The 55,997-nt window shown below is 72.2% G+C and carries 58 protein-coding genes (2 of these 58 running past the window's edge); 44 read left to right on the top strand and 14 right to left on the bottom strand.

Annotated features, from left to right (window positions below):
- Nucleotides 1-738, bottom strand: partial view of an acyltransferase family protein gene (locus ASD19_RS12515; RefSeq protein WP_055993417.1) — the 5' portion only. The gene continues 402 nt to the left of window position 1, outside the view; only the first 738 of its 1,140 coding nucleotides appear in the window; it begins with the start codon at nt 736-738; its stop codon lies off the left edge, out of view.
- Nucleotides 739-887: 149 nt separating this feature from the next.
- Between ASD19_RS12515 and ASD19_RS12520 the strand changes: the two genes are divergently transcribed.
- Nucleotides 888-2,093 (top strand): LLM class flavin-dependent oxidoreductase, encoded by a 1,206-nt coding sequence (locus ASD19_RS12520; protein WP_200941117.1) that lies wholly within the window; start codon nt 888-890, stop codon nt 2,091-2,093.
- Between the two features lie 29 nt (nt 2,094-2,122).
- Complete coding sequence (locus tag ASD19_RS12525; protein ID WP_055993257.1) at nt 2,123-2,770, top strand: FMN reductase; 648 nt, start codon at nt 2,123-2,125, stop codon at nt 2,768-2,770.
- Between the two features lie 44 nt (nt 2,771-2,814).
- On the opposite strand, the gene ASD19_RS12530 is transcribed toward ASD19_RS12525, so the two are convergent.
- Nucleotides 2,815-3,402 carry a DedA family protein gene (locus tag ASD19_RS12530; RefSeq protein WP_055993259.1) on the bottom strand — a complete coding sequence of 196 codons (588 nt, stop codon included), beginning with the start codon at nt 3,400-3,402 and terminating at the stop codon, nt 2,815-2,817.
- Between the two features lie 181 nt (nt 3,403-3,583).
- On the opposite strand from ASD19_RS12530, the gene ASD19_RS12535 reads away from it, so the two are divergent.
- Entirely contained in the window at nt 3,584-5,548 is a 1,965-nt protein-coding gene (locus tag ASD19_RS12535) for a GDSL-type esterase/lipase family protein (RefSeq protein WP_055993261.1), read from the top strand.
- Between the two features lie 15 nt (nt 5,549-5,563).
- Here ASD19_RS12535 and ASD19_RS12540 read toward each other — a convergent pair whose 3' ends face one another.
- Nucleotides 5,564-5,767: a hypothetical protein gene (locus ASD19_RS12540; RefSeq protein ID WP_055993419.1), complete on the bottom strand. Its 204-nt coding sequence runs from the start codon at nt 5,765-5,767 to the stop codon at nt 5,564-5,566.
- A gap of 315 nt (nt 5,768-6,082) precedes the next feature.
- Here ASD19_RS12540 and ASD19_RS12545 point away from each other — a divergent pair, with 315 nt between their 5' ends.
- From ASD19_RS12545 to ASD19_RS12555, 3 genes are all read left to right on the top strand, one after another.
- Nucleotides 6,083-8,356 (top strand): polyribonucleotide nucleotidyltransferase, encoded by a 2,274-nt coding sequence (locus ASD19_RS12545; protein WP_055993263.1) that lies wholly within the window; start codon nt 6,083-6,085, stop codon nt 8,354-8,356.
- Between the two features lie 215 nt (nt 8,357-8,571).
- Nucleotides 8,572-9,636 (top strand): aldo/keto reductase, encoded by a 1,065-nt coding sequence (locus ASD19_RS12550; RefSeq protein WP_082543179.1) that lies wholly within the window; start codon nt 8,572-8,574, stop codon nt 9,634-9,636.
- 168 nt (nt 9,637-9,804) lie between these two features.
- The gene (locus tag ASD19_RS12555; protein WP_055993265.1) at nt 9,805-10,407 is read left to right on the top strand and encodes a histidine phosphatase family protein; all 603 of its coding nucleotides are present in this window, start codon (nt 9,805-9,807) and stop codon (nt 10,405-10,407) included.
- Between the two features lie 152 nt (nt 10,408-10,559).
- Here ASD19_RS12555 and ASD19_RS12560 read toward each other — a convergent pair whose 3' ends face one another.
- Together ASD19_RS12560 and ASD19_RS12565 are read right to left on the bottom strand one after the other, a co-directional pair.
- A complete protein-coding gene (locus ASD19_RS12560; protein WP_055993267.1) occupies nt 10,560-11,201 on the bottom strand; it encodes a class I SAM-dependent methyltransferase in 642 nt (213 codons plus the stop codon).
- A gap of 102 nt (nt 11,202-11,303) precedes the next feature.
- Entirely contained in the window at nt 11,304-11,768 is a 465-nt protein-coding gene (locus tag ASD19_RS12565; RefSeq protein WP_055993269.1) for a GNAT family N-acetyltransferase, read from the bottom strand.
- 70 nt (nt 11,769-11,838) lie between these two features.
- Here ASD19_RS12565 and dapB point away from each other — a divergent pair, with 70 nt between their 5' ends.
- Together dapB and ASD19_RS12575 are read left to right on the top strand one after the other, a co-directional pair.
- Entirely contained in the window at nt 11,839-12,645 is an 807-nt protein-coding gene (gene dapB, locus ASD19_RS12570) for a 4-hydroxy-tetrahydrodipicolinate reductase (protein ID WP_055993271.1), read from the top strand.
- Nucleotides 12,642-13,085, top strand: a complete 444-nt coding sequence (locus tag ASD19_RS12575) for a hypothetical protein (protein WP_156377198.1) — start codon at nt 12,642-12,644, stop codon at nt 13,083-13,085. The genes dapB and ASD19_RS12575 overlap by 4 nt, the downstream gene beginning before the upstream one ends.
- Before the next feature lie 4 nt (nt 13,086-13,089).
- Here ASD19_RS12575 and ASD19_RS12580 read toward each other — a convergent pair whose 3' ends face one another.
- The 5 genes from ASD19_RS12580 to ASD19_RS12600 form a co-directional block, all read right to left on the bottom strand.
- Complete coding sequence (locus ASD19_RS12580; protein WP_055993273.1) at nt 13,090-13,974, bottom strand: TIGR01777 family oxidoreductase; 885 nt, start codon at nt 13,972-13,974, stop codon at nt 13,090-13,092.
- Between the two features lie 63 nt (nt 13,975-14,037).
- Nucleotides 14,038-14,460: an OsmC family protein gene (locus tag ASD19_RS12585; protein WP_055993275.1), complete on the bottom strand. Its 423-nt coding sequence runs from the start codon at nt 14,458-14,460 to the stop codon at nt 14,038-14,040.
- Between the two features lie 68 nt (nt 14,461-14,528).
- Nucleotides 14,529-15,089, bottom strand: coding sequence for a DUF4395 domain-containing protein (locus ASD19_RS12590; protein ID WP_055993277.1), 561 nt, complete (start codon nt 15,087-15,089; stop codon nt 14,529-14,531).
- A complete protein-coding gene (locus ASD19_RS12595) occupies nt 15,082-15,531 on the bottom strand; it encodes a TlpA family protein disulfide reductase (RefSeq protein ID WP_055993279.1) in 450 nt (149 codons plus the stop codon). The genes ASD19_RS12590 and ASD19_RS12595 overlap by 8 nt, the downstream gene beginning before the upstream one ends.
- Before the next feature lie 109 nt (nt 15,532-15,640).
- Nucleotides 15,641-17,914 carry an esterase-like activity of phytase family protein gene (locus tag ASD19_RS12600; protein WP_055993425.1) on the bottom strand — a complete coding sequence of 758 codons (2,274 nt, stop codon included), beginning with the start codon at nt 17,912-17,914 and terminating at the stop codon, nt 15,641-15,643.
- A 137-nt stretch (nt 17,915-18,051) separates the two neighbouring features.
- On the opposite strand from ASD19_RS12600, the gene ASD19_RS12605 reads away from it, so the two are divergent.
- The 18 genes from ASD19_RS12605 (at nt 18,052) to mobA (ending at nt 35,475) form a co-directional block, all read left to right on the top strand.
- Nucleotides 18,052-18,861 (top strand): thymidylate synthase, encoded by an 810-nt coding sequence (locus ASD19_RS12605; protein WP_055993281.1) that lies wholly within the window; start codon nt 18,052-18,054, stop codon nt 18,859-18,861.
- Nucleotides 18,861-19,364 (top strand): dihydrofolate reductase, encoded by a 504-nt coding sequence (locus ASD19_RS12610; RefSeq protein ID WP_055993283.1) that lies wholly within the window; start codon nt 18,861-18,863, stop codon nt 19,362-19,364. Before ASD19_RS12605 ends, ASD19_RS12610 begins: the two co-directional genes overlap by 1 nt.
- Before the next feature lie 381 nt (nt 19,365-19,745).
- A complete protein-coding gene (locus ASD19_RS12615) occupies nt 19,746-20,477 on the top strand; it encodes a DUF559 domain-containing protein (protein ID WP_235563051.1) in 732 nt (243 codons plus the stop codon).
- Nucleotides 20,478-20,616: 139 nt separating this feature from the next.
- Nucleotides 20,617-21,594, top strand: coding sequence for a 4-hydroxy-tetrahydrodipicolinate synthase (gene dapA / locus ASD19_RS12620; RefSeq protein ID WP_055993285.1), 978 nt, complete (start codon nt 20,617-20,619; stop codon nt 21,592-21,594).
- A 118-nt stretch (nt 21,595-21,712) separates the two neighbouring features.
- Nucleotides 21,713-23,389: a ribonuclease J gene (locus ASD19_RS12625; RefSeq protein ID WP_055993287.1), complete on the top strand. Its 1,677-nt coding sequence runs from the start codon at nt 21,713-21,715 to the stop codon at nt 23,387-23,389.
- A gap of 10 nt (nt 23,390-23,399) precedes the next feature.
- A complete protein-coding gene (locus ASD19_RS12630; RefSeq protein WP_055993289.1) occupies nt 23,400-24,230 on the top strand; it encodes an MBL fold metallo-hydrolase in 831 nt (276 codons plus the stop codon).
- Nucleotides 24,231-24,308: 78 nt separating this feature from the next.
- Nucleotides 24,309-27,071, top strand: coding sequence for an FtsK/SpoIIIE family DNA translocase (locus tag ASD19_RS12635; RefSeq protein WP_055993291.1), 2,763 nt, complete (start codon nt 24,309-24,311; stop codon nt 27,069-27,071).
- A 4-nt stretch (nt 27,072-27,075) separates the two neighbouring features.
- The gene (gene pgsA, locus ASD19_RS12640; RefSeq protein WP_055993293.1) at nt 27,076-27,651 is read left to right on the top strand and encodes a CDP-diacylglycerol--glycerol-3-phosphate 3-phosphatidyltransferase; all 576 of its coding nucleotides are present in this window, start codon (nt 27,076-27,078) and stop codon (nt 27,649-27,651) included.
- Nucleotides 27,648-28,127: a CinA family protein gene (locus ASD19_RS12645; protein WP_055993295.1), complete on the top strand. Its 480-nt coding sequence runs from the start codon at nt 27,648-27,650 to the stop codon at nt 28,125-28,127. Before pgsA ends, ASD19_RS12645 begins: the two co-directional genes overlap by 4 nt.
- Before the next feature lie 131 nt (nt 28,128-28,258).
- Nucleotides 28,259-28,567, top strand: coding sequence for a helix-turn-helix domain-containing protein (locus ASD19_RS12650; RefSeq protein ID WP_055993297.1), 309 nt, complete (start codon nt 28,259-28,261; stop codon nt 28,565-28,567).
- A gap of 7 nt (nt 28,568-28,574) precedes the next feature.
- Nucleotides 28,575-28,793: a DUF3046 domain-containing protein gene (locus ASD19_RS12655; RefSeq protein ID WP_055993300.1), complete on the top strand. Its 219-nt coding sequence runs from the start codon at nt 28,575-28,577 to the stop codon at nt 28,791-28,793.
- Nucleotides 28,794-29,044: 251 nt separating this feature from the next.
- Nucleotides 29,045-30,100 carry a recombinase RecA gene (gene recA / locus ASD19_RS12660; protein WP_055993302.1) on the top strand — a complete coding sequence of 352 codons (1,056 nt, stop codon included), beginning with the start codon at nt 29,045-29,047 and terminating at the stop codon, nt 30,098-30,100.
- Between the two features lie 57 nt (nt 30,101-30,157).
- Nucleotides 30,158-30,922, top strand: coding sequence for a regulatory protein RecX (locus ASD19_RS12665; RefSeq protein ID WP_055993304.1), 765 nt, complete (start codon nt 30,158-30,160; stop codon nt 30,920-30,922).
- Nucleotides 30,923-30,987: 65 nt separating this feature from the next.
- A complete protein-coding gene (gene miaB / locus ASD19_RS12670; RefSeq protein WP_055993306.1) occupies nt 30,988-32,535 on the top strand; it encodes a tRNA (N6-isopentenyl adenosine(37)-C2)-methylthiotransferase MiaB in 1,548 nt (515 codons plus the stop codon).
- Nucleotides 32,532-33,458, top strand: coding sequence for a tRNA (adenosine(37)-N6)-dimethylallyltransferase MiaA (gene miaA, locus ASD19_RS12675; RefSeq protein WP_055993308.1), 927 nt, complete (start codon nt 32,532-32,534; stop codon nt 33,456-33,458). Before miaB ends, miaA begins: the two co-directional genes overlap by 4 nt.
- Nucleotides 33,459-33,526: 68 nt before the next feature.
- Entirely contained in the window at nt 33,527-33,805 is a 279-nt protein-coding gene (locus ASD19_RS14855) for a GNAT family N-acetyltransferase (protein WP_055993310.1), read from the top strand.
- 189 nt (nt 33,806-33,994) lie between these two features.
- Complete coding sequence (dapF, locus tag ASD19_RS12685; protein ID WP_055993312.1) at nt 33,995-34,873, top strand: diaminopimelate epimerase; 879 nt, start codon at nt 33,995-33,997, stop codon at nt 34,871-34,873.
- 11 nt (nt 34,874-34,884) lie between these two features.
- The gene (gene mobA, locus ASD19_RS12690) at nt 34,885-35,475 is read left to right on the top strand and encodes a molybdenum cofactor guanylyltransferase (RefSeq protein WP_055993314.1); all 591 of its coding nucleotides are present in this window, start codon (nt 34,885-34,887) and stop codon (nt 35,473-35,475) included.
- Here mobA and ASD19_RS12695 read toward each other — a convergent pair.
- Complete coding sequence (locus ASD19_RS12695) at nt 35,457-36,101, bottom strand: class I SAM-dependent methyltransferase (RefSeq protein ID WP_055993315.1); 645 nt, start codon at nt 36,099-36,101, stop codon at nt 35,457-35,459. The genes mobA and ASD19_RS12695 overlap by 19 nt on opposite strands.
- Before the next feature lie 156 nt (nt 36,102-36,257).
- On the opposite strand from ASD19_RS12695, the gene hflX reads away from it, so the two are divergent.
- Together hflX and ASD19_RS12705 are read left to right on the top strand one after the other, a co-directional pair.
- Nucleotides 36,258-37,793 carry a GTPase HflX gene (gene hflX, locus ASD19_RS12700; RefSeq protein WP_055993317.1) on the top strand — a complete coding sequence of 512 codons (1,536 nt, stop codon included), beginning with the start codon at nt 36,258-36,260 and terminating at the stop codon, nt 37,791-37,793.
- 2 nt (nt 37,794-37,795) lie between these two features.
- On the top strand, nt 37,796-38,392 hold the full coding sequence (locus ASD19_RS12705; RefSeq protein WP_055993319.1) for a GNAT family N-acetyltransferase: 597 nt from the start codon (nt 37,796-37,798) through the stop codon (nt 38,390-38,392).
- A 7-nt stretch (nt 38,393-38,399) separates the two neighbouring features.
- On the opposite strand, the gene ASD19_RS12710 is transcribed toward ASD19_RS12705, so the two are convergent.
- Both ASD19_RS12710 and lexA read right to left on the bottom strand, forming a co-directional pair.
- Nucleotides 38,400-40,355, bottom strand: coding sequence for a S9 family peptidase (locus tag ASD19_RS12710; RefSeq protein WP_055993321.1), 1,956 nt, complete (start codon nt 40,353-40,355; stop codon nt 38,400-38,402).
- A 30-nt stretch (nt 40,356-40,385) separates the two neighbouring features.
- Nucleotides 40,386-41,105, bottom strand: a complete 720-nt coding sequence (lexA, locus tag ASD19_RS12715) for a transcriptional repressor LexA (RefSeq protein ID WP_055993323.1) — start codon at nt 41,103-41,105, stop codon at nt 40,386-40,388.
- Nucleotides 41,106-41,369: 264 nt separating this feature from the next.
- Here lexA and ASD19_RS12720 point away from each other — a divergent pair, with 264 nt between their 5' ends.
- The 6 genes from ASD19_RS12720 (at nt 41,370) to ASD19_RS12745 (ending at nt 45,815) form a co-directional block, all read left to right on the top strand.
- Nucleotides 41,370-41,780 carry a LysM peptidoglycan-binding domain-containing protein gene (locus tag ASD19_RS12720; RefSeq protein WP_082543182.1) on the top strand — a complete coding sequence of 137 codons (411 nt, stop codon included), beginning with the start codon at nt 41,370-41,372 and terminating at the stop codon, nt 41,778-41,780.
- A 34-nt stretch (nt 41,781-41,814) separates the two neighbouring features.
- The gene (locus tag ASD19_RS12725; protein WP_374198154.1) at nt 41,815-42,906 is read left to right on the top strand and encodes a histidinol-phosphate transaminase; all 1,092 of its coding nucleotides are present in this window, start codon (nt 41,815-41,817) and stop codon (nt 42,904-42,906) included.
- Between the two features lie 64 nt (nt 42,907-42,970).
- Entirely contained in the window at nt 42,971-43,576 is a 606-nt protein-coding gene (gene hisB, locus ASD19_RS12730) for an imidazoleglycerol-phosphate dehydratase HisB (protein ID WP_055993327.1), read from the top strand.
- Nucleotides 43,573-44,259 (top strand): imidazole glycerol phosphate synthase subunit HisH, encoded by a 687-nt coding sequence (gene hisH, locus ASD19_RS12735; protein WP_055993329.1) that lies wholly within the window; start codon nt 43,573-43,575, stop codon nt 44,257-44,259. The genes hisB and hisH overlap by 4 nt, the downstream gene beginning before the upstream one ends.
- A gap of 58 nt (nt 44,260-44,317) precedes the next feature.
- On the top strand, nt 44,318-45,064 hold the full coding sequence (gene priA / locus ASD19_RS12740) for a bifunctional 1-(5-phosphoribosyl)-5-((5-phosphoribosylamino)methylideneamino)imidazole-4-carboxamide isomerase/phosphoribosylanthranilate isomerase PriA (protein ID WP_055993331.1): 747 nt from the start codon (nt 44,318-44,320) through the stop codon (nt 45,062-45,064).
- A complete protein-coding gene (locus tag ASD19_RS12745) occupies nt 45,048-45,815 on the top strand; it encodes an SseB family protein (protein WP_055993334.1) in 768 nt (255 codons plus the stop codon). The genes priA and ASD19_RS12745 overlap by 17 nt, the downstream gene beginning before the upstream one ends.
- Before the next feature lie 21 nt (nt 45,816-45,836).
- On the opposite strand, the gene ASD19_RS12750 is transcribed toward ASD19_RS12745, so the two are convergent.
- Entirely contained in the window at nt 45,837-46,247 is a 411-nt protein-coding gene (locus ASD19_RS12750) for a DUF1844 domain-containing protein (RefSeq protein WP_055993336.1), read from the bottom strand.
- Between the two features lie 305 nt (nt 46,248-46,552).
- Between ASD19_RS12750 and infC the strand changes: the two genes are divergently transcribed.
- From infC to pheT, 10 genes are all read left to right on the top strand, one after another.
- Entirely contained in the window at nt 46,553-47,119 is a 567-nt protein-coding gene (gene infC / locus ASD19_RS12755; RefSeq protein ID WP_230667697.1) for a translation initiation factor IF-3, read from the top strand.
- Nucleotides 47,120-47,193: 74 nt separating this feature from the next.
- A complete protein-coding gene (gene rpmI, locus ASD19_RS12760) occupies nt 47,194-47,388 on the top strand; it encodes a 50S ribosomal protein L35 (protein WP_055993338.1) in 195 nt (64 codons plus the stop codon).
- A gap of 29 nt (nt 47,389-47,417) precedes the next feature.
- The gene (gene rplT, locus ASD19_RS12765) at nt 47,418-47,804 is read left to right on the top strand and encodes a 50S ribosomal protein L20 (RefSeq protein ID WP_055993340.1); all 387 of its coding nucleotides are present in this window, start codon (nt 47,418-47,420) and stop codon (nt 47,802-47,804) included.
- A 433-nt stretch (nt 47,805-48,237) separates the two neighbouring features.
- A complete protein-coding gene (locus ASD19_RS12770) occupies nt 48,238-49,038 on the top strand; it encodes a TrmH family RNA methyltransferase (protein ID WP_055993343.1) in 801 nt (266 codons plus the stop codon).
- Between the two features lie 139 nt (nt 49,039-49,177).
- Nucleotides 49,178-49,918, top strand: coding sequence for an amino acid ABC transporter ATP-binding protein (locus ASD19_RS12775; protein ID WP_055993345.1), 741 nt, complete (start codon nt 49,178-49,180; stop codon nt 49,916-49,918).
- A gap of 58 nt (nt 49,919-49,976) precedes the next feature.
- Nucleotides 49,977-50,867: a glutamate ABC transporter substrate-binding protein gene (locus ASD19_RS12780; protein ID WP_055993347.1), complete on the top strand. Its 891-nt coding sequence runs from the start codon at nt 49,977-49,979 to the stop codon at nt 50,865-50,867.
- Between the two features lie 79 nt (nt 50,868-50,946).
- Nucleotides 50,947-51,603: an amino acid ABC transporter permease gene (locus tag ASD19_RS12785; RefSeq protein WP_055993349.1), complete on the top strand. Its 657-nt coding sequence runs from the start codon at nt 50,947-50,949 to the stop codon at nt 51,601-51,603.
- Entirely contained in the window at nt 51,600-52,526 is a 927-nt protein-coding gene (locus tag ASD19_RS12790) for an amino acid ABC transporter permease (protein ID WP_055993351.1), read from the top strand. The genes ASD19_RS12785 and ASD19_RS12790 overlap by 4 nt, the downstream gene beginning before the upstream one ends.
- A 66-nt stretch (nt 52,527-52,592) precedes the next feature.
- Nucleotides 52,593-53,633: a phenylalanine--tRNA ligase subunit alpha gene (gene pheS / locus ASD19_RS12795; protein WP_055993353.1), complete on the top strand. Its 1,041-nt coding sequence runs from the start codon at nt 52,593-52,595 to the stop codon at nt 53,631-53,633.
- A protein-coding gene (gene pheT / locus ASD19_RS12800; protein ID WP_055993430.1) for a phenylalanine--tRNA ligase subunit beta crosses the window boundary here: on the top strand, nt 53,633-55,997 show its 5' portion. The gene runs 128 nt beyond the window's last position; 2,365 of the gene's 2,493 nt are visible here — the first part of the coding sequence; it begins with the start codon at nt 53,633-53,635; the stop codon falls past the right edge of the window. Before pheS ends, pheT begins: the two co-directional genes overlap by 1 nt.

The following is a 55,997-nucleotide window of genomic DNA, read 5'->3' on the forward strand; positions in this document are numbered from 1 at the left end:
GTCGCCGAGGAAGTGCGCGTAGTCCTGGTCGTAGAAGAGCCAGTTGCGCATGTCCATGGCCTCCCAGCCGGGAAGCCCCGCCCAGGCGGTCCACCCGGCGAGCGCGAACACCGCGAGCGCGGTCAGCCGCGCCCACCACGCCTTTCGCTCGAGCAGGCGCAGCCGGTCGACCACATCGTGCTCGCGCAGCCACCATCCCAGCGCGAAGAACGGAAGGAAGCCGAGCGTGCGCGACAGGGAGAACGTGCTGTCGACGTTCGGGAGGTAGCCGACGCCGATCGAGATCAGGACGGTCCACAGCAGCGGCCACCGCAGGAGCGCCAGGTAGGGGAGCACGAGGCGGAAGATGCCGAGCGCCAGCAGGAACCACAGCGTCCACGACGGCTGCGTCAGGTTCGGATCGGGGTCACCCTCGACCAGGCCCTTCGTGATCCACCACAGCGCCTCGAAGATGATGTACGGCACCAGGATGTCCGTGATGACGCGCGCCATCTGCCGCCGCGTGGGCGGGTCGGCCTTCGAGAAGTAGCCCGAGATGATCGCGAACGCGGGCATGTGGAACGCGTACACGACCAGATACAGGGCGTACGCGATGTCGGAGTCGTACGTCAGCCGCTGGATCGCGTGGCCCAGCACCACGAGCACGATGCACGCGAAGCGCGCGTTGTCCCAGTAGGGGACGCGTCGGCGCGGGCGGGGGACGGCCCCCGTCGTCGGGGCGTTCGGTGCCGAGCTCATCCCGATCACGCTACCGTCGCGGCGCGCGGCATGCGGGAATAGATCTGGCGATCGCGTGTTGAAGCGGGTATATTCAAGCGCATACAAATGCGGCCCACCCCACGCACCCGCCGAACGACGGGCAGATCGGAGATGAACAGATGAGCCAGATGCAGTTCGGCATCTTCTCGGTCAGCGACATCACCGCCGACCCGACCACGGGCCACACGCCCAGCGAGGCGGAGCGCATCCGCGACATCGTCACGATCGCCAAGCACGCCGAGGAGGTCGGTCTCGACGTCTTCGCGCTCGGCGAGCACCACAACCCGCCGTTCTTCTCGTCGTCGCCCACGACGACGCTCGCGTACATCGGCGCGCAGACGACGGACCTCATCCTGTCGACCGCCACGACGCTCATCACCACGAACGACCCGGTGAAGATCGCCGAGGACTACGCGATGCTGCAGCACCTCACGGGCGGCCGCGTCGACCTCGTGATGGGCCGCGGCAACACCGGCCCGGTGTACCCCTGGTTCGGTCAGGACATCCGCCAGGGCCTGCCGCTCGCGATCGAGAACTACGCGCTGCTGCGCCGCCTCTGGGACGAGGACGTCGTCGACTGGGAGGGCAAGTTCCGCTCGCCGCTGCAGGGCTTCACGGCGACCCCCCGTCCGCTGGGCGGCGTGCCGCCGTTCGTGTGGCACGGATCCATCCGCACCCCGGAGATCGCCGAGCAGGCCGCGTACTACGGAGACGGCTTCTTCGCGAACAACATCTTCTGGCCCAAGGAGCACTACCAGCGCCTGATCGCGCTGTACCGCCAGCGCTACGCGCACTACGGACACGGCACGCCCGAGCAGGCGATCGTGGGCCTCGGCGGCCAGGCGTTCATGGCCAAGAACTCGCAGGACGCGGTCAACGCCTTCCGTCCCTACTTCGACAACGCCCCGGTCTACGGCCACGGCCCGTCGATGGAGGACTTCATGGAGATGACGCCGCTCACCGTCGGCTCGCCGCAGCAGGTCATCGACCGCTACGCCGCGATGCGGGACTACTACGGCGACTACCAGCGCCAGCTGTTCCTGATAGACCACGCCGGCCTGCCGCTCAAGACCGTGCTCGAGCAGCTCGACCTGCTCGGCGGCGAGGTCGTCCCGGTGCTGCGCAGGGAGCTCGCGCAGAACCGTCCGGAGAGCGTGCCGGACGCGCCCACGCACGCCGCGCGCGTCAAGGCCGTCTACGGCGACGCCGCGCCCCGCGAGGCGCGGCCCACGTCGGCGGGCGGCAACAACCTGACCGTCGGCGGTCCCTACCAGGACACCCCCGCCGCCGCCCCGAAGGCCGGCTCGGCCTTCGGCAGCGCCGCGACCCGCTGACCCCCCCGAGACCCCACAAGGAGATCGACATGACCGACACGCGCCGCATCGCCGTCGTCTCGGCGGGACTGTCCACGCCGTCGTCCACGCGGATGCTCGCCGACCGCCTCGCGGCCGCGACCGTCGCCGAGCTCGACGAGCGCGGCATCACGGGCGAGGCCGAGGTGTTCGAGCTGCGCGACTACGCGCACGACATCACCAACAACCTGCTGGCCGGCTTCGCTCCGCCCGCGCTCGAGAAGATGCTCACCCAGGTCGCCACGGCCGACGCGCTGATCGTCGTGACGCCGATCTTCTCGACGAGCTACTCGGGGCTGTTCAAGTCGTTCATCGACATCCTCGACCGCGAGGCGCTGAGCGGCAAGCCGGTGCTGATCGGCGCGAACGCGGGCACGGCCCGGCACTCGCTCGCGATCGACTACGCCATCCGCCCGCTGTTCGCCTACCTGCACGCCGAGCCGGTCTCGACGGGCGTGTTCGCGGCCTCGAGCGACTGGGGCGGCAAGGAGGACGAGGTCGCCCCGCTGAGCTCGCGCATCGAGCGCGGCGCGCGCGAGCTCGCCGAGGCCATCGCGGCCAAGCCCTCGCTCACCGAGGCCGACCCGTTCGACCCCGACACCTACCTGGGCCAGGGCCGCTCGTTCGGCCACCTGCTGGGAGGCCTCGCGGGGGAGTGACCCGCACGATCGAAGGCCCGGACCGCGCGCGGTCCGGGCCTTCGTCATGCGGCCGGGCGGATGCGCCCGATCGCGAAGTCGATCGTCCAGCCGACCGCGAGTGCGATGGCGATCGAGATGAGCACCGCCACGACGGCGCCGCCGGGCACGATGGAGGCGATCGCCGCGCCCACGAGCGCCTGGAACGCGGCCCAGGCCGTGGCGGCCACGGCGGCGATCGGCAGGTAGCGCACCGCAGGCACGCCCGCGGCGCCCGCCGAGAGGTTGACCGCGAGCCGGCCGAACGGGATGAACCGCGCCGTGAACACCGCCGTGGCGGCGTGCGTGCGCAGGCGCGTCGATGCCCAGTCCATCGCCTGCTGCGGCCGCGGGTGCTGCAGGACGCGCCACGTGCGCGGGTGCGGGAGCCGGCCGATCGTGTAGCACGACGCATCGCCCGCGAACGCCGCGAGCGCCCCGATCAGGATCACCGACCACAGCGGCGGCAGCCCGCTCGCCGCCGCGACGCTGCCGAGGGCCGTCACGGCCACCTCGCCGGGGACGACCACCAGGAACGCGTCGGCGAAGACCACCCCGGCGAGCACCGCGAGCGCCCAGGGGTTCGCCGCGAGCCCGACGATCATCGCGTCCATGACACGTGTGTACCCGACGCCGGTGAACGACCGGAGAACGCGCCCCGCTCATCGCCCGCGGGGCCGATCCGGTGACCGCCCGGGGGTGCGCCGGTGAAGGATGGGCAACTCCGGATGAACGCTCGGGGAACCCGGGCGTCCCCGGCCGTCTGCGACGGCCGCCGCGCGTCACCCTGGAAGCGTGAGAATCGCGCTGGTCGCAGAGTCCTTCCTGCCCCACATGAACGGGGTCACGCACTCCGTTCTGCAGATGATCCGTCACTTCGAGGCCCGCGGTCACGAGACCCTCGTCGTCGCCCCCGACGCGGGCGAGGCGGCCGAGCGGGCGCCGCACGGCCGCACAGAGCTGCTGCCCTCGGTGGCCATGCCGTCCTATCCGGACGTGCGCGTCGCCTACCCGACGACCGCGCGCCTGGCCCGCGTGCTGCGCGACTTCCACCCGGACGTCGTCCACCTCGCGTCCCCGTTCGCGCTCGGCTGGAAGGGTCAGGTCGCCGCCGACACGCTGCGCCTGCCCAGCGTCGCGGTCTACCAGACCGACGTGATCGCGTACGCCGAGCGCTACGGCCTGCCCGGCGCGGCGCCCCTCGCCTCGGCCCACGTGGCCCGGCTCCACAAGCGCGCCACGCTCACGCTCGCGCCGTCGTCCGCCTCGGAGGGGCAGCTGTCGGCGCTCGGCATCGACCGCCTGCGCCGCTGGGGTCGCGGCGTCGACGCCGAGCGGTTCCGCCCCGACCGCCGCAGCGAGAGCTGGCGCGCCCGCATCGCGCCCGGCGAGCTCCTGGTCGGCTACGTCGGCCGTCTCGCCGCCGAGAAGCAGGTCGAGGACCTGCGCGTGCTGACCGACCTGCCGGGCGTGCGGCTCGTGATCATCGGAGACGGACCCGAGCGCGAGCGCCTCGAGCGGCAGCTCCCCGGCGCCGTGTTCACGGGCTTCCTGGGCGGCGACCAGCTGGCCCGCGCGCTCGCGAGCCTCGACGTCTTCGTCCACCCGGGCGAGAGCGAGACCTTCTGTCAGACCGTGCAGGAGGCCCTGGCGAGCGGTGTGCCGGTGGTCGCGACCGGCCGCGGCGGCCCCGTCGATCTGGTCCGCTCCAGCGTCGACGGCTGGCTCTACCGGCCCGGCGACCTCGACGACCTGCGCGCGCGGGTGCTCGACCTCACGGGCGACGACGCCAAGCGCCGCTCCTTCGGCGAGGCCGCGCGCGAGAGCGTCGCCGAGCGCACCTGGGAGTCGCTCGGCGACCAGCTGCTCGGCTACTACCGCGAGGCCCAGCGGCTCCGGCCGATCGACGACGCCAGCCGCGCGCGCGGCCTCGCCCGGCCCGACTCCGTGCAGCCGCCGCAGGCGCGCGCGTGGAAGCGCTACGTCGCCCTGGGCGACTCGCTGACCGAGGGCCTGTGCGACACGTCGCGCATGGAGAACGGCGAGTACCGCGGATGGGCGGACCGCCTCTCGACCATGCTCGCCCAGGGCCGCGGCCGGTTCCAGTACGCGAACCTCGCCGTGCGCAGCCGCCGCGTGCGCGACCTCGTCCACGAGCAGGCTCCCCAGGCGCTCGCGATGCGGCCCGACCTGGTCTCGGTGTTCATGGGCGCCAACGACCTCGTCGGCCACGGGGCCGATCCGCTGCGCCTCGCGGCGCACGTCGAGAAGGTGGTGCGCGACATCCGCGCGACCGGCGCAGACGTGCTGCTCGTGACGCCGTTGCTGCCCGACCGGCGCCCGGCGCGCATCTTCGCCCGGCGCTTCGCGCTCTACGCGGTCGAGCTGCGCCGCATCGCGGCCGAGACCGACTCGTACCTGCTCGACGCGGCCGCCCTGCCCGCGCTGGGGGACCGGTCGATGTATGCGGACGACAAGGTGCACCTCAGCTCGCGCGGGCACCGGTACCTCGCCTACCGCGCGGCGGAGGCGCTGGGCATCCCGGACGCGGAGGCGCTCGGCCGGCTCGACGACGCCCTGCACGGGTTCGACGCCGGCGAGGAGCCGGCGCCGCAGACCGACTGGCTGCGGGAGCATGCGCTGCCGTGGGTGTGGCGCCGCATGCGCGGCCGGACGGCGGGCGACGGCATGGTCTCCAAGCACGCCGACTACATCGTCATCCCGGGACGCAACGCGCCCAAGCGCAGCAAGCTCGGCTGACGCGCGGGGGAGCGCCTACTCCTCGATGCCGCCGAGGCCGCGGGCCTCGTCGCGCTCGTCCTCGACGAGCGGATCCGGCTCGTCCTCGACGCTCTCGTCGGGGTCGAGCGTGGGCGGCGGCAGCTCGAGCTCCGTCTCGTCGTCCAGGTCGACGATGCGCTCGTCGTCGGGGATGACGGGGCGCTCCTCATCGGGCAGCGGATCGCGGAAGTCGCTCATGGCGCCCACGATACGCGCGCCGCGCCGCCGGGCGACAGGGCCTGACCGGATCGGGTTTCCGCTGGTAGGGTGGGAAAGGCTCTCCGAGCGGGAGCCGAACAATTCCATACGTGAAGTAGGAGCAGGCTGGCAGGAAGCTGGTCCCCTGAAGTGGTCTCCCAGGCCCGGATCCCGGATCCGTCTCTGGTGGATTTCTCCTGGTGGCCAGCGCAGGCGAGCGTGAACGATGCGCCTTGAGCCCATATCTGCCTGTTCCCTGCTCCTGACGTAGCTGCGCGGCGCTCTGCCGCGCACAGACTGAAGGAGACAGACCTCTTGGAAGGTCCTGAAATCACCGCCGCCGAGGCCGTTCTCGACAACGGCCGCTTCGGCACCCGCACGATCCGCTTCGAGACCGGTCGTCTCGCGCAGCAGGCGCAGGGCGCCGTCGCCGCATACCTCGACGAGGAGACGATGCTCCTCTCGGCCACGAGCGCGAGCAAGCACCCGCGCGAGGGCTTCGACTTCTTCCCGCTGACCGTCGACGTCGAGGAGCGCTCGTACGCCGCCGGTAAGATCCCGGGCTCGTTCTTCCGCCGCGAGGGTCGCCCCTCGACGGAGGCCATCCTGGTCTGCCGCCTGATCGACCGGCCGCTGCGCCCGTCGTTCGTCGACGGCCTGCGCAACGAGATCCAGATCGTCGTCACGGTCCTCTCGATCGCGCCCGGCGAGTTCTACGACGCGCTCGCGATCAACGCCGCGTCGGCGTCGACCCAGATCTCGGGTCTGCCGTTCTCGGGCCCCATCGCGGGTGTGCGCCTGGCGCTCATCCCCGGCCAGGGCGAGAACGCCGACCAGTGGGTCGCGTTCCCGAACGCCGAGCTGCTCGAGTCGGCCGTCTTCGACCTCGTGGTCGCGGGACGCGTCGTCACGAAGGAGGACGGCTCCGAGGACGTCGCGATCATGATGGTCGAGGCGGAGGCCACGGAGCACAGCTGGAACCTGATCAAGTCGGGCGCCACGAAGCCGAGCGAGGAGATCGTGGCCCAGGGCCTCGAGGCCTCGAAGCCCTTCATCAAGCAGCTCGTCGCCGCCCAGGCGGAGATGGCCGCGAAGTCGTCGAAGGAGCCGCTGGAGTTCCCGGTCTTCCCCGCCTACAGCGAGGAGACGTTCGCGTTCGTGAACGAGCGCGCCTACGACGAGCTGGCGAAGGTCTACCAGATCGCCGACAAGCAGACGCGTCAGGCCGCCGACGACGAGGTCAAGGACCGCGTCAAGGCCGAGCTGATCGAGAAGGTCGAGGCCGGCGAGCTGCCCGCCGCGGCCCCGCTCGAGTTCGCCGCCGCCTACAAGTCGGTCACCAAGAAGATCGTGCGCGGCCGCATCCTGACCGAGGGCGTCCGCATCGACGGCCGCGGTCTGGCCGACATCCGCCCGCTCGACGCCGAGGTGCAGGTCATCCCGCGCGTCCACGGCTCGGCGATCTTCCAGCGCGGCGAGACCCAGATCCTGGGCGTCACCACGCTGAACATGCTCAAGATGGAGCAGCAGATCGACTCGCTGTCGCCCACGACGAGCAAGCGGTACATGCACCACTACAACTTCCCGCCCTACTCGACCGGTGAGACCGGCCGCGTGGGCAGCCCGAAGCGTCGCGAGATCGGGCACGGCTTCCTGGCCGAGCGCGCGCTCGTGCCGGTGCTGCCGAGCCGCGAGGAGTTCCCCTACGCGATCCGCCAGGTCTCGGAGGCGCTGGGCTCGAACGGCTCGACGTCGATGGGCTCGGTCTGCGCCTCGACGCTGTCGCTGCTGAACGCCGGTGTGCCGCTGCGCGCCTCGGTCGCCGGCATCGCCATGGGCCTGGTCTCGGACGAGGTCGACGGCCAGACGCGCTACGCCGCGCTGACCGACATCCTCGGCGCCGAGGACGCCCTGGGCGACATGGACTTCAAGGTCGCGGGCACGCGCGAGTTCGTCACGGCGATCCAGCTCGACACCAAGCTCGACGGCATCCCCTCGGAGGTGCTGGCCGGCGCGCTGACGCAGGCGAAGGACGCGCGTCTGCGCATCCTCGAGGTGCTCGACGCCGCGATCGACGCCCCGGACGAGATGGCGCCGACGGCTCCGCGCGTGATCAGCGTGCAGATCCCCGTCGACAAGATCGGCGAGCTGATCGGCCCCAAGGGCAAGACGATCAACGCGATCCAGGACGAGACCGGCGCGCAGATCTCGATCGAGGAGGACGGCACCGTCTACATCGGCGCGACCGACGGCCCCTCGGCCGAGGCCGCCCGTGCCCAGGTGAACGCGATCGCCAACCCCACCAACCCGGAGGTCGGCGAGCAGTTCCTCGGCACGGTCGTGAAGATCATCCCGTCGGGCGCGTTCATCTCGCTGCTGCCCGGCAAGGACGGTCGCATGCACGTGACGCAGATCCGCAAGCTGAACGGCGGCAAGCGCGTCGAGAACATCGAGGACGTCGTGTCCGTGGGTCAGAAGATCCTCGTGCGCATCGCCGAGATCGACGACCGCGGCAAGATGGCCCTCGAGCCCGTCATCGACGAGAACGAGGCGCAGGCCGAGCAGACCGAGGCTCCCGCCGAGGCCTGATCCGTCCGAGTCCGCGAACGCCCCGCTCATCCTCCGGATGGGCGGGGCGTTCCGCGTGGGGGACGTCCACCTGGCGCGATCCCACAAGCGCGTGACGAAAGCGTTATCGGCGCGGCGAGCGCGGGCGTCCGGGGCCTGGAATACGCTCGAAGCACACGCCGATCGCTGGCGTGACACGGGCGCACCTCCCCGGTCGCCCGTGAGGGGGTGGGGGCATGGACGAGGCACAGGCCGGCAGGGCCCGATCCGGTGACGGGTCGACTCCGCAGACGCCGCTCGCGGTCGCCCTCGAGCGCCCGGGAGTCGCCTCCGAGCACCCCTCGGCGCCGATCCCGGTGCAGGGCCCCTCGCTGGGCTCCTTCCTCCGCGAGACGCTCGGCGACACGGGCCTCGAGGTCTTCCCGCTCATGCTCGGCGGCGCCGAGTTCGGCTGGACCACCGACCAGGAGCGCGCGCACGCGCTCCTCGACCACTTCGTCGCGGCGGGCGGCAACGCGGTGCACACCGCCGACTGCTACGCGGCCGGACGCAGCGAGCACATCATCGGGCGCTGGATGGCCACGCGCCGCGTGCGCGACGACATCGTGCTGGCCGTGCGCGTCGGCGACCACCCCGACAACCCCGGACTGGGGTCGGTCAACCTGGTGCGCGCCGTGGAGGCGTCGCTGACGCGTCTCGGCACCGACCGGATCGACGTGCTGTACCTCGACGCGTCGGCCGAGCGGGTGCGGTCCATCGAGGACACGCTGGCGACCGCCGAGTGGCTGATCGAGGCCGGCAAGGTGCGGCACGTCGGCGCGTACGCGTTCACGGCCGAGCACCTCGTGGAGGCGCGCATCCTGGCGTCCGCGGGCTACCCGCGCCTCGAGGCGCTCGACGTGCCCTACAACCTCATGAGGCGCCGCGAGTTCGAGGGCGACATCCGGCTCGTGGCCGGAGCGCAGGGCCTGGCCGTGACGCCGTCTCACGCGCTCGAGCACGGGTTCCTTTCCGGCCGGCACCGCAGCCGCCGCGACATCACGACCCTGGCCCGCGGGCACCAGCTGGCCGAGTCCCTGAACCGCCGGGGCACGCGCGTGCTGAAGGCGCTCGACGCGATCTCGGCCGAGCTCGGGGTGCCGCATGCAGCGATCGCGATGGCCTGGCTGCTGGCCCAGCGCGGCGTGGTCGCGCCCATCGTGAACGCATACTCGCCGACGCACATCGACGAGCTCGTGCAGGGCGTCGGCGTGCGCCTCACCCGCGGCCACCTCTCCGACCTGACGAAGGCCGCCGAGTAGACCGGGCGTCCCGCTGTGTGACGCTTCCGTGACCGTCCTCGGCGCGCGTCGGACGCGTCACGTAGTGTGGGGGAGGACCCCGCTTCGACGCCCCGCGTCATCCCGCGCGGTCCGATCAACGACAGACGACGGATACGCGAGCAGGACGAAGGACGGGGTGAGGCCGCGGTGGCGCACTACATCTACCTCGTCCGGCATGGCGAGCAGCAGGATGCCGAGCACGGCATGGAGGACGGCCCGCTGTCGCCCCGCGGCCGGCGCCAGGCCGAGCTGATCGCGGACCGGCTCTCGGGCATCCCGTTCGACGCCGTGTGGCACTCGCCGCTCGTCCGCGCGACCGACACGGCCCGGATCATCGCGGAGCGCATGCCCGCCGTCGAGCCGCAGCCCCACGCGCTCCTGTTCGACTGCGTGCCCAGCGGCATGACCGAGGAGACGCCGGCCGTGTTCGAGCCGTTCTTCGGCGGCGTGACCGAGGCGCAGCTCGAGGCGGGCAAGGCGCAGATGGCCGACGCGGTCGGGGAGTTCCTGGTGCGCAAGCAGGGCGACGTCCACGAGCTGCTCATCACGCACAACTTCGTGATCTCGTGGTTCGTGCGCGAGGTCCTCGAGGCGCCCGAGTGGCGCTGGATGACCCTCAACCAGGCCAACTGCGGCCTCACGGTCATCGGCCAGCGCCAGGGCCGCCCCTGGACCCTCCTCACGCACAACGACCAGGCGCACCTCCCGGTCGAGCTCCGCACGGGCCTCCCCGAGCCCTTCCCGTTCTGATCCGGCGCGAGTCGTCGGACCGCCGGGCCGCTCGTCGGATCCGCGGGGCTGGTGTCGCCTCGTGAGCCTCAGGCGTGCACATCCGCCCCACCAACCCGACGAACGGACCATGCGATCCGACGACTGGGTGGCCCATCCGACGACCGGGCGCGTCACCGGCGACGCGCGAGCACGAAGCCCTGCGGATGCCGCTCGTGGCCGCTCGGCGCGCGCCTGACGGTCTCGACGATGTCGAACCCGACGTGCTCGAACACCTCGGCCACCCGCGCGGGTTCGTGCAGGACGGCGTGCAGGGTCACGTCCTGGCCGTACGCGCCGGGCGATGTCCGCTCGCCCGTGCCGGCCTGGAACGCGAGCAGCACCGCCCCGCCGGGCGCCGTCCCACGGGCGAACTCCGCGGCGATCGCCGGGATCCCGGCGTCCGGCGTGTGGATGACGGCGTACCAGCACAGGATGCCGCGCACCGCGCCATCGGCGACCGGCAAAGCGCGCAGATCCGCGACGGCGAGCGGGACATCCGGATGCGACAGCTTGGCGTGCGCGAGCATCTCAGGCGACAGGTCGACACCGGTGAGCGTTGAGACGCCGCGCCCAGCGAGGTAGCCGAGCATCCGGCCCGTCCCGCAGCCCGCGTCGAGGACCGGCGCGTCACCCGGCGGCAACGACGCCACGAAGCGGCCGATCAGCGCGAGGTCCGCGTCCGACTCCGCGCGCGTGTCGGGCAGCGCCGCGGCGTAGGCGTCGGCGACCGCAGCGTAGAGCCCGCGCGTGCGGGCCGTGTCGTCATGGCTCACACCGACTGTCTCCCTGCTTCGCACCGGGATCCCACGTTCTCAGGGCGCATCGGACGGATCCCGCCCTGAGCAGCCGGGATCCCCTGAACTGGCGACGTGGCGTCACGCCAGCGGCTTGCCGTACCAGCGCGTGGCGTTGGGGTTGTCGTTGTAGGGGTCGATCGCGGTGAAGCCGGTGCGGGCGTAGAGCGCAGCGGCGGCCTCCAGCGTGTGATGGGTGTCGAGCACGAGCTCCCGCGCGTCCCAGCTGAGGGCGCGGCGCTCGAGCTCCTCGAGCAGCAGGCGACCGGCGCCCAGGCCGCGCGCGGCCGGGCGCATGAAGACGTGCTTGATCTCGAAGCGCGCGCCGTGCGGGCCGTCGGCGATGCGGCGGATCGCGCCGCACCCGATCAGGCCGCGCTCGTCGTGCTCGACGAGGAGCAGGACGCCGTCCGGCGGCGTGAACGCGTCGGCGGCGGGGAACGTCGGGCGGTACTCGCCGGGGAAGCCGGCCGCGCGCTCCGCGAAGTACTCGACGATCAGCTCGTGGGCATCCGGATCGGCGGGGGAGGCGGCGCGGAATTCCATCACGATCCGAGCCTATGCGTCACGGCGCGGCCCCGGACGCGGCGGTATGCGGGCCAATAGGATGGAGCGCATGACGACACGGATCGCCCTCGTCGGCGGCACCGGCAAGCTCGGGAGCATCATCCACGAGGTCATCGGCGAGCTCGACGGCTTCGAGGTCGTCTCGGTGCTCGGCTCGGGCAGCGACCTGGCCGAGCTCGACGGTGCGGACCTCGTGGTCGACGCGTCCACTCCGGCGGTCAGCATCGACGTCGTCCGCGCCGCGATCGAGCGCGGCCTGAACGTGCTGGTCGGCACGAGCGGCTGGTCGGCCGAGCGCATCGCGCTCGTGCGCCCCCTCGTGGACGCCGCCGGCACGGGCGCGGTGTTCATCCCGAACTTCTCGCTGGGCTCCGTGATCGGCAGCGCGATCGCCGCGGCCTCGGCGCGGTTCTTCCCGTTCGCCGAGATCGTCGAGGCGCACCGCGACACCAAGGTCGATTCGCCGAGCGGGACGGCCGTGCGCACGGCCGAGCTGATCACGGCTGCCCGCCGCGCCCCCGTCGAGGCCCCGCACGCCGACCAGCGCGCCCGCGGCCAGCAGGTCGCCAGCGTTCCCGTTCACTCGCTCCGCCGCCCCGGCGTGATCGCGCGCCAGGAGACGATCCTGTCCGGCCCGGGCGAGGCGCTGTCGATCGTGCACGACACGACGGATCCCGCCGCCGCGTACGCGCCGGGCATCCGGATCGCGCTCGAGCACGCGGCCGACGTGCGCGGCGTCGTGATCGGTCTGGAGAGCTTCATCGACATCGGCTTCGGCGCGCCCCGCACGCTCGACGGCAAGCCCGTCGACGCGGGCACGGCGCCCGGCCAGGTCGCGCAGGCGACCAGCGCGTGAGCGTCCGCATCGGCGTGGCCGTGATGGCCGCGCTTCTGGCGCTCTACATCGTGCTCATCGGATGGCGGGCCGCGCAGCTCGTGCAGACCGGGGAGCCCGTGGGCATCGCGATGGGCGTCGCGCTCATCGCCCTGCCGCTGATCGCGATCTGGGCCCTGGGGCGCGAGCTCTGGTTCGGCGTGCGCGCGGAGCAGCTGGCTCGTCGCCTGGAGGCCGAGGGCGGCCTTCCCGACGACGTGGTCGCCACGACCCCGAGCGGCCGCATCTCGCGCGCGGACGGCGACGCGCTGTTCCCGCGCTACCGCGCCGAGGTCGAGGCGGCGCCCGACGACTGGCGCGCGTGGTTCCGCCTCAGCCTGGCCTACGACGCCGCGGGCGACCGTCGCCGGGCGCGCGGCGCCGCGCGCGAGGCCATCCGGCGCGAGGCGGCGACGCGCTGAGCCGCTAGGCCGGGATCGCCGCGGCGATCGCGTCCTCGACGGTCGGATGCCGGAACGCGAACCCGGATGTCCGCAGCGCGTCGGGGACGACGTGCGCGTCGGCCAGGAGCAGACCCTCGGCGGCATCCGCCCCGAGCGCCGCGCGCAGGGCGAGCGCGGGAGCGGGCACGACGAACGGCCGGTTCATCCGGACCGCCAGCGCGAAGCCCAGGTCGTTCGCCGTCGCGCGTGTCGGGCCGGCGAGATTCACCGGCCCGGTGAGCCCGGCGTCGATCACGTGCCGGATGGCCGCGATCTCGTCGTCGAGCGAGATCCACGGCCAGGCCTGCGTGCCGGGGCCGATCGGGCCGGACACGCCCGCGCGCGTGAGCGCGATCAGCGGCTTCAGCACGCCCTCGGCGTGCACCACGGGGGCGGTGCGCAGCAGCGCGACCCGGTCGCCGGCGATGCGCGCGGCGTTCTCCCACTCGACGCAGAGGGCGGCGAGGAACGTGTCGCCGGCGGGCGCCTCCTCCGTGAGCACCCGTCCCGGCGCGGAGCCGTAGTACCCGACGCCGCTGGCCGACACGAGCAGCGGGCGCTCACGGGCGGGCAGCGCCTCGATCGCCCGGGCGAGCGCGCGCGTCGGCGTGAGTCGCGACCACACCAGTTCGCTGCGGTAGCGGCGCGTCCACGGCAGGCGGCCGATGCTCGCGCCGTTGAGCCCCACGACCGCGTCGGCGCCGGCGAGGACCGCGGGGTCGAGCGGATGGCCGTCCAGCCAGCGCACCTCGTCCGGGCCCGCGGGATCCCGGCGCACGAGCCGCGTGACTCGCGCGCCGTCGTGCTCCAGAGACGAGACGAGGGCGCGCCCGATCAGACCGGACGCGCCCCCGACGACGACGTGCATCAGGCCAGCGTCTGCGTTTCGACTCGTCGCTGCGCTCCTCGCTCAACGACCGGAAGCGGCTTGCTACGCAAGCGTCGCCTCCAGAGTGATGTCGACGCCCGCGAGCGCCTGCGAGACCGGGCAGCCCGACTTGGCGCCCTCCGCGATCTCCTGGAACTTGGCGGCGTCGAGGCCGGGGACGACCGCGTTGACGTTGAGGTGGCTGCCGGTGATGCCGGTGCCCGGCTTGAACGTGACCGAGGCGGTCGTGTCGAGCTTCTCGGGCGGGGTGCCGTTCTGCGCCAGAGCGTGCGACAGCGCCATGCTGAAGCAGGAGGCGTGCGCGGCGGCGATGAGCTCCTCGGGCGTGGTGGTCGAGTCCGAGCCCTCGGAACGCGCCTTCCAGTTCACGGGGAACGATCCGATCCCGGATCCGAACGAGACGGTCCCGGATCCCTCCATCAGGCTTCCGGTCCAGGCGGTGGTGGCTTCGCTCGTGACGGTCATGACGTCCTCCGAATCGGTGCGGTTGCGGTCGCGGCCAGCCTATCGACGCCCCGCGCCGACGTCACGGGTCATACGGCCCGGGAGCGTCCGATCAGGCGGGCCCGCTGCAGCAGCAGGTAGATCTGGCAGCCGAGGCAGAAGCCGAACGCCGCGTTCAGGAACGCGGCGATCAGCGCAGCTGCGGCCGCGATCACGAGCGCCCACGGCACGCCGGCGGCGTGCAGGATGAGTCCCGCGCCCGTGACACACAGGCCCACGCCCTGCGCGAACCGCGGCGGGCGGGGGTCCTCGAGCTCGGCGGGCGGCGCCAGGTGCGGCCGCACGAGGTGGCGGAACACGACGCCCCACGGCGCGGTGCGGGGCGAGACGACGGCCCACAGGAACAGGGCGGCGATGACGACCAGCAGGATGAACGCGGGATCGGCGAGGTGCCGCCACGGCGCGAGACCGGGATGGAACGCCGCGCCGGTGAGCGGCTGGTACGCGAACCAGCCGAAGCTGACGGGTTCGCTGACCCGCGGCGACGTGCCCACCAGCGCGAGGTACGTCGCGACCGCGAGCAGCACGGTCGTGATGGCGGCCGCGAAGCGCGGTCCGCGCGGGTCGATTCCGGCGGGTGACTCAGACACGGGCGTCCTCCTCGAGGCGGTCGAGCTCGGCGATCACGTCGTCGCGGCGCGGGGCGCCGCCGATGCGGCCGCGGACCGCGCCGCGTCCGTCGACGATCAGGGTGGTGGGGGTCTGCAGCACGCCGTAGTGGCGGGCGACGTGCGGGCGCTGCGTGAGGTCGACGTCCACGTGCGTCACGCCGGGGCGCTCGTCCGCGACGGCGCCCAGCAGCCGGCGCGCGGCCGGGCAGCGCGTGCAGTACTCCGTGCTGAACTGCAGCAGGGTCGCGGTGTCGCCGAACGCGACATCCGCCGGATCCAGCCCCAGGGAGTGCGCCGACACGTGCGCGATGTCGTGCGCGCGGTGCCGCACGCGGCCCTCGCGGCGGCGGAGCAGCACGCCGATCGCGGTCGCGACCGCGAGCACGGCCGCGAGCACGGCGAAGGCGGTGATCGGGTCCACGCGGGAAGGCTAACGCGGACCGGCACGGGCGCGTCCCGCCGGCGACGCACGCGGTAACAGGACGGGGCCGGATCGCCCTCCGGCGATCCGGCCCCGCGTTCTGGGTGCGTCAGCCCGCGACGGTCGCGGCGGCGATGTCGGGGTTGTCGCTGAACAGGCCGTCGATGCCGGCGTCGAGGAACGCCCGGATCTCGCCGGCCAGGTCACCGGCCGCGTTCGGGTCGCTGCTCGAGCGGAAGTCCGCCGCGAGGAAGCGGTTCTCGACGCGGAACGTCCACGCGTGGACGTCGAGGCCCGCCGCGTGGGCGTCGTCGACGACCGGGCTCGGCGCCGACAGCGTGCCGTCGGCGTTGCGCGGGATGATCACGTTCTTCTCCGCGCCGATCCCGTCGGCGTACGTCGCGATCTCGGCCAGACCCTCGGGCGTCACGAGGTCGGCGTAGGTGCGCGGGTCGCCCGCGGCGGCCAGGTCGTACGGCGCGCCCGAGCTGCTGATGAGCTGCGCGAGCGTGACGTCGGTCTGCTCGTCCAGGTCCCGCAGGTTGCCGGTCTCGAAGCTCTGCAGGATGACCGGGGCCTCGGCGTCATCCAGCTCGTTGCGCTGCAGCTGGGCCACGAGCGGCTCCTCGAGCGACAGGCCGATCGAGTCGAAGTACGTCGGGTGCTTCGTCTCGGGGTAGACGCCGACCGGGCGGCCGTCGCAGGTCAGCGAGCGGCGCGCCAGGTCCATGACCTCGTCCAGGGTCGGGATGAGGTAGAGGCCGTCGAACGCGGCGCTCTGCGGGCGCACGTCGGGCAGGCGCTCCTCGGCGCGGAGCGTGCGCAGCTCGGCGAGCGTGAAGTCCTCCGTGAACCAGCCCGTCACCGCGACGCCGTCGATCGTCTTCGTGGTGCGTCGGTCGGCGAACTCGGGTCGGCTGGCGACATCCGTCGTCCCGCCGATCTCGTTCTCGTGGCGGGCGACGAGCACGCCGTCCTTCGTCGCGACGACGTCCGGCTCGATGAACTCGGCGCACTGCGTGATGGCCGTCTCGTACGCCGCGAGCGTGTGCTCGGGGCGGTAGCCGCTGGCGCCGCGGTGGGCCACGACGGTCACGGCGTCGGCCTTCGAGACGGTGCGCTCGAGGTCGACGATCGCGAACTCCGTGTCATCCGGCGTGCCCGTGTTGCGCGCGTCGTTGCCGGGATAGTTGTTGTCGTTGCCGATCAGCAGCGTTCCGTCCTGGAGCTGCAGCACGGTCTCGAACGACTGCACGGGCAGCGAGTAGGTGTCGCCGAGGCCGTAGCCCTCGCCCGCGTCGATGCCGTGCGGGTTGTCGATCCGGAGCGCGTCGAGCACGAGGGTCTTGCGGAGGTTGCCCTCGGCGTCCGTGCGCTTCAGGTCGACGCGGTAGACGCGCTTGATGACCGACTGCGCGCCCTCGAAGTCGTCGCGCTCGATGAGCAGCAGCTCGCCGTTCGGGGTCGCGAAGGCGTCGCCGATCACGTCCGTGGCCTGGTCGGACTGGTACGACCACGTGCGGCCGGTGTACGCGCCGGTGCGGGTGTCGAACTGGTGGATCACGCGGCGGCGCTGGTCCTCGTCGGCGAGGTAGGCGCCCTCGAGCACGGGGTAGAGGTAGCGGCCGTCCTGCGAGCCGGCCATGGCTTCGAAGCCGCGGCTCGCGGCGACCGTGGGCTGCTCGCCCGGCGCGAGGTAGGGGCTCTGCGGCGACGCGGCGCCCTCGAGCGGGAACGGCTTCTCGAGCAGCGTGCCGTCGGCGTCGAAGTGCAGCAGGAACGGGCCGAACTCCTCGCCGACCCAGAACGTGCCGTCCTTGGCCCGCACGACCGACTCGATGTCGAAGTCGGCGCCGGTCAGCAGGCGCTCGTCGGTGTCCTCGTTCACGATCGGGAAGTCGAGCACGTCGTTGCGGTCGTTGTACTCGATGAACGACTCGATCTCGATCTCGCCCGCGCCGCCCTCGGCCGTCTGCCAGGCCGGGCGCACCAGGTAGTTGCGCAGCAGGAAGTCGGCCGAGTTGCCCTTCGAGCCGAATCCGTTGTCGGGCTGCGCCCAGAACGTCCCGTCGCCGTTGTCCACCATGGCCGAGAAGCCCGGGATGACCTGGCCGTCGAACGGGCCTCTGCGCCCGTTGTTCGGCGTCACCGCGGCACCCGAGTCGGGGCCCGGGGCGAGGAAGTCGGCCGACAGCGTCGCGCGGGCGACCAGCGTCGGGACGGTCGTCGCAGCGGCGTGCGCCGGCGGGGTGCCGCCCGATGCGGCGGGCGCGGTCTGCGCGACGGCGGGCGCCGGCACGAGGGCCGCGATGAGGGCGGTGGCTGTCAGTGCGGTGAGCGCGGCGGGCGTTGCGAGCCGGCGGCGCGGGGGGAGGGATGTCACGTCGCCCAGCGTGGTCACGCCGGGCGACGCGCCGTCGACCGGCGGGTGAACGAGGGGAGAACTCCACGCCCGCGCGCGCCGTCGCGGATCGCCGTGCGGCTGATCCGGATGTCCCTCGCCCGGGCTACCCTGATCACGTGAGCCAGGCGATCCCGACCCCCTATGAGGACCTGCTGCGCGACGTGCTCGAGCACGGCACGCACAAGGACGACCGGACGGGCACGGGGACGACCAGCGTGTTCGGCCGCCAGCTGCGCTGCGATCTCTCGCAGAGCTTCCCCCTGATCACCACCAAGCGCGTGCACTTCAAGTCGGTCGCGCTGGAGCTGCTGTGGTTCCTGCGCGGCGACTCCAACGTGCGGTGGCTGCAGGAGCGCGGCGTCACGATCTGGGACGAATGGGCCGACGCCGAGGGCGAACTCGGGCCCGTGTACGGCGTGCAGTGGCGGTCCTGGCCGACGCCGAGCGGCGAGCAGATCGACCAGATCCAGCAGGCGGTCGACCAGATCCGGACGAACCCCGACTCGCGGCGCATCCTGGTGTCGGCGTGGAACCCGGCGGACATCCCCGACATGGCGCTCGCGCCGTGCCATGCGATGTTCCAGTTCTACGTCGCCGACGGGAAGCTGTCGTGCCAGCTCTACCAGCGCAGCGCCGACATGTTCCTCGGCGTGCCGTTCAACATCGCGTCGTACGCGCTCCTGACGCTCATGATGGCGCAGCAGACCGGTCTCGAGCCCGGCGAGTTCGTGTGGACCGGCGGCGACTGCCACATCTACGACAACCACCGCGAGCAGGTCGCCGAGCAGCTCTCGCGCGAGCCCTACCCGTACCCGACGCTCGAGATCACGCGGAAGCCCGCGTCGATCTTCGAGTACGAGTTCGAGGACTTCGCGCTGCACGACTACCAGCACCACCCGCCGATCCGCGGCGCGGTCGCGGTCTGATGCCGATCCGGGCGGTCTGGGCACAGGCGTCCACGGGCGCGATCGGCGCCCAGGGCGGCATGCCGTGGGATCTGCCGGAGGACCTGGCGTTCTTCAAGCGCGCCACGAGCGGATGCCCCGTGCTGATGGGCCGCCGCACCTGGCAGTCCTTCCCCGAGCGCTTCCGCCCGCTGCCGGATCGCCCCAACATCGTCATCACGCGCGACGAGGGCTTCGAGGCCCCCGGCGCCCAGGTCGTCCACTCGCTCGACGACGCCCTGGAGGAGGCCGCCAAGCTCGACGACGAGGTGTGGGTCATCGGGGGAGCGGAGATCTACCGCCAGGCCATGCCGCTGCTCGACGAGCTCTGGGTCACGCGCATCGACCTCGACGTCGAGGGCGACGCCTACGCGCCCGAGATCGACGACTCGTGGCACCTCGTCCGCTCCGACCCGGCAGACGGCGGCTGGCACACCAGCCGCACCGGCACCCGCTATCGCTTCGAGGTCCTCCGCCGCTCCTGACCCCCGCGTGCGGTCGTCGGGGCCGCCGCGCAGTCGTCGGATGAGTGGTGCGGCTGATGCGGATGAGGTCGCTGACGTCACTCAAGCATCACTGCTCCGACGACCGAGCAGCGCATCCGACGAGTGGGCTGGGGCGACCGGATCGCCATGGCTCGCTCACAACCACCCGACTCGTGCGGACCCTCCCCAAACGGACGCCGGAGCCGCCTGCGGCCACGGGCGAGGCGCCACCGTCGGGGCATGTTCATCGACGAGATCGCGGCCAGGATGGCGCGGACGGACGGAGTCGCCAGAGCCGCGGACCTGCTGGCGGCGGGTGCCCGTCGCTCGGACCTGCGGCGGTGCTGTGCGGCAGGTCAGCTCCACCGCCTCCGCGAAGGCGTGTACGCACTGCCGACCGCCCTCGAGGATGTCCGCACGGCCGCCGTGCACGGCGGGGCGCTCGCCTGCGTCTCCGCCCTTCGTCGGCACGGCGTCTGGGTCCTCGACGCCGATGGCGTGCACGTGTGGCTCGGCGGCAAGGGGCGGCGGCACGCCCACCCGCAGTGCGCGTGCGTCGGGCATTGGGACGCCGGCGCGGCGCGGCCCGGGGTGGTCTCCGTCGCGCGCGCCCTCGTGCAGCTCGCCGGATGCCAGGGCGCCGAGGCATTCTTCGTCGCCTACGAGTCCGCTTGGCGCCTGGGCAAGCTGACCGGGCGGGCTCGTGCCTGGATCCGCGATCATCTGGACGCGGGGATGCGGTACCTCGTGGACATCGCTCGGCCGGATGCCGACAGCGGTCTCGAATCGCTCGTGCGGCTGCGGCTCGGTCGGCTCGGAATCTCCTTGCGGGCGCAGGTGCCGATCGAAGGCGTCGGAACCGTCGACTTCATCCTGGACGGACGGATCATCCTGGAGGTCGACGGCCGCGAGAACCACGATGGCGAGTCGAAGCGGCACAGGGATCTCGGTCGCGACGCCCGCGCACTGGCGCTCGGGTACATCCCGCTCCGATTCGACTACGCGCAGGTGCTGTACGAGTGGTCGATCGTCGAGGCGGCGATCCTGGGCGCACGCGAGACGCTCGGTCGTCGGAGCCTCCGCCCAGTCGTCGGAGCGACGCGACGCGTGTGATTCCTGGCGCCTGGTCCGTCACGAGCGCCCCACAACTCCGACGACTGCGCGCGTGATCCGACGACTGCGCGCACCGCGCGCACCCGCGCGGCAACCCGCGCGCGTGAGTCACCCAGCCCGCGCGCGATAGCCTGGAGCCATGACGCACTCGGGCAACCCCTTCGGACAGGTGCTCGTCGCGCTCGTCACTCCGATGACGGCCGACGGCGAGGTCGACTGGCCCGCCGTCGAGAAGCACATCGACGACGTGATCGTGTCGGGCGCCGACGGGATCGTCGTCACCGGCACGACGGGCGAGACCTCGACGCTCACGGACCCCGAGAAGATCCGCCTCGTGGAGGTCGGCAAGGACGTCGCCGCGGGCCGCGCCAAGATCATCACGGGCGGCGGCTCGAACGAGACCGCGCACGCGATCGAGCTCTACCAGAAGAGCGAGAAGGCCGGCGCCGACGGCATCATGATCGTCACGCCGTACTACAACAAGCCCACCCAGGCGGGCATCCTGACGCACTTCCGGCTGGTCGCGGATGCGACGGATCTGCCGGTCATCCTGTACGACATCCCGGGCCGCACCGGCGTGCCGATCAAGTACGAGACCATGCTGCGCCTCGCGAAGCACCCGAACATCCTCGCGGTGAAGGACGCCAAGGGCGACTTCAGCGAGGTCAGCCGCGTGCTCAACCAGACCGACCTGATGTACTTCTCGGGCGACGACGCCAACGTGCTGCCGCACCTCGCGATCGGCGCCACGGGCCTGATCGGCGTGACGGCCAACATCGCCGCCGCGCCGTACCGCGTGATCGTCGACGCGGTGAACCGCGGCGACCTGGCCGCGGCCACCGAGCAGCACAAGAAGCTCGAGCCGCTCGTCCGCGCCGTTATGACGCACGTCCCGGGCACGGTCTCGACGAAGTACATCCTGCACGGCCTCGGCCGCATCTCCAGCCCGCGCGTGCGCCTGCCGCTCGTGGGCCCGGAGGAGTGGGAGGCCGCCATCATCGAGGACGAGCTCGCCCTCGTGAAGGACGTCGACGGCGTCGACTTCTCCAACTTCCGCCCCGACCGCAACGCGGCCGCCGGCGGCGCCCTGCCCAAGGTGCCGGGCACCACGCGCTGACGCGCCCACGGATCTCCCGCGGCCGAGAAGGCCGCACAGCACAACACAACAACGAATCCGGATGCCCCGCGGGCGTCCGGAAGGGCCCGCGCGAGCGGCGCCCGCGAAAGGCGGACCCATGTCCACTCCGGTCTACGATCCCCCCGCTGTCGCGCCCGGCACGCTGCGCGTGACCCCGCTCGGCGGCCTCGGCGAGGTCGGCCGCAACATGACCACGTACGAGTTCGACGGCAAGATCCTGATCATCGACTGCGGCGTGCTGTTCCCCGAGGAGCACCAGCCCGGCGTCGACCTGATCCTGCCCGACTTCGAGCCCATCAAGGGGCGCCTCGACGACATCGTCGGCGTGGTCCTCACGCACGGCCACGAGGACCACATCGGCGCCGTCCCGTACCTGCTCAAGCTGCGTCAGGACATTCCGCTGATCGGCTCGGCCCTCACGCTCGCGCTCGTCGAGGCCAAGCTCAAGGAGCACCGGATCAAGCCGCTCCTGACGGTGGTCAAGGAGGACGAGAGCTGGGACATCGGCCCGTTCGACCTGGAGTTCGTGGCGGTCAACCACTCGATCCCCGACGCGCTCGCGGTCGCGGTCCGCACGCCGGCCGGCCTCGTGCTCCACACGGGCGACTTCAAGATGGACCAGCTGCCGCTGGACGGCCGGATCACCGACCTGCGCGCGTTCGCACGGCTCGGCGAGGAGGGCGTGGACCTGTTCCTGCCCGATTCGACCAACGCCGACGTGCCCGGCTTCACGCCCACCGAGCGCGCGATCGGCCCGGTCATCGACCAGGTGATCTCCAAGACCCCCGGCCGGGTGATCGTGGCGAGCTTCTCGAGCCACGTGCACCGCGTGCAGCAGGTGCTGGACGCCGCAGCCGCCAACGGCCGCCGCGTCGCCCTGCTGGGGCGCAGCATGGTGCGCAACATGACGATCGCCGCCGAGCTCGGCTACCTGAAGGTGCCGGACGGCGTGCTGGTCGACTACAAGAAGGCCAAGGACATCCCGGACGACCAGATCGTCTACATGTCGACCGGGTCGCAGGGCGAGCCGATGGCCGTGCTGAGCCGCATGGCCAACCTCGACCACGCGATCGAGCCGGGCGAGGGCGACACCGTGATCCTCGCCTCGAGCCAGATCCCGGGGAACGAGACGTCGATCTACCGCGTGATCGACGGGCTCACCAAGCTCGGCGCGAACGTCGTCCACAAGTCCAACGCGAAGGTCCACGTCTCGGGTCACGCGGCGGCGGGCGAGCTGCTCTACTGCTACAACATCCTCAAGCCCAAGAACGTGCTCCCGGTGCACGGCGAGTACCGGCACCTGATGGCGAACGCCAAGCTCGCGCAGGACACGGGCATCCCGGAGGAGCGCACCATCATCGGCGAGAACGGCACGGTGGTCGACCTGAAGGACGGCGTCGCGCGCGTCGCCGGGCAGCTCGACCTCGGCTTCGTCTACGTCGACGGATCGACCGTGGGGGAGATCACGGACGCGGACCTCAAGGACCGCCGCACGCTCGGCGAGGAGGGCTTCGTCTCGGTCATCGTCGTGGTCGACGCCGCGACCGGCCGGATCATCACGGGCCCCGAGATCCACGCGCGGGGCATCGCCGAGGACGACGCGGTGTTCGAGGCCGTCAAGCCGAAGATCGCCAAGGCGCTCGAGGAGGCAGCGGCGTCGGGGGTGCGCGACAACCACGCCCTGTCGCAGACCGTGCGCCGCACGATCGGCCGCTGGGTGAACCAGTCGCTGCGCCGCCGGCCTATGATCGTCCCCCTCGTCATCGAGGCCTGAGCCGCGCAGGATGACCGCTCGGTCGCTCGCGGAGGTCGCCCCCGGCGTGTTCGTCGCCGAGTCGGAGATCTGGGCGTCGAACACCGCGGTGGTGGTCGACCGCTCCGGATCGGCCCTGATCGTCGACCCCGGGATCACGACGGCCGAGCTCGACGGGCTCGTCGCGGCGATCCGCGCGCGCGGCTGGCGGGTCGCGGCGGGCGCGGCGACGCACCCGCACTGGGACCACGTGCTGTGGCACCCGGACCTGGGCGAGGTGCCCCGGTTCGCGACCGCGCGCGCCGTCGCGGTGATGGCGGGCGACCGCGGGCGCTCGTGGGCCGAGGCCGCCCAGGCCGCGCCCGGGCTCGAGGAGGAGCTGTTCGGCGTGCTCGCGGCGCTGCCGGACGAGGCGGACGAGCTTCCGCCGCCTGCGCCGTCGGGGATCGCGGTGCTGCGGCACGACGCCCACGTCCCCGGCCACCTCGCCCTCGCGGTGGGGGAGGCCCTGCTGGTCGGCGACATGCTCTCGCAGCGCGAGGTCCCGCTGCTCGACGTCGGCCATGCCGGCGAGGACCGCGAGCCGCCGTCCGATCCGGTCGGCGACTACCGCGCGGCGCTCGATCTGCTCGAATCCTCGGCCGCGCGGCGCGGCACGCGGGTGATCGTCCCCGGCCACGGGCCGGTCACGCGGGGCTCCGAGGCGATCGCCGTGCTGTTCGCCCGCGATCGCGCCTATCTCGACGCGCTCGAGCGCGAGGCCGCGGGCGGGGAGCCCACCACCGACGCGCGGCTGGCGGACGAGTGGGTCGCGCAGCAGCACGCCGCCCACGTGGCGCGCCTGCGGGCCCTCGCCGGCTGAGCCGCCCAGCCCCGCGGATCCGCGGCATCCACGGCGTCGCTCCCGCGGGATGTCGGCCCCCGCGCGTACCGTGGAGGCATGCCACGCACGCCCGCCGCGTCCAAGACCTCCGGCAGCAGGAGCCGGGCGGCCTCGAAGAACGAGGCCGCGAACGGCTCGCGCGCGCGCAAGAAGCCGGATCCGGCCCCCAAGCCCTACTTCGAGGCCTCCGACCGGCCTCCGGTGGCCGTGCGCGCCTGGAACGGCCTCGGTCACGCGGTCGGCGGCCTGTTCCGGGCGTTCGGCCTCGAGGCGCTCGAGAAGGATCAGCGCCGCGACGGATTCCCGCTGCTGGTCGTGCTCCTCGCGGTGGCGGGCGCCGTCACCGAGTGGTTCTTCATCGGCAACGAGGTCGCCGCGAACATCAGCGCCTACACCTTCGGCGGGCTGATCGGCCGCACGGCGTTCGTCTTCCCGGTCGCCCTGCTGCTGCTGGCCGGCTGGCTGTTCCGGCACCCGTCGTCCGTGCACGACAACGGCCGGATCGGCATCGGCTTCGCGCTCCTCACGCTCACGGTCGCCGGCTTCTGCCACGTCGCCGGCGAGCGCCCGCAGCCCTCGCTCGGGATGCCCGCCCTCAGCCAGGCGGGCGGGCTGTTCGGGTGGATGGTCGGGGAGCCGCTCGCGCTGCTGCTCACCGACATCGGCGCGTACGTCGCGCTGTCGCTGCTCGCCGCGCTCAGCGTCCTGATCATCACCAAGACGCCGCCGAACCGCATCGGCCAGCGCCTGGGTGACCTGTACGCCTGGATGTTCGGCGCCGAGCGCCCCGAGCCCGGCGACAAGGCCGACCCGGCGGCCACCGCCGCGACCGAGGTGCTGCCGCAGGACGACGCCGAGGCCGCGCTGCCGTGGTGGCGCCGCAACAAGTCCGGCCGCGAGGAGGACCCGGATGTCGTCGACTCGCCCCAGGACCTGACGGAGCTGCTGACCGAGCAGCGCGACGGCGGCTACGACAAGGCGATCGTCGTCGCGGATCCCGAGCCCGAGCCCGACTCGGCCACCGCCGTGCTCAGCTCGCTCAGCGGCCTGACCGGCGGTCTCGCCGAGCGCGGCTCGACCGGGCTCGTGGGCGACGGCGACGACTCCGACACGGGCGAGCTGCCGGGCCTGATCGGCTTCGGAACGGACGGCCCGGGCGCGCGCGGCCCGCAGCCGCCGGCCGCGCCGTACGTGCTGCCCTCGCCCGCGTCGCTGTCGGCGGGCCCGCCGTCCGTGGCGCGCAGCGAGGCCAACGACCGCGTCGTCGAGCAGCTCACGCGCGTGCTCGCCGAGTTCAAGGTCGAGGCGAAGGTCACGGGCTTCTCGCGCGGCCCGACCGTCACGCAGTACGAGATCGAGCTCGCGCCCGGCGTGCGCGTCGAGCGGATCACGCAGCTTCAGAGCAACATCTCGTACGCTGTCGCGTCGAACGACGTGCGCATCCTCGCGCCGATCCCCGGCAAGAGCGCGATCGGCATCGAGATCCCCAACACGGACCGCGAGACGGTCGCACTCGGCGACGTGCTGCGCTCGGCCGCCGCGCAGAAGTCGAGCCACCCGCTCACGGTCGGCGTGGGCAAGGACGTGGGCGGCGGCTTCGTCGTCGCGAACCTCGCCAAGATGCCGCACCTGCTCGTGGCCGGCTCGACCGGCTCCGGGAAGTCGAGCTTCATCAACTCGATGATCACGAGCATCCTCATGCGGGCGAAGCCCAGCGAGGTGCGCATGGTGCTCGTCGACCCCAAGCGCGTGGAGCTCACGAACTACGCGGGCGTTCCGCACCTCATCACGCCCATCATCACGAACCCCAAGAAGGCGGCCGAGGCGCTGCAGTGGGTCGTGAAGGAGATGGACATGCGGTACGACGACCTCGCGTCGTTCGGCTTCCGCCACGTCGACGACTTCAACGCGGCCCTCGCCCGCGGCGAGGTGGAGGTGCCGGCGGGCAGCGAGCGCGTGCTCAAGCCTTACCCCTACCTGCTGGTCGTGGTCGACGAGCTCGCGGACCTGATGATGGTCGCGCCGCGCGACGTCGAGGACTCGATCGTCCGCATCACCCAGCTCGCGCGCGCGGCCGGCATCCACCTCGTGCTCGCCACGCAGCGCCCGTCGGTGAACGTCGTGACGGGCCTGATCAAGGCCAATGTGCCGTCGCGCCTGGCGTTCGCCGTGACGAGCGTGACCGACAGCCGCGTCATCCTCGACGAGGGCGGCGCCGACAAGCTGATCGGCCAGGGTGACGCGCTGTTCTCGCCCATGGGCTCCTCGAAGGCGATCCGCGTGCAGGGCGCGTGGGTCACCGAGGAGGAGATCGACCGCGTCGTCAAGCACGTCACGGGCCAGGCCCGGCCCGAGTACCGCGCGGATGTCGCGGAGGCCATCGAGTCCAAGAAGAAGGAGATCGACGAGGACATCGGCGACGACCTCGAGGTGCTCCTCGCCGCGGCCGAGCTGGTCGTCACGAGCCAGTTCGGGTCGACCTCGATGCTGCAGCGCAAGCTGCGCGTGGGCTTCGCGAAGGCGGGGCGCCTCATGGACCTGCTCGAATCCCGCGAGATCGTCGGGCCCTCCGAGGGCTCCAAGGCGCGTGACGTGCTGGTGACGCCGGAGCAGCTCCCCGAGGTGCTGGCGCGCATCAAGGGCGAGGAGCCGCCCGCGCGGACCGCACCGGCCGCCGCCGCGGCCGAGGCGCCGGCGACCGAGGACGGCTACGGCGACGACCGCTACGGCGAGGACCCGATCGAGGCGCAGTTCCAGGGATATCCGGTGGAGGACGACGAGGGCGACGAGGACGCCTGGCAGCTGACCGGGCGAGACTGATCCCATGACGATCCCCCGGCAGCTGCCCAACGCGATCACGAGCGCGCGCATCCCGCTCGCGATCCTCTTCGTGATCCTGCTCGTGATGGGCGGGCGCCTCGGCGCCGACGACCTCGCGCTGCGCTGGATCGCCGCCGTCCTCTTCGTGGTCGGCATCTCGACGGACTGGGTGGACGGCTACCTCGCGCGCCGCCACGACATCGTGACCGACCTGGGCAAGCTCCTCGACCCGATCGCGGACAAGCTCCTCACCGGCGCCGGCTTCATCGGGCTCGCGATCCTCGGCGAGGTGCCCTGGTGGATGGTGATCGTGATGCTGATCCGCGAGTGGGGGATCACGATCCACCGCCTGGTCATCGCGAACGAGCACGTGGTCGCGGCCGCGTGGATGGGCAAGGTCAAGACCCTCGTGCAGGCCGTCGCCCTCTCGTGGGCGCTGCTCCCGATCTGGCTGCTGATCGGCGTCGAGCCGTTCAGCATCGTCACGCTGGTGCTGATGTGGCTCGCTGTCATCCTGACGATCGCGAGCGGGATCGACTACGTGGTCGCGCAGGTGCGGGGAGCGCGGGCGGCGCGATGACCGTCGAGGCCGGCCTGCTCTCGCTGCTGCGCGAACGCGGCTGGTCGCTCGGGGTGGCCGAGTCGCTGACGGGCGGGCTCGTGGTGGCGTCGCTCGTGTCGGTCCCCGGCGCCTCGCTGACGCTGCGCGGGGGAGTGGTCGCGTACGACAGCGCGATCAAGACCTCGCTGCTCGGCGTCGACGCCGGTCTTCTCCGCGCGCACGGCGCGGTGGATCCCGAGGTCGCGCGGCAGATGGCGGACGGCGTGCGGCACGCGCTCGCGGTGGGCGGCCGCGACGCCGACATGGGCATCTCGACGACCGGGATCGCGGGGCCGGACTCGCCCGACGGGCAGCCCGTGGGCACGGTCCACATCGGCGTCTCGATCCCGTCGGGCACGTTCGTGACCTCGCACGTGTTCGAGGGGGACCGCGCCGCCATCCGGGAGGCGGCGCGCGTGCGGGCCCTGGAGGACGCGTTCGACGCGCTGTCGTGATGCTTTCGTGTGTTTCGATGACGTGAATCTTGGGGATTTCCCATCCCGCATTCAGTGCCCGGGATTAGATTGGCCGCGACGGTGTTGTACTGTTATGCACCCGTCGGGAAAGCAGTGAGGAGGGGGCCGCGATGATCCTGGTTCGTCAAGAGATCGGCGACGTGCTGCGAGACATGCGTCAGCAGAAGGGCCAGACCCTCCGTCAGGTCGCCAGCAGGGCGAGCGTCGCGCTCGGCTACCTCAGCGAGGTGGAGCGCGGGCAGAAGGAGGCGTCGAGCGAGATCCTCGCGTCGGTGGCTGAGGCCCTCGACGTTCCGATCTCGTCGATCATGCGCGAGGTGGGCGACCGCATCGCCGTGCTCGAGGGCGTGCAGCCGTTCCCGGATGTCGTTCCGGACGACCTCGTCGCCGAGGTCGGCACCGAGCTGTCGCTGCGCTGAGCGCTCGATGAGGCGCAGCGAGTTCCTGCGCGCGGTCGACGAGGAGTTCGGCGCGCGCGGCGCGTCGCTGCTCAGCGATCTCGTGCTGCCCGGCATCGGCCGGACGGCCGATCAGGCCTTGGACGACGGGGTGCCGCCGCGCGAGATCTGGCTCGCGCTGTGCGCCGAGACCGACGTGCCCGCCAGCCGCCGCTACGGCGCGGGCCGGCTCGAGCCGCGGCGCTGAGAGCGTTCGAAGAGCGGATGCACGCCTTCGGCGTGTCCTCGAAGATCCGTTCGAGATCGGCGTAGTGTCGTCCCCAGGTGGCACATGCCGCTCATCTGCTCCCCGGGACGGGGGCGCCGGACTCGATGTCGGTGGCCCTGCCTAGCGTGGCAGGTGGCACTTGAGCCACGCGCCTTGTCGCAGACCCCGCACGCCCGGGCGGGGCGCGACAGCCTACAGGCGACGGACACACGAGCACGAAGGAGCAGGTCATGGCATCAGCAGCCGATCGCGAGAAGGCCCTCGACGCGGCCCTCGCCCAGATCGACAAGCAGTTCGGGAAGGGCTCGGTCATGCGGCTGGGCAGCGACGAGCGCGCGCCCGTCGAGGTGATCCCCACCGGATCGATCGCCCTCGACGTCGCCCTCGGCGTGGGCGGCCTGCCCCGCGGCCGCATCATCGAGATCTACGGCCCGGAGTCGTCGGGTAAGACGACCCTCACGCTCCACGCGATCGCCAACGTGCAGCGCGCGGGCGGCATCGCCGCGTTCGTCGACGCGGAGCACGCGCTCGACCCCGAGTACGCCAAGAAGCTCGGCGTCGACATCGACCAGCTGCTCGTGTCCCAGCCCGACACCGGTGAGCAGGCGCTCGAGATCGCCGACATGCTGATCCGCTCCGGCGCGATCGACCTCGTCGTGATCGACTCGGTCGCGGCCCTCGTGCCGCGCGCCGAGATCGAGGGCGAGATGGGCGACTCGCACGTGGGTCTGCAGGCGCGACTCATGTCGCAGGCGCTGCGAAAGCTCACGGGTGGCCTGAACCAGACCAAGACCACCGCGATCTTCATCAACCAGCTGCGCGAGAAGATCGGCGTGTTCTTCGGCTCGCCCGAGACCACCGCGGGCGGCAAGGCGCTCAAGTTCTACGCCTCCGTGCGCCTCGACATCCGCCGCATCGAGACCCTGAAGGACGGCGCCGAGGCGGTCGGAAACCGCACGCGCGTCAAGGTCGTCAAGAACAAGATGGCCCCGCCGTTCAAGCAGGCCGAGTTCGACATCCTGTACGGCACCGGCATCTCGCGCGAGGGCAGCCTGATCGACTTCGGCGTCGAGCACGGGATCGTCAAGAAGTCCGGGTCCTGGTACACGTACGACGGCGACCAGCTCGGCCAGGGCAAGGAGAACGCCCGCAACTTCCTGATCGAGAACGTCGACGTGGCCCTCGAGATCGAGAACCGGATCAAGGAGAAGCTCGGCGTCGGCCAGCCCAAGACCGCCGCGGTCGACGCGCCCGCGCCCGAGGTGGCGGCCCGCCGCACGGCGTGATGTTTCGGCGTCGCTCAACAACCGTGTTTCGGCGTCGCTCAACAACCGGGGTGAACCATGGCGACTGACGGGGGCGAGGAGGAGCGCCTCGCCCCCGTCATCCCCCTCTTCGGGGGAGGCGCGGCGCCCGTCGAGCCCGCGGCTCCGGCCGGGGGCGGCGAGGCCGCCGCGGACGATCCGACGGGCGAGGGATGGCACACGACGTGGCGCGACCTCGGCTCGCGGCCCGGCGACCGAAGGCCTGCGCCCGTGAAGCCGCTCGAGGTCAAGAAATCGGGCGGCGTGCGCTTCGTGGAGCTCCCGGAGGACGAGGAACCCGCCGAGCCGGATGCCGGCGCGCTGCGCGAGCAGGCCGAGGACCGGCTGATCAAGGCGCTGCGGCGCCGGTCGCTGTCGATCTCGGAGGCCCGCGCGAAGCTGCGCGAGAGCGAGCTCGACGTCGACGCGATCGACGAGATCGTCGATCGGCTCGTCCGGCTCGGTGCGCTCGACGACGCGGCCCTCGCGGATCAGCTGGTGTACGCAGGGGTGGAGCGCAAGAACCAGGGGCGCCGCGCGATCGCCCAGAGCCTCGCCGCGCGGGGCATCGATCGCGCCGTGATCGACCAGGCGCTGGCCGAGCTGCCCGACGACGACTTCGAGCGCGCCCTCGAGTACGCGCGCGGCAAGGCCCCCCAGCTGCTGCGCTACGACGACGACACGGCGCTGCGGCGCCTGGCCGGGCAGCTCGCCCGCCGCGGTTACGGCGGCCTGGCGATGTCGGCGGCGCGCGCCGCGCTGGATGAGGCCAGGCGTCCGCGCTCGTCGGTGCGGTTCGACTGAGCACCGCCGCGGGCCCGTGCGCTCCCGGGCCCCACCGGGGCAGCGAAACGTAGAATGAGCAGGCCATGACTACCCCTTCCAGCGCCCCCACTCTGATCGAGCCCTCGCCCGCCGCCGTCACCGCCGACGGCCGGCCGCGCTCGTACGAGGTGCGCACCTTCGGCTGCCAGATGAACGTGCACGACTCGGAGCGGCTCGCCGGCTCCCTCGAGAGCGCGGGTTACGTGCGGGCGGCCGACGGCGAGGACGCCGACGTCGTGATCATCAACACGTGCGCGGTGCGCGACAACGCGGCCGGCAAGCTCTACGGCACCCTCGGCCACCTCAAGTCCCGCAAGGACAAGCACGACGGCATGCAGATCGCCGTCGGCGGCTGCCTCGCGCAGATGGACAAGGAGACCGTGCAGCGCAAGGCACCGTGGGTCGACGTCGTGTTCGGCACCCACAACATGGGGTCGCTGCCCAGCCTGCTCGAGCGGGCCCGCCACAACGGCGAGGCCGAGCTGGAGATCCTCGAGTCGCTCGAGACCTTCCCCTCGACGCTCCCCACCAAGCGCGACTCCGTCTACAGCGGCTGGGTCTCGATCTCCGTCGGCTGCAACAACACCTGCACGTTCTGCATCGTGCCGAGCCTCCGGGGCAGGGAGAAGGACCGCCGGCCCGGCGACATCCTGAACGAGATCCGCCTGCTCGTCGAGGACGGCGCGATCGAGGTCACACTGCTCGGCCAGAACGTCAACTCGTACGGCGTCGAGTTCGGTGACCGCCAGGCGTTCGGCAAGCTGCTGCGCGCCGCGGGTGAGATCGAGGGCCTCGAGCGCATCCGCTTCACGAGCCCGCACCCCGCCGCGTTCACGGACGACGTGATCGAAGCGATGGCCGAGACCCCGGCCGTCATGCCGCAGCTCCACATGCCGCTGCAGTCGGGCAGCGACACGATCCTGCGCGCCATGCGGAGGTCGTACCGCAGCGCCAAGTTCCTCGGCATCCTCGACCGCGTGCGCGAGCGCATCCCGCACGCCGCGATCACGACCGACATCATCGTGGGGTTCCCCGGCGAGACCGACGAGGACTTCGAGGACACGCTGCGCGTCGTCGAGCAGGCGCGCTTCGCCAGCGCGTTCACGTTCCAGTACTCGATCCGCGAGGGCACGCCCGCCGCGACCATGCCCGACCAGGTGCCGAAGCACGTCGTGCAGGAGCGCTACGACCGGCTGATCGCGCTGCAGCAGCGCATCACGCTGGAGGAGAATCAGAAGCAGCTCGGCCGCTCGCTCGAGGTGCTCGTGTCGACCGGTGAGGGCAAGAAGGACGCCGAGACCCACCGCCTGACGGGCCGCGCCGAGGACAACCGCCTCGTGCACTTCGAGGTCCCCGCGGGCTCGCCGCTGCCGCGGCCGGGCGACGTCGTCACGGTCGAGGTCACCCACGCGGCCCCGTCGCACCTGCTCGCGGACTCGAAGGACGGCGCCCCGCTGCGTATCCGCCGCACGCGCGCGGGCGACGCCTGGGACCGCTCGCAGGCGGAGTCCTGCGGTGTGCCGACGCCCGGCTCGACCACGGCCGCCGGCGCCGTGAAGCTCGGCCTGCCCACCCTCCGCGTGGGCGTGTGACCCCGAGGCTCTTCGCGATCGTCGGGGCCACGGGCACCGGCAAGAGCGACCTGTCGCTGGATCTCGCCGAAGCCCTGGCCGCCCGCGGCGCGGGGGCCGAGGTGGTCAACGCCGACGCCATGCAGCTCTACCGCGGCATGGACATCGGGACGGCGAAGGTGCCGGCTTCCGAGCGGCGGGGCATCCCGCATCATCTGTTCGACGTGCTCGACGTGACCGAGGACGCCGCGGTCGCCCGCTACCAGGACGACGCGCGGGCCGCGATCGACGACATCCTCGCGCGCGGCCGTCACGCGATCCTCGTGGGCGGATCGGGGCTGTACGTGTCGAGCGTGCTGTTCGACTTCCGCTTCCCGCCGCGCGACGAGGCGCTGCGTGCGGCGCTCGAGGCCGAGCTCGAGCGCGACGGCGCCGGTGCGCTGTACGCGAGGCTTCGGGCGCAGGACCCGGCGACCGCGGCGCGGGTGGACCCCCGCAACGGGCGGCGGGTCGTCCGGGCGCTCGAGATCCTCGCGCTGGGGGAGGCGACCCATGGGGCCACGCTGCCGGAGGAGCCCGTGCCCTGGCGACCCGCGAGCGTGGTGGGCCTGCGGATGGAGCGGGCCGCGCTGATCGAGCGTCTCGACCGCCGCGTCGAGCGGATGTGGGCCCACGGCATGCTGGACGAGACCGCGCGCCTGCGCGAGCAGGGCCTCGAGCGGGGGCGGACCGCGTCCCGGGCGATCGGCTACGCGCAGGCGCTGGCGCAGCTGCGGGGCGAGCTCACCGAGGCCGAGGCGATCGCCGAGACCCAGGCGCTCACGCGGCGGTACGCGCGGCGCCAGGTGTCGTGGTTCAAGCGCTACGCGCCGGCCGCCGGGCTCGAGGTCGCGTGGTCCGACGCCGGCTCGACCGACGCCGAGGCGCTCGCGGCCCGGGCCTGACCCGTCGCGGATGTCCGAGGCCCGTGGCAGGGTCGGCGCATGGAGATCCTGCTGCGGGACGTGGCGCCGTGGCCGGCAGCATCGTGGCGTGGGACGCGGACGACGGCCGCCGCTTCACCGGGTACTGGCTCGGTCGCGGCTTCTGGGGGAGGGGCGTCGGCTCCGCCGCCATGCGCGCGTTCCTCGAGCGCGAGCGGGGCCGCCCGCTGTACGCCGATCCGCACGAGGGCAACACGGCGTCGTGCCGTCTGCTCGAGCGATGCGGGTTCGTGCGCGAGGGCACCGACGGCGAATACGCGGTGTACGTGCTCCGCCCGAGACAGTGCGGGTCGCGGGTCACCGGCTGATCCCGGACGACTGAGCCGCTCGGTCGTCGGATCGGCCGCTCGGTTGCCGGATCGGAGGGGCTGGTGCCCACTCGAGCGCGCGCATCAGCCACTCCCGCATCACGGATCCGACGACTGAGCATCGGACTCGACGGCCGAGTCGCGGCGCGACCCGCGCCGCCTCCCACCGCCCGCGAATAGACTGGTGCGATGACGGAGATCGCCTTCACCAAGGGCCACGGCACGGGCAACGACTTCGTGATCGTCGCCGACCCCGAGGGCGAGCTCGACCTCACCGACGCCCAGGTCGCCGCGCTGTGCGACCGCCGCTTCGGGATCGGCGGCGACGGTCTGCTGCGCGTCGTCCGGTCCGCGCGCATCCCCGAGGGCGCCGCGGCGCTCGCCGAGGAGCCCGAGGCCGGGTGGTTCATGGACTACCGCAACGCGGACGGCTCCAAGGCCGAGATGTGCGGCAACGGCGTGCGCGTGTTCGCGCATTACCTGCTCGAGGCCGGCCTGGCCGAGCTCCCCGCCGGCTCGACCCTGCCCATCGGCACCCGCGCCGGCGTCCGCGACGTGATGCGCAGCGAGACGGGCTACCAGGTGGACCTCGGCCGCTGGCGCGCCGAGCCGGGCGACCCTCTCGTCCGCGCGAAGGGCCTGGGCGTCGCGCGTCCCGGCCTCGGCATCGACGTCGGCAACCCGCACGTGGTGGTCGCCCTCGCGTCCGACGAGGAGCTCGAGGGCCTGGACCTCACCGATCGCCCCGCGATCGAGCCGGAGCCGCCGCACGGGGCGAACGTCGAGTTCGTCGTGCCGCGGGAGCCGCTCGTGAAGGACGGCGTCGGCCGGGTGCGCATGCGCGTCTTCGAGCGCGGCGTGGGCGAGACGCTCAGCTGCGGCACGGGCGTCGCCGCCACGGCGCTGGCCGTGCGCGACTGGGCGGGCGCGAACGCGCCCGACCACTGGCGAGTCGAGGTGCCCGGCGGCACGCTCGGCGTCCGGATGTTCCCCGCCGAGGACGGCGAGCACGTGTCGCTGTCCGGCCCCGCCGTGCTCGTGTACACCGGCACCGTCTCGCTCGCCTGACCGGACCGCGGATGGAGGCGCCGGCGCTGCGAGGGATCGTCCTCGCGGGCGGCCGCTCGTCACGGCTCGGCGGCCGCCACAAGCCCGCCATCGAGGTGGGCGGCGAGCCGATCGTGGCGCGCGTGGTGCGCGCGCTGCGGGCGATCGACGCCGAGCCCGTCGTGGTGGGCGACCCGGCCGGGGTGCCCGCCGGCGTCGCCGTCGTGCGCGAGGAGCCGCCGTTCGCGGGCCCTCTCGCCGCGATCGCCGCGGGGCTGGGGGCCCTGCCGCCCGCCGACGGGGTCGTGCTGGTGCTCGGCGGTGACATGCCGTTCGTGACCCCCGATGCGCTGCGGCGGCTGGCGTCGGCCGCGCCCGGCGCGGTGGCCCTGGCGGTCGATCCGTCCGGCCGGGACCAGCCGCTGTGCGCCGCATGGGACGAGCGTGTGCTGCGCGCCCGGGCCGCCGCCGTCGGCGATCCTCGTGACCGGCCCCTGCGCGCGCTCCTCGAGACCGTGGGCGACGCCATCCGCATCCCGCTGCCGGCCGCCGAGCTGGCCGACGTGGACACGCCGGAGGACCTGCGGCGCCTCGGCGCCGGTGATCAGACCCCGGGCAGCTGAAGCGGCTCGGTGCGCGGCGTGCCGTGGCGGCGCACCTTCAGCACGCGGTATCCCTTGCCGGTCGCGGTGCGGTAGACGCTGTAGCCGTCGTCGAACGTCGAGGCCAGCCAGCGCTGCAGCGAGTCGGATCCCAGATCGCGCTTGACGACCAGGTACGCGTCGCTGCGCTCGGCGAGCCGCGGGATCCACGTCTCCATGAGCTCGTGCAGCACCGACTTGCCGACCCGGATGGGCGGATTGGAGCGGATGGTGCGGAACGAGACCTCCGCGGGAACATCCTCGGGAAGCACGGCGTTGACGTTCTCGAGCCCCAGGGAGGCCGCGTTGCGGCGGACGAGGTCCAGGGCGCGCTCGTTCACGTCGACCGCCCAGATCCGGGCGTGCGGCGAGGCGAGGGCCATGCTGAGGGCGATCGGTCCCCAGCCGCATCCGAGGTCGAGGAAGTCGCCGCCGGAGGGAGGCTCCGGGGCGTTCGCGAGCAGCACCGCCGTCCCGGCATCGAGTCGTTCGGGACTGAACACACCGGCTGCTGTGGTCAGCTCCACGGTGCGTCCCGCGAGGGGCACGCGGATGCGTCGGAGGTTCTCGGCACTGGTGGGACTCGCAGAGAAGTAGTGGTCCACCATAGGGGGCCAGCGTACCGGAGGAGCGGGCGGCCCGGGAGTGCCCGGACGTGCTCGTCCGGTGCCGAGGGGCCCATGGCCGCGCGGGGCGCGGGAGAATAGGCTGGAGAGCTCGATACGCGGCAGGCGCCGCGCATCGGCTCGCGACGAAAGGCATGGATGACTGACACCACCACACCAGATCCCGACACCGACGGCGTCGTCGGTCAGGCAGAGCCGGATCTGGTGGATCGCGTGCTCTCGCGCGCCGAGGCGCGCACCGGGGCACGGGTCTTCGGAGCCGCGCAGGCGCTGCAGGATGCGACCACGACCGGCGAGGGCACGGCGGACGGCGAGCAGTGGGATCGCGAGGAGCGCGCGGCGCTGCGTCGCGTCGGCGGCCTCTCGACCGAGCTCGAGGACGTCACCGAGGTCGAGTACCGGCAGCTCCGGCTCGAGAACGTCGTGCTCGTGGGCGTGTACTCGCAGGGCTCGCTGACCGACGCGGAGAACTCGCTGCGCGAGCTCGCGGCGCTCGCCGAGACCGCTGGCGCCGTGGTGCTGGACGGCGTGCTCCAGCGGCGCCCGCACCCGGACCCCGCGACGTACATCGGTCGCGGCAAGGCCGACGAGCTCAAGGACATCGTCGCGGCCGTGGGAGCCGACACCGTGATCGCCGACACGGAACTCGCACCCAGCCAGCGGCGCGCGCTCGAGGACGTCGTCAAGGTCAAGGTGATCGACCGCACCACGGTGATCCTCGACATCTTCAGCCAGCACGCCAAGAGCCGCGAGGGCAAGGCTCAGGTCGAGCTCGCGCAGCTCGAGTACCTGCTGCCGCGCCTGCGCGGCTGGGGTGACTCGATGAGCCGCCAGGCGGGTGGCCAGGTCGGCGCCGGCGGCGCGGGCATGGGCTCGCGCGGTCCCGGTGAGACGAAGATCGAGCTCGACCGCCGTCGCATCCGCACGCGCATGGCGCAGCTGCGCCGGCAGATCCGCGACTTCGCGCCCGCGCGCGAGGCGAAGCGGGGCGAGCGTAAGCGCAACACGATCCCCTCGGTCGCGATCGCCGGCTACACCAACGCCGGCAAGTCGAGCCTGCTGAACCGGCTCACCAGCGCCGGGGTCCTGGTCGAGAACGCGCTGTTCGCGACCCTCGACGCCACGGTGCGGCGGTCCGAGACCTCGGACGGCCGCGTCTACACGATCGCCGACACGGTCGGCTTCGTGCGCAACCTGCCGCACCAGCTCGTGGAGGCGTTCCGTTCGACCCTCGAGGAGGTGGCCGACGCCGACGTCATCCTGCACGTCGTCGACGCGCATCACCCCGACCCGGCCGGGCAGCTGCAGACCGTCCGCGACGTGATGGGCGACGTGGGCGCGCGCGACATCCACGAGATCGTCGTCTTCAACAAGGCCGATCTCGTGGACGACGACACGCGCCTCGTCCTGCGGGGCCTCGAGCCGAACGCGGTCTTCGTGTCCTCGCGCAGCGGCGAGGGCATCGACGAGCTGCGCGCGGCCATCGAGGCGGCGCTGCCAATGCCCGAGGTCGAGATCCGCGCGCTCGTCCCGTACGACCGCGGCGAGCTGATCTCGGCCATCCACGAGCAGGGGCACCTTCTCGAGCGCTCGCACGAGGAGGGCGGCACGCTGGTGCACGCCCACGTGTCCGAGCGCCTCGCCGCGGCGCTCGAGCCCTTCCGCGTGGCCTGAGCATGCGGATCCGGCCGTACGCAGCCGCCGACCGCGACGCCGTCGCGGAGATCTGCCTGCGCACGGCCGACTACGGCGGGGACGCCACGGGCGTGCTCGAGGACGACGGGCTGTGGGCGGACGTGTGGGCGCTGCCGTACGTGTCCCGCCACCCGGACCTGGCCTTCGTGCTCGAGGACGAGGGCCGCGTGATCGGGTACGTGGTCGGCACGGACGACACCGACGCCTTCGAGGAGTGGTTCCGGGTCGACTGGTGGCCGTCGCGCACCGAGGGACGCGCGCGACCCGAGCGGGAGCGAACGCGCCAGGAGGGCATCCTGCTCTACGCCTACGGACGCCGGCCGGGCGCGGAGCCGTACGCCGCGGCGGGCTACCCCGCGCACCTGCACATCGACCTGCTGCCCGAGGCCCAGGGGCGGGGGTGGGGGCGCCGGCTCATCGAGGCGCTGGTCGCCGAGCTGCGCCGCCGCGGCGTGCCGGGGCTGCACCTGACCGCCGCGACCCGGAACGCCGGCGCACTGGCGTTCTACGACCGCGTCGGGTTCTCGCGCCTGCCCTCGCACGAGGGGGTCCAGGCGTTCGGGATGCGACTGGGTTGACCCGGAGTCAGTCCAGGTCGATCGGCGGCACCCCGGGGGTCTCGAACCCGAGGATCGCGCCCAGGAAGGCCAGCTCGGCCTCGAACGCGCGCACGAGCGTCTCCGCCTGCCGGAAGCCATGCGACTCGCCCTCGAACAGCAGGTACTTGTGCGGCACGCCGTTGGCCGCCAGCGCGTCGCGCAGCGCCTCGGACTGCGACGGCGGCACCACCGGGTCGTCGGCGCCCTGCAGGATGAGCAGCGGCGTCCGCAGCGTCTCGGGCCGCGACAGGGGCGAGCGGCTGACGTACAGCGGCTCGGCCTGGGGGAGCGGGCCGACGAGGCCGTCGAGGTACCGCGCCTCGAAGTCGTGCGTGTCGTCGGCCAGCCGCCGCAGGTCCGCGACGCCGTAGCGGCTGATGCCGGCGGCGAACACGTCGGTGTCGGCGACCGCGCACAGCACGGTCCAGCCGCCGGCCGAGCCGCCCTTGATCGCGATCCGGGCGGGATCCGCCAGACCCGCCGCCGCGAGCCCCCGCGCGGCGGCGGCCGTGTCGGCGACGTCGACGATGCCCCAGCGGCCGCGCAGCCGCTCGCGGTACGCGCGGCCGTAGCCGGTCGATCCGCCGTAGTTCACGTCGAGAACGCCGATGCCGCGGCTCGTGAAGTACGCGACCGCGAGCGAGAGCTCGCCCGACGCGTGCGCGGTCGGCCCGCCGTGCACGAGCACGAGGTACGGAGGCAGCTCGCCCTCGGGAGCGGTCGCATCCGGGTTGGTCGGAGGGTACGCGAACGCGTGGACGTCGCCGTCCGGACCCTCGAAGGTCACGGCGCGGGAGGTCGGCATCCATTCAGGGGCGAGCGCCGAGACCCCGCCCCGCAGCGCGGTGAGCGTGCGCGCGTCGACGTCCAGGAGCCAGAGGCCTCCGGGGACGCGGATGCCGGCGCCCGTGAGCAGGACGCGGGAGCCCTGTGCGTCCCGCACGAGCACCCCGCCGGTGAGCGAGGTCTCCAGGCCGTCCACCGCGCCGCACGTCGGATCGATCACGATGAGCTCGTCGGCGCCGTGCGTGCGCACCGCGACGATCCGGCCGTCGTCGAGCGCCGCGAACCAGCGGGTCGCGAGGTTCCACAGCGGTCCGCCCGTGTCGGCGTCGGCGGGGTAGATCGGCTCCGGGCCGGTCGCGGCGAGGCCGTCGAACCGCACCCAGTGGAGGTTCCAGCGGCCCTCGGGGTCGGCGGTGAACATGAGCTCGTCGTCGCCGGTCCACTCGGGCTGCAGCGCCGAGATCCCGCCGTCCTCCGTGCGGCCCCCCGCGACCACCACGTGCTCCGACACGCGCCCGTCGGGGCCGATCCGGCCCACGCGCAGCTCGGAGGCGTCCCACGGCATGTCCGGGTGGTCCCACGCGATCCAGGCGAGTCGGTCGCCGCGCGGCGCCGGGTACGCGAGGAAGTCCGAACCGGCCACCACGCTGAGGATCGCCTCGGGATCGTCGGCCGCGGAGCCGTCGAGCGGGATCACGACGATATCGCGCACGGGGGAGCGGTCGCCGGCGTGTGTCTCGCGCACGGCCCACAGCCGGCCCCCGCCGTCGGGACCGGCGGCGAACGTGAGGTCGCCGAAGCTCATCCCGAGGCCCGCCGGCGTGAGGGGCTCGGGCGCGCCGCCCACGGTCAACCGGTGCACGCGCTGATCCGAGCCCTCCACGAAAAGCAGCTCGGAGGCCGGCGTGACGGTCCACGCACCGCCGCCGTACTCGTGCACGCGCGAGCGCGCGTTCCAGGGCGCCGGCAGCAGCGCCTCGGGCTCGTCGTCCGTGAGCCGGAAGACCGCGGTGCGCCCCCGCTCCGACGGCACGCTCTCGCTCCACCAGATCTCGTCGCCCACGAAGCGCGCGCCGTCCAGGCGAGGCGAGCCTCCGGCGATGTCGGCTGCCGCGATCGGCGAGGGCCAGGATCCGTATGGGAGCGTCTGTGCCATGCCCCCACGCTATCGGGGAGCCCGCGGAGGTCAGACCGCGCGCATCACCGCGACGACCTTGCCCAGCACGACCGCCTCGTCGCCGAGGATCGGCTCGAACGCGGAGTTGCGCGGCAGGAGCCACGTGTGGCCGTCGCGCTGCCGGAAGACCTTGACCGTGGCCTCGCCGTCGAGCATGGCCGCGACGATGTCGCCGTTCTCCGCCGTGTTCTGCACGCGCACGACCACCCAGTCGCCGTCGCAGATCGCGGCGTCGATCATGGACTCGCCCGAGACCTTCAGCATGAACAGCTCGCCCTTGCCGACCAGCTGGCGGGGGAGCGGGAAGATCTCCTCGACCTGCTGATCGGCCGTGATCGGCACGCCCGCCGCGATGCGGCCGACGAGCGGCACCATGGCGGCGTCGCCGACCGTGGGCATGCCCGCGTCGAGGTTCTCCGCCGACTGGCCGGGGAGGTCGATCAGCACCTCCATCGCACGCGTCTTGCCGGGGTCGCGGCGCAGGTAGCCGCTCAGCTCGAGCTGCCCCAGCTGATGCGTGACGCTCGAGAGCGACTTGAGGCCGACCGCGTCGCCGATCTCGCGCATCGTGGGCGGGTAGCCCTTGGTCTGGATCGAGCGCTGGATGACCTCGAGGATGGCCAGCTGCTTGTCGCTGAGGCTCTTGCGGCGCCGCGTGCGGGGCTTCTCGTCGGCCGCGGCCGACTGTCCGGCGTCGAGGTCCGACGTGCTGGTGTCGACGGCGCTCATGTCCCGTGCTCCTTCGCTCCGACATCCGATGTCGGTGGCCCGTGGTGGAGTGTGCTTCATCGAAACGGTATCCGAGACCCACGCGGATCCGGAAGATCTGTTCGAGCGTGTCGCGTGACATCTCGGACCGGTTTTCGAAGAAGACGTTGACAGATTCGAATCTTCGAAGATAGATTCGGAACAGAGCTTCGCATCCGGCCCTCCCGGCCGAGTGCCGGATGCGAAGCCTCTCCGATCCTCTCGAGGAAGCTGAAGGAGCCGCAGATGACCACCGTGAGCATCACCGCCTACCAGGCCCCGGTCCGCCCCGCCCGTGCCCTCCGCACCGAGCGCGCCGTCCGCGTGGCGCCGGCGACGCGGCTGCGGCTCACGCGCCGCGGTCGTCGCGTGCTGGCCGCCCTCGCCGCGGCTCCGGTCGCCGCGGGCCTGGCCCTCGCCGTCATCAGCGGCGGAGGCGCCCTCGCGTCGCGCGAGGACGGCGCACCCGCCGGCACGTTCGACACCGTGACGGTCATGGCGGGCGACTCGCTCTGGTCGATCGCGGAGGAGATCGCTCCGGCCGCGGACCCGCGCGACGTGGTGGACGCGATCGTCGCGCTGAACCAGCTGCAGAGCTCGTCGGTCGCCGCCGGAGAGCGGCTCGCGATCCCGGCGGAGTACTCCTCGGCCCGCTGACGGACGAGAGGCCACCCGTCCGAGCGGCCCTAGCATTGAGAGGGTGACGGTCACTCTCGACGAACTGCCGATCCGCGACGACCTGCGCGGGCAGAAGCCCTACGGGGCACCTCAGGCGCCTCTCCCCGTGGCACTCAACGTCAACGAGAACACGCATCCCGTGCCGGCCGAGGTCGCGGACGACATCGCCGACGCGGTGGCCCAGGCTCTGCGCAACGTCAACCGCTACCCGGATCGCGAGTTCACCGAGCTCCGGCAGGGCTTCGCGCAGTACCTCGGCCACGGCCTCGACGAGAGCCGGATCTGGGCCGGCAACGGCTCGAACGAGGTGCTGCAGCACGTGCTGCAGGCGTTCGCGGGTCCCGGGCGCTCGGCGTTCGGCTTCGAGCCCACCTACTCCATGTACCGGCTCCTCACACGGGGCGTCGGGTCCGAGTGGATCGGCGGCACGCGCGGCCACGACTACACGATCGACCCGGAGGACGCGGCCCGCCAGGTGGCGGAGGCGCGGCCCGATGTCGTGTTCCTGTGCGCCCCCAACAACCCCACTGGCACGCCGCTGTCGCTCGACGTGGTCGAGGCCGTGTACGACGCGACAGACGGCATCGTGGTGGTGGACGAGGCGTACCAGGAGTTCGCGCCGCACGAGTCGCCCTCGGCGCTGACGCTGCTGGGCGGGCGCCCCCGCCTCGCGGTCTCGCGCACCATGAGCAAGGCGTTCGCCTTCGCCGGCGCCCGCGTGGGCTATCTCGCGGCCGATCCGGTGCTGATCGACGCGCTGCGCCTGGTCCGTCTCCCGTACCACCTCAGCGCGCTGACGCAGGCGGCCGCGACCGCGGCTCTGCGGCACTCCGACACCATGCTGCGGATGGTCGACGAGATCGTCGTGCAGCGGGACCGGATGTCGGCGACGCTCGAGGCGCTCGGCTACCGCGCGTACGAGTCGTGGACGAACTTCGTGCTGTTCGGCGGCGTCTCCGACCCCGCCGCGACGTGGCAGGCGCTGTACGACCGAGGCGTGCTCATCCGCGACATCGGCATCCCCGGCCACCTGCGGGTCACGGCCGGCACCGAGGAGGAGACCACGGCGTTCCTGGAGGCCCTGGCCGAGCTGGGCCGTCGCTGAGCGGAGGCCGTGCGCGGTCGCCGCGCGGTCCGGCGGCGACCGCGCCCCGACTAGACTCGCGGGCATGACGACTGCCCGAATCGCACGCCGCACCCGCTCCACCAGCGAGTCGAGCGTCGAGCTGGAGCTGAACCTCGACGGCACCGGCCGCAGCACCATCTCGACCGGCGTGCCGTTCTTCGACCACATGCTGACGGCGTTCGCGAAGCACTCGCTGACCGATCTCACGGTGACCGCGACGGGCGACACCCACATCGACGCCCACCACTCGGTCGAGGACATCTCGATCGTGCTGGGCCAGGCGATCCGCGAGGCCCTCGGCGACAAGTCGGGCATCTCGCGCTACGGCGACGCCCTCGTGCCGTTGGACGAGGCGCTCGCGCAGGCCGTCGTCGACATCTCCGGCCGGCCGTTCCTCGTGCACGAGGGCGAGCCCGCCGGCTTCGAGCTCCACCTGATCGGCGGTCACTTCACCGGGTCGCTCGTGCGCCACACGTTCGAGGCGCTCGCATTCAACGCGGGCCTCACGATGCACGTGCGCGTCATCTCGGGCCGCGATCCGCACCACATCGCCGAGGCCGAGTACAAGGCGCTCGCGCGCGCGTTCCGCCAGGCGAAGGCGCTCGATCCGCTGGTCGAGGGCATCCCGTCGACCAAGGGAGCCCTGTGAGCGAGGCGAACACCCCCGACGACGCCGTGCGCGAGGGCGACAAGCCCGTCGTCGCGGTCCTGGACTACGGCTCCGGGAACATCCACTCCGCCGTCAAGGCCCTGCAGTCGGCGGGAGCGGACGTGCGGCTCACGCGCGACCGCGGCCTGATCCTCGACGCGGACGGCCTGCTCGTCCCCGGCGTCGGCGCCTTCCGGGCCGTCATGGAGCAGCTGCGGTCCGTGCGGGGTCCCGAGCTCATCGAGCGCCGCCTGGCGGGCGGACGGCCCGTGCTGGGCATCTGCGTCGGCATGCAGGTGCTGTTCGAGCACGGCATCGAGCGGGGCGTCGACACGGAGGGCCTCGGCGAGTGGCCCGGCGTGGTCGAGGAGCTCAAGGCGCCCGTCGTGCCGCACATGGGCTGGAACACGGTGGAGGCGGGGGAGGGCTCGCGCCTGTTCCGCGGGCTCGAGGACGAGCGCTTCTACTTCGTGCACTCGTTCGCCGCGCAGGAGTGGACGCTCGACGTCCAGCCGCCCTTCCCGCAGCCGGTCCTGACCTGGGCGGAGCACGGCGGCCGCTTCCTCGCGGCCGTCGAGAACGGGCCCCTCTCGGCCACCCAGTTCCACCCCGAGAAGTCGGGGGAGGCGGGCATCCGCCTGCTGCGGAATTGGATCGACGGCCTCCGCGGGGCTAACCTCTGAGATCGTGCCCGCGACGGGAGATTCCCGGCGCTCGCGGATCCGAAGCACATTGGGAGCTATGAACGACTTCGCGTCCACCCCCGGACTGATCCTGCTGCCCGCTGTCGACGTCGCCGACGGCAAGGCCGTCCGCCTGACCCAGGGCGCCGCCGGCACCGAGACCGACTACGGCGACCCCATCGAGGCGGCCGAGAACTGGGCCAAGCAGGGTGCCGAGTGGATCCACCTGGTCGACCTGGACGCGGCGTTCGGCCGCGGCAGCAACGCGGGCGTCCTGCGCAAGGTGATCAAGCACCTGCGCGGCGTGAACGTCGAGCTGTCGGGCGGCATCCGCGACGACGCCTCGCTCGAGGCGGCCCTCGAGAGCGGCGCGCAGCGCATCAACCTCGGCACCGCGGCGCTCGAGAACCCCGAGTGGACCGCGTCGGTCATCGGCCGCTACGGCGACGCGATCGCCGTCGGCCTGGACGTGCGCGGCACGACGCTCGCGGCGCGCGGCTGGACGCAGGAGGGCGGCGACCTCTGGGACGTGCTGGAGCGCCTCGAGGAGGCCGGCTGCAGCCGCTACGTCGTGACCGACGTCACGAAGGACGGCACGCTGCGCGGGCCGAACCTCGACCTCCTGCGCGAGATCACGGCGCGCACCCCGAAGCCCATCGTGGCGTCTGGCGGCGTCTCGAGCCTCGACGACATCGCGGCGCTGCGTCGCCTGGTGCCGAACGGCGTCGAGGGCGCGATCGTGGGCAAGGCCCTCTACGCGGGCGCGTTCACGCTCGCCGAGGCGCTGGATGTCGCGGCCGACTGACCGCGCAGACTCCGCCGGCGTCCCGTGGGAGGGACGTCACTTCGAGGCGAACCCCCACGCGTCCGACGACGGCTCCGCCGACCCCGCGCTGCTCGCGGCGCTGACCGCCTTCCGCGCGGGTGACGGGGATCAGGTCGCGGTCGTCGACGCGCTGCGTCGCGCGCGCGTGCTGATTCCGCTGGTGGCAGAGAAGGGCGACGAGGGCGTCGGCGCGCACGGGCTTGTGGTGGACAAGACGCAGGAGCTCTCGATCGTCACGGTCGCCGCGCCGGACGGCCGCAGCGTGCTGCCGGTGTTCAGCTCCGTCGAGGCGCTGGGTCGCTGGGACGCGAAGGCCCGTCCGATCCCCGTCGAGGCGGTGCGCGCGGCGCTGGCCGCGTCGGCAGAGCACACGGACCTGATGGTGCTGGACCCCACGTCCGACACGGAGTTCGTCGTCCGCCGCCCGGCCGTCTGGGCGATCGCGCAGGGCGAGCCGTGGACCCCCAGCTTCGCCGACCCCGACGTCTTCCTCGGCCTGCAGGAGAGCATCGCGGGCGAGCTCGCCGTGCTCGACCTCGAGGTGGAGCCGGGAGACCCGACCGCGCGGCTGCAGGGGCCCGAGCTCGTGGTGCGGCTCACGCTCATGTCCGGGCTGGACCGGACCGAGCTCGACGCCGTGCTGGCTCGCCTGGCGCGCCGCTGGTCGACCGACGACCGCGTGGCGACCCTCGTCGACTCGCTCGCGGTCAAGCTCGCGAGCACTGAGTAGCCGCCGCGGGGCGGGTGCCGGTCAGACGACCGGGCCCGTCCACTTCTCGCCGGGGCCCTTGCCCAGCTCGTCCGGGATGGTCGAGATCTCGCGGAAGCGCAGCTGCAGGGACCGCAGGCCGTCGCGGATGGGGCGCGCGTGCATGTCGCTGATCTCGGGGGCGGCGGCGGTCACGAGGCCGGCGAGCGCGTTGATGAGCTTGCGCGCCTCGTCGAGGTCGATGTCGGCGTCGGCGTCGGGGGAGTCCGCGAGGCCGAGCTTGACGGCGGCCGCGCTCATGAGGTGGACGCAGGCCGAGCCGATGACCTCGACGGCCGCGACGTCCGCGATGTCCCGCACGGCCGAGGTGTCGGCCGCGGCGCGGTCCTGCTCCTCCCAGCGCGCCTCGCGCTGGGCGTCGAAGGAGTGGGTGTGGCCGGGGTTGGTGCTCATGTGCCGCTCTCTGCTAGACTTTCCCGGGCTCCGGACCTTCTCGCATGAGAAGCCGGACGAAAGAGGATTCACTTCCCACCCGCGCTTGCCGTCATAAGGCTACCGGGTCATGCACTCCCTCGCGTTCGCGCGAGTGTTCCAGGCCGCCGCGGCATGCCTGGTCGGGTGAGGCCGACGTGTGACGTCTGCCGGGTGGATGCTGAGTCTCTCTCCCGCCCGTGGCACGAAAACGTCGTCACGGTGGCCTCAGTCACCCACCCAAGGAGTTCCGCATCAGCGATCCCCGTACCAACGAGCGCATCCGCGTGCCCGAGGTCCGACTCGTCGGCCCGAACGGCGAGCAGATCGGCGTCGTCCGCATCGAGGCCGCCCTCCGCCTGGCGCAGGAGGCCGATCTCGACCTCGTCGAGGTGGCCCCCAACTCGAAGCCTCCCGTCGTCAAGATCATGGACTACGGGAAGTTCAAGTACGAGGCCGCGCAGAAGGCCAAGGAGGCCCGTCGCAATCAGGCCAACACGGTCCTCAAGGAGGTCCGGTTCCGCCTGAAGATCGACGAACACGACTACGAGACCAAGCGCAAGCGCGCGGAGGGCTTCCTGAAGTCGGGTGACAAGGTGAAGGCCATGATCCTGTTCCGCGGTCGCGAACAGTCGCGCCCCGAGCAGGGCGTTCGCCTGCTGAAGAAGTTCGCGGACGACGTCGCCGAGTTCGGCACCGTCGAGTCCAACCCCAAGGTGGACGGCCGGAACATGGTGATGGTCATCGCGCCGCACAAGAACAAGTCCGAGGTCAAGACCGAGCAGAACGCGCAGCGCGCGGCCACCAAGGCCGCGGCGCGCGAGGCGAAGGCGCAGGCCCCGGCCGCGGAGTGATCCGCCCCACAGACTCCCGCTCCGGCGGGTGCACACAACGTCGCCCCGAGGGGCGCATCACGAAGGAAGAGAAGATGCCGAAGCAGAAGACCCACTCGGGCAGCAAGAAGCGCTTCAAGATCACCGGCAGCGGCAAGATCAAGAAGCAGCAGGCGGGCATGCGCCACAACCTCGAGTCCAAGTCGAGCCGTCGCACGCGCCGTCTCAACCAGGACCAGGTCATCTCGGGCAACGACCTCAAGCAGGTCAAGAAGCTCCTCGGTCGCTGACGCGAACATCCCGTTAGGAAGAATGAAGAATGGCTAGAGTCAAGCGGGCAGTCAACGCCCAGAAGAAGCGTCGCGTCATCCTCGAGCGCGCCTCGGGTTACCGTGGCCAGCGTTCGCGCCTGTACCGCAAGGCGAAGGAGCAGGTCACCCACTCGCTCGTCTACGCGTACCGCGACCGTCGTAAGCGCAAGGGCGACTTCCGTCGCCTGTGGATCCAGCGCATCAACGCCGCCGCGCGTCAGAACGGCATCACCTACAACCGCTTCATCCAGGGCCTCGGCCTCGCGGGCGTGCAGGTGGACCGTCGCATCCTGGCCGAGCTCGCCGTGAACGAGCCCGCCACGTTCGCCTCGCTCGTCGCGACCGCCAAGGCCGCGCTGCCCAGCGACGTGAACGCGCCCAAGTCGGCTGCGTAAGCACCCTTCTCGCGAGAGGGCGTCCCTTCGGGGCGCCCTCTTGTTTTTTCAGAAGCGGTCGCACGCTCGCGCTGGCGCTGGCGCGCCGGACACTCGCGAGCGAGGAACGTCGCTTCGCTCCGTTCGGCAGCGCTTCGCGCTGCGTTTGGCCGCTTCGCGGCACGCTCGCTGGGCCCCCGGCGCAGAGGCTCCGGCCGTCGCGAATGCGACGGTCGGAGAAGCGCACGGGGACGCTCGCACGACCGTCGATGACCCGGGGTTGCTGCCGGCTCTCACTCTCACCGGTGGTCCGAGCGGAGGGACGGAGCGGGGGCGTGACGCGGGTCATCCAGGCCCCTGCGGGTCGCTGCGTGTTCCCCGAGGTGACGTGCGCGCGGCGCGCGCGTCACCTGCGCTTCATGTCGGTATGCCTGCGCGGCCATAGACTGTCGACGTGCTGGAGAATCCGCGGTCGCCGCGCGTGAGGGCCGTCGCCAAGCTGGCCAAGCGCAACGCGCGCAAGGAGACCGGGCTGTTTCTCCTGGAGGGGCCGCAGGCGGTGCGCGAGGCGCTCGCCTTCCGGCCCGAGACCCTCGTCGAGCTGTTCGCCACGCCCACCGCCCTCGAGCGGCACCAGGACGTCCGCACGCTGCTGACAGATGAGGGCCTGCACGCGCAGTTCGTCTCGGAGGCCGTGCTCGAGGCGATGGCCGACACCGTGACGCCGCAGGGCTTCGTCGCGGTCGCCCGGCAGAACCCCACGGCCGTGAAGGACATCTTCGCCGAGGGGCCGCGTCTCATCGCGATCTGCGAGGAGGTGCGCGACCCGGGCAACCTGGGCACGATCATCCGCGCCGCCGACGCCGCCGGCGCCGACGCCGTCGTGCTCACGGGGCGCACGGTCGATCCGTACAACCCGAAGGTCGTTCGCTCCACGACCGGATCGCTCTTCCACCTGCCGGTCGCGGTCGGGGGCGAGCTCGAGGACATCGTCGAGCGCGCCCATGCCGCCGGGCTCACGGTGCTCGCGGCCGATGTGAAGGGCGACGACCTGCTCGCCGCGCGCGCCGAGGGGCTCCTCGCGCGCCCGACGGCCTGGCTGTTCGGCAACGAGGCGCACGGGCTCGAGGACGCCGCGCTGGGCCTCGCGGATCGCGCGCTGAAGCTGCCGATCTTCGGTCGCGCGGAGTCGCTGAACCTCGCCACGGCCGCCAGCGTGTGCCTCTACGAGAGCGCCTTCGCGCAGCGCGCCTGAGCCGCCGTCGGAGCCCGCGACATACCCGGACTGGCGGCTGACCGGGATATTCCGATTCGCGCACACGGCCTGTTACAAGTCGGTAAAGCGCCGCTCCGCCTGCTGGCCGGGCTCCGCACGACGGCCTAGGGTGAATCGCATGACTGAGCCCCTCGTCGTCGTCAAGGACGTGCAGAAGCACTATGGCGACTTCCACGCGCTGAAGGACATCGACCTCACGGTCGGCAAGGGCGAGGTCGTCGTCGTGATCGGCCCGTCGGGGTCCGGCAAGTCGACGCTGTGCCGGACGATCAACCGCCTCGAGACGATCACGAGCGGCACCATCACGATCGACGGCAGGGAGCTGCCCAAGGAGGGCAAGGGGCTCGCCGAGCTGCGCGCGGACGTCGGCATGGTGTTCCAGTCGTTCAACCTGTTCGCCCACCTGACGATCCTCGAGAACGTCACGCTCGGCCCGATCAAGGTGCGCGGCCTGAGCAAGGCCGAGGCCGAGAAGCAGGCCAAGGCGCTGCTGGACCGCGTCGGCGTGGGGCACCAGGCGGCCAAGCTCCCGGCCCAGCTGTCGGGCGGCCAGCAGCAGCGCGTCGCGATCGCGCGAGCCCTGGCGATGAAGCCGAAGGTCATGCTCTTCGACGAGCCCACCAGCGCGCTCGACCCCGAGATGATCAACGAGGTGCTCGACGTCATGGTGTCGCTCGCCAAGGAGGGCATGACGATGATCGTCGTGACCCACGAGATGGGCTTCGCGCGCAAGGCGGCGAACCGCGTCGTGTTCATGGCCGACGGGCAGATCGTCGAGGAGGCGACGCCCGAGGAGTTCTTCACCAACCCGAAGAGCGATCGCGCGAAGGACTTCCTCTCGAAGCTCATCACGCACTGACCCGCCGTCGCGCGAAGCCGCGCGACGATGAGGAACCACCCCACCAAGGAGGAATCACATGCGCAAGTCCCGGATCTTCACGGGCGCCGGCATCGGCCTGACGGCCCTGCTCGCGCTCACCGCGTACAACAGCGGATCGCCCACCGACCCCGGCGCAGGCGAGGGGGACGGCGGCGACGCCCTCTGGGAGGTCGCGACCGACGTCCAGCTCGAGGGAAGCCCGACGTTCGACCGCATGTCGGAGGCCGGCGAGGTCGTCATCGGCGTCAAGGCGGACCAGCCGGGCCTCGGCTACGAGGACCCCGTGACCGGCGAGCGCACCGGCTTCGACGTGGACATCGCGCGCTGGATCGCGGCGTCGCTGGGCTTCGGCGAGGACCAGATCCAGTTCGAGACCATCCCGTCGGCCAACCGCGAGCAGGAGCTCATCAACGGGAACATCGACTACTACGTCGGCACCTACTCGATGACGCCGGCGCGCGACGAGGTCATCGACTTCGCCGGGCCGTACTTCATCACGGGCCAGGGCCTCCTGGTCGCGGCCGACGACGACTCGATCAACGGCCCCGAGGACCTCGAGGGCAAGGTCACCTGCTCCGTCACGGGCTCCACCCCGCTGCAGCGCATCCGCGAGGAGTACAGCGGCGAGGTCACCGAGCGCCAGACCTACTCGGAGTGCGTCGAGCAGCTCAAGGCCGGCCAGGTGGACGCGATCACGACCGACGAGGCGATCCTCGCCGGCTACGTCGCGCTCGAGCCGGAGGAGCTCAAGCTCACGGGCGAGATCTTCAGCGAGGAGCGCTACGGCGTCGGCATCGCCGACGGCGACACGGCGCTCAAGGACCACATCAACTCCCTCTTCACGGAGGGCGGCGACGTCTGGAACGCGCTGTTCGAGAAGCACCTCGCGCCCGCCGGCGTCGAGGCGACTCAGCCCGCCGTCGACTGACGGCACCCGCCCGGGACGGCCGCGCGACGGCCGTCCCGGGCCCTGATCCTTCCCATCCGACGCGCGCGAAAGGAGCGGCATGGGCGTCATCACCGACAACCTCGACCTGTGGGGCGAGGCGCTGCTCGGCACGCTGCAGCTGTTCTTCGGCGGCGGTCTCGTCGCGCTGATCCTGGGCACCATCGTGGGCGCGATGCGCGTCTCGCCGGTGCCGATCGCGCGCGCCGTCGGCACGTTCTACGTCAACACCATCCGGAACACGCCGCTCACGCTCGTGTTCTTCGGCTTCGCGTTCGCGCTCCCGCCGCTGATCGAGGTCCGTGCGAGCGGCCCCGCGGCGATGGGCTTCGCGATCGCGGCGCTGGGCGTGTACACCGCGACGTACGTGGCGGAGACGATCCGCTCCGGCATCAACACCGTGCCCGTGGGGCAGGCCGAGGCGGCACGCGCGATCGGGCTGACCTTCGGTCAGGTCATGAGCCTGGTCGTGCTGCCGCAGGCGTTCCGCTCGGTCATCCCGCCCATGATGAGCGTGTTCATCGCGCTGCTGAAGAACACGACCGTCGCGGCGGGCTTCTCGGTCCTGAACCTCGGATCGATGCGCGACTGGCTGAGCGAGCGCGGCGAGAACCAGCTGCTCGTGATCGTGTGGGTGATGGTGATCTTCGTGGCCCTGGTGATGCTGCTCTCGTGGGCGCAGCGCAACCTCGAGAAGCGTTGGACGGTGGCACGATGAGCGGCAGCGTTCTGTACGACGTCCCGGGCCCCCGGGCGATCATCCGCAACCGGATCATCGGCATCCTGACGATCGTCGTCGTCCTCGGGATCATCGCCTTCTTCGTGTGGCGCCTGTTCGCCACGGGCCAGTTCGCCGCCTCGAAGTGGGAGGCGTTCAGCTACACGCGCATCTGGGAGCAGATCGCGATCGGCCTGTGGAACACGGTCAGCGCCTTCGCGCTCGCGGCCGTCGGCGCCCTGGCCGTCGGGTTCGTGCTCGCGATCGGCCGCCTGTCCGATCACGCCTGGGTGCGCTGGCCCGTCACGGCCGTGGTCGAGTTCCTCCGCGCCGTGCCCGTCCTGGTCATGATGTTCCTGCTGTACTACGGCCTGCCCGTGATCGGCATCCGGATGCCGAGCTACTGGGTCGTCGTGATCGCGCTCGTCGCGTACAACGGCTCGGTGCTGGCCGAGGTCATCCGCGCCGGCGTCGAGGCGCTGCCGCGCGGTCAGCGCGAGGCCGGCTACGCGATCGGTCTGCGCAAGTCGGGCGTGATGCGCCTGATCCTGCTTCCCCAGGCGGTGCGGGCGATGATGCCCGTCATCCTGTCGCAGCTCGTCGTGACGCTCAAGGACACCGCGCTCGGCTTCATCATCACGTACGAGGAGCTGCTGTTCTTCGCCAAGCGCCTCGGCGCCGCCGCGACGCTCGACTCGCCGATCATCCAGTCCACGATCGTCGTGGGCGCGATCTACATCGGGCTCTGCCTGCTGCTGTCGGGCGCCGCGCGCCTGGTGGAGAAGCGGATGCAGAAGTCGCCGCGCGTGCGCGCCGCGCAGGAGGCCATCGCGCCGCGCCTGCACGAGGGCACCGACACCGAGGTGATCGCGGCGCAGGACCTGGCGCACCTGGACGACGTGGCGAAGGCCGACGGTCGCTGATCCCGCGAGCCGCGCCCCCAGGGGCGCGGCACGGGCGGCATCCGGCCGCGGATAGACTCGGTTCTCGTGCCTGACGTTCCCGAGATCACCCCTGAGGCGGTGGAGGCTGCGGTCGCGGACGCGCTGGCGGCGATCGCCGCGGCCCCCGACACCGCGGCCCTGAAGGCCGCCCGATCGGCGCACGCGGGGGAGGGATCCCCGCTGGCCGCGCTCAACGCGCAGATGCGCCACGTCCCCAACGACCGCAAGGCGGAGTTCGGCAAGCTGGTCGGCGGCGCGCGCGGACGCGTCAACCAGGCGCTCGCGGCCCGCGAGGCGGAGCTCGCCGAGGCCGAGACCGCCGCGCGCCTCGAGGCGGAGCGCATCGACATCACGGCGGTCGCCTCGCGCACCCGCGTGGGCGCGCGCCACCCCATGAGCGTCCTGCAGGAGCAGATCAGCGACGTGTTCGTCGGCATGGGCTGGGAGATCGCGGAGGGCCCCGAGCTCGAGCACGAGTGGTTCAACTTCGACGCGCTCAACTTCGACGAGGACCACCCGGCGCGTCAGATGCAGGACACGTTCTTCGTGGATCCCGTCGCACGCCACCTCGTGATGCGCACGCACACCAGCCCCGTGCAGGTGCGGTCGATGCTCGAGCGCGACCTGCCGATCTACGTGCTGTGCCCCGGTCGCGTGTACCGGACCGACGAGTTCGACGCCACGCACCTGCCGGTGTTCACGCAGGCCGAGGGCCTCGTGGTCGACAAGGGCATCACGATGGCGCACCTGAAGGGCACGCTCGACCACATCGCCAAGGCGCTGTTCGGCGAGGAGGCCAAGACGCGCCTGCGCACCAACTACTTCCCGTTCACGGAGCCGTCGGCCGAGTTCGACCTGTGGCACCCGACCTTCAAGGGCGGCGCGCGCTGGATCGAGTGGGGCGGCTGCGGCATGGTCAACCCCAACGTGCTGCGCGCGGCCGGCATCGACCCCGAGGTGTACTCGGGCTTCGCGTTCGGGATCGGGATCGAGCGGGCCCTGATGTTCCGCTCGGACGTGCAGGACATGCGCGACATGGCCGAGGGCGATGTCCGCTTCAGCGAGCAGTTCGGGATGGTGGTGTGATGCGCGTCCCGCTTTCGTGGCTGCGTGAGTACGTGGACGTCCCCGCAGGGGCGACGCCCGAGGACGTCCTCGCGGCGCTCGTGTCGGTCGGCTTCGAGGAGGAGGAGGTCATCCGCTTCGAGCTGACCGGCCCCGTCGTCGTCGGCCGCGTGGTCTCCTTCGAGGAGGAGCCGCAGAAGAACGGCAAGACCATCCGCTGGTGCCAGGTCGACGTCGGCGAGCCCGAGCCGCGCGGCATCGTGTGCGGTGCGTCGAACTTCTTCGAGGGCGACAAGGTCGTGGTGTCGCTGCCCGGCGCCGTGCTTCCCGGCCCGTTCGCGATCTCGGCGCGCAAGACGTACGGGCACGTCTCTGACGGCATGATCGCGTCGGCGCGCGAGCTGGGCCTCGGCGACGAGCACAACGGCATCCTGCGACTCGCCGAGCTCGGACTCGACCCCGAGCCCGGCACGGACGCGATCGCGCTCCTGGGCCTCGACGACGTCGCGGTCGACGTGAACGTCACCCCCGACCGCGGCTACGCCATGTCGATCCGCGGCATCGCGCGGGAGTACGCCCACGCGACCGGAGCGGACTTCCGCGACCCCGCGCAGCTGGCGTCGATCGGATCCGGCACCGGGTTCCCGGTCGTCGTCGACGACCGGGCGCCGATCCGCGGCCGCAACGGCGTCACGGAGTTCGTGACGCGCGCAGTGCGCGGCGTCGACCCGTCGCGGCCGACCCCGCCGTGGATGGTCGCCCGCCTGACGCTCGCAGGCATCCGCTCGATCTCGCTGCTGGTCGACATCACGAACTACGTGATGCTCGAGCTCGGCGGCCCGATCCACGGCTACGACCTGAACAGGCTCACGGGCGGGATCACCGTGCGTCGCGCGACCGAGGGCGAGACCCTCGAGACGCTCGACGGCCAGGTGCGCAAGCTCTCCACCGAGGACCTCCTGATCACCGACGACTCGGGCCCCATCGGCCTGGCCGGCGTGATGGGCGGCGCCCACACCGAGATCGGCGACGACACGACCGACGTGCTGATCGAGGCGGCGGTGTTCGACACCGTGTCGATCGCGCGCACGGCGCGCCGCCACAAGCTGCCCAGCGAGGCGTCGCGCCGGTTCGAGCGCGGCGTCGACCCGCTGCTGCCGGCCGCGTCGGCGCAGCGCGTGGTCGACCTCATGGTCGAGCTGGGCGGCGGAACGGCCGACGAGCTCGGCAGCGCCCTCGGCGCGACGTACGCGCCCGAGGCGATCGCACTGCCCGCCGGTTTCGTCCAGCGCCTCGTGGGCGTGGACTACACCGCGGCCCGCATCGCCGAGACGCTGACGATGATCGGCTGCGAGGTCGTGGAGACCGCGGACGGATGGAGCGTCACTGCGCCGTCGTGGCGACCGGACCTCACCGACAAGTGGACGCTCGCCGAGGAGGTGGCGCGCATCGACGGGGTCGACAAGATCCCGTCCGTCCTGCCGACCCCGCCGTCCGGCCGCGGCCTCACGCCGGCGCAGCAGGGGCGTCGCCGCGTGGCGAACGCGCTCGCGGCGACCGGGTTCGTCGAGACGCCGTCGTTCCCGTTCACGACCGAGGAGCAGAACGACCTGCACGGCTCGGCGTCGGGCGAGCACCTGCCCAGCGTGCGCCTCGCGAACCCGCTGGACGGCCAGGCGCCGTTCCTGCGCCGATCGCTCGTCCCGGGGCTGCTGCAGACCGCGCACCGCAACGTGGCGCGCGGGCTCACCGACCTGGCGCTGTACGAGATCGGGGCGGTGTTCCTGCCGAAGCCGGGCGTGGAGTACGGCACGCCGAGCGTGCCGCCGCTCGCGGTGCGCCCCGACGCCGAGACGCTCGCGCGCCTGGACGCGTCCATCCCGCCGCAGCCGCGCCACGTGGCGCTGCTGCTGGCCGGCGCGGTCGCGCCCAAGCAGCCGGGTCGCGAGGCCGAGGCCGCGGGCCTCGAGGTGGCACTCGACGCGGTCCGCGTCATCGCGGCCGCCGCGGGCGTCGAGATCGAGGTCGCGCAGGGCCGTCGCGCGGCGCTGCACCCGGGCCGCACCGGCGTGCTCACGGTCGGCGGCGCCGAGGTCGGCTACGTCGGCGAGCTGCTGCCGCAGGTGGCCGAGGACGCCGACCTGCACGGCCGCGTCACGGTGGCCGAGCTCGACCTCGACGCGCTGCTGACGCTCGCGGGCGAGCGCGTGACGGTCGCCTCGCTGTCCACGTTCCCCGCGGCCACGCAGGACGTGTCGCTCGTGGTCGACGCCGCGCTGCCGGCCGGCGAGCTGCGCCGCACGCTCGTGGAGGGAGCGGGCGAGCTGCTCGAGGGCGTGCGCCTGGTCGACGACTACCGAGGCCAGGGCATCCCGGAGGGCCGCA

The organism is Microbacterium sp. Root53 (assembly GCF_001426925.1).
In the GTDB taxonomy this organism is placed as follows: domain Bacteria; phylum Actinomycetota; class Actinomycetes; order Actinomycetales; family Microbacteriaceae; genus Microbacterium.

Coding starts and splice junctions, on each gene's coding strand:
- ASD19_RS12550 (WP_082543179.1), top strand. CDS start 8,572: ATGGACGAGGCACAGGCCGGCAGGGCCCGATCCGGTGACGGGTCGACT.
- hflX (WP_055993317.1), top strand. CDS start 36,258: ATGACTGACACCACCACACCAGATCCCGACACCGACGGCGTCGTCGGT.
- rplT (WP_055993340.1), top strand. CDS start 47,418: ATGGCTAGAGTCAAGCGGGCAGTCAACGCCCAGAAGAAGCGTCGCGTC.
- ASD19_RS12585 (WP_055993275.1), bottom strand. CDS start 14,460: ATGACCGTCACGAGCGAAGCCACCACCGCCTGGACCGGAAGCCTGATG.
- pgsA (WP_055993293.1), top strand. CDS start 27,076: ATGACGATCCCCCGGCAGCTGCCCAACGCGATCACGAGCGCGCGCATC.
- mobA (WP_055993314.1), top strand. CDS start 34,885: ATGGAGGCGCCGGCGCTGCGAGGGATCGTCCTCGCGGGCGGCCGCTCG.
- rpmI (WP_055993338.1), top strand. CDS start 47,194: ATGCCGAAGCAGAAGACCCACTCGGGCAGCAAGAAGCGCTTCAAGATC.
- ASD19_RS12655 (WP_055993300.1), top strand. CDS start 28,575: ATGAGGCGCAGCGAGTTCCTGCGCGCGGTCGACGAGGAGTTCGGCGCG.
- recA (WP_055993302.1), top strand. CDS start 29,045: ATGGCATCAGCAGCCGATCGCGAGAAGGCCCTCGACGCGGCCCTCGCC.
- ASD19_RS12790 (WP_055993351.1), top strand. CDS start 51,600: ATGAGCGGCAGCGTTCTGTACGACGTCCCGGGCCCCCGGGCGATCATC.
- ASD19_RS12635 (WP_055993291.1), top strand. CDS start 24,309: ATGCCACGCACGCCCGCCGCGTCCAAGACCTCCGGCAGCAGGAGCCGG.
- ASD19_RS12745 (WP_055993334.1), top strand. CDS start 45,048: ATGTCGCGGCCGACTGACCGCGCAGACTCCGCCGGCGTCCCGTGGGAG.
- ASD19_RS12520 (WP_200941117.1), top strand. CDS start 888: ATGCAGTTCGGCATCTTCTCGGTCAGCGACATCACCGCCGACCCGACC.
- ASD19_RS12750 (WP_055993336.1), bottom strand. CDS start 46,247: ATGAGCACCAACCCCGGCCACACCCACTCCTTCGACGCCCAGCGCGAG.
- miaB (WP_055993306.1), top strand. CDS start 30,988: ATGACTACCCCTTCCAGCGCCCCCACTCTGATCGAGCCCTCGCCCGCC.
- ASD19_RS12650 (WP_055993297.1), top strand. CDS start 28,259: ATGATCCTGGTTCGTCAAGAGATCGGCGACGTGCTGCGAGACATGCGT.
- ASD19_RS12710 (WP_055993321.1), bottom strand. CDS start 40,355: ATGGCACAGACGCTCCCATACGGATCCTGGCCCTCGCCGATCGCGGCA.
- ASD19_RS12780 (WP_055993347.1), top strand. CDS start 49,977: ATGCGCAAGTCCCGGATCTTCACGGGCGCCGGCATCGGCCTGACGGCC.
- ASD19_RS12625 (WP_055993287.1), top strand. CDS start 21,713: ATGTCCACTCCGGTCTACGATCCCCCCGCTGTCGCGCCCGGCACGCTG.
- ASD19_RS12530 (WP_055993259.1), bottom strand. CDS start 3,402: ATGGACGCGATGATCGTCGGGCTCGCGGCGAACCCCTGGGCGCTCGCG.
- ASD19_RS12580 (WP_055993273.1), bottom strand. CDS start 13,974: ATGCACGTCGTCGTCGGGGGCGCGTCCGGTCTGATCGGGCGCGCCCTC.
- lexA (WP_055993323.1), bottom strand. CDS start 41,105: ATGAGCGCCGTCGACACCAGCACGTCGGACCTCGACGCCGGACAGTCG.
- dapF (WP_055993312.1), top strand. CDS start 33,995: ATGACGGAGATCGCCTTCACCAAGGGCCACGGCACGGGCAACGACTTC.
- ASD19_RS12525 (WP_055993257.1), top strand. CDS start 2,123: ATGACCGACACGCGCCGCATCGCCGTCGTCTCGGCGGGACTGTCCACG.
- ASD19_RS12630 (WP_055993289.1), top strand. CDS start 23,400: ATGACCGCTCGGTCGCTCGCGGAGGTCGCCCCCGGCGTGTTCGTCGCC.
- ASD19_RS12540 (WP_055993419.1), bottom strand. CDS start 5,767: ATGAGCGACTTCCGCGATCCGCTGCCCGATGAGGAGCGCCCCGTCATC.
- priA (WP_055993331.1), top strand. CDS start 44,318: ATGAACGACTTCGCGTCCACCCCCGGACTGATCCTGCTGCCCGCTGTC.
- ASD19_RS12610 (WP_055993283.1), top strand. CDS start 18,861: ATGCCGATCCGGGCGGTCTGGGCACAGGCGTCCACGGGCGCGATCGGC.
- ASD19_RS12695 (WP_055993315.1), bottom strand. CDS start 36,101: ATGGTGGACCACTACTTCTCTGCGAGTCCCACCAGTGCCGAGAACCTC.
- ASD19_RS12775 (WP_055993345.1), top strand. CDS start 49,178: ATGACTGAGCCCCTCGTCGTCGTCAAGGACGTGCAGAAGCACTATGGC.
- ASD19_RS12785 (WP_055993349.1), top strand. CDS start 50,947: ATGGGCGTCATCACCGACAACCTCGACCTGTGGGGCGAGGCGCTGCTC.
- dapA (WP_055993285.1), top strand. CDS start 20,617: ATGACGCACTCGGGCAACCCCTTCGGACAGGTGCTCGTCGCGCTCGTC.
- hisB (WP_055993327.1), top strand. CDS start 42,971: ATGACGACTGCCCGAATCGCACGCCGCACCCGCTCCACCAGCGAGTCG.
- dapB (WP_055993271.1), top strand. CDS start 11,839: ATGACGACACGGATCGCCCTCGTCGGCGGCACCGGCAAGCTCGGGAGC.
- ASD19_RS12665 (WP_055993304.1), top strand. CDS start 30,158: ATGGCGACTGACGGGGGCGAGGAGGAGCGCCTCGCCCCCGTCATCCCC.
- ASD19_RS12720 (WP_082543182.1), top strand. CDS start 41,370: ATGACCACCGTGAGCATCACCGCCTACCAGGCCCCGGTCCGCCCCGCC.
- ASD19_RS12705 (WP_055993319.1), top strand. CDS start 37,796: ATGCGGATCCGGCCGTACGCAGCCGCCGACCGCGACGCCGTCGCGGAG.
- ASD19_RS12645 (WP_055993295.1), top strand. CDS start 27,648: ATGACCGTCGAGGCCGGCCTGCTCTCGCTGCTGCGCGAACGCGGCTGG.
- ASD19_RS12565 (WP_055993269.1), bottom strand. CDS start 11,768: ATGGAATTCCGCGCCGCCTCCCCCGCCGATCCGGATGCCCACGAGCTG.